We start from the raw sequence: 57,671 nt of genomic DNA on the forward strand, positions 1-57,671 counted from the left end.
TTTCTCTAGACATATTGTATCTAGGATCATTTGATCTTTTGCTATGGTTCACAGATTTATGATTTTTATAATCCCACAAAAATTCATAACCAGTGTCAGTCCAAAGTATGGAAGACTTAGGAAACTTTTCTTCTAAGTCTTTTTGAAGGTAATAACTATTCGCAAGTGGAAGGGAAGTGTAGAATGTCCATTTCCCAACAACTCCAGTAGTATGGCATAGTATCCCTTTCTGTTCCCCGCCAATTGAATTAGAGAGATAAATGGAACTTACTCCAGTGTTATATCTTCTTGAGCGGAAAGAGTTTGCTCGCAAAGAAGAACTGAATAAAATCACAGAATCAGCAACACAAACAGGGTTTTCCTTCGCTATTTCTCTATAGTCTCCTTCACTTGGTAGAGTGATTGGATTCTTCTTATAATGCTCATCCAATTCCAGATACATTTGTTCCCTTAACTTCTCATTAAGTAGAGAACAAAAGATTTGAATTCGTCTTTTGAGCCTATAACTAGCCTTATACGGTAAATTTAACTTTCTGGAAATCTCGCTAGAAGTGTAAGACTTAGGGTAACTTAAAATTTGATTTTCTAGGATATATGAAAAATAGGATAGGGGAAGTTTGAATCTATCTAAAGGGGTGTTCGCTGTTATACTAACTTGTTTGTAACAGTTAGAGCATCTTGCCATTGTAGGTCTGTTTTTGAATTTGTGGAAAACTAAATTAGGGTTAGGGCAATTGCAGGACTTAGGAAATAATTTGGAAAGGATCGTTAGAGTTTTTGTGGCATAGATTTTGTCGAGTTCTGGAGAAGCTTTGAGGGGGTTTGTGTAGTTCTTGAAGGGTTTATTTTTGCGGGGTTTGAGGGAGCTTCTAAGTGGATTAGTGTGTGCTAACGGCCTAATGGGCCTTCGAGCAAAAATCAAACTAATCACAACCCAATCATTCAATACATATAGATCGACTCGAACAGTTTTGTGAGCCGAATCGTTGCGACCCATAGGGAGCAATGATTATGACAAGCCGACCCGGATGGGAGGCGACGAACAAAACCAGCTACAGGCGTGCCTCGGAGCGTCGTTTGGACAAGATGTCCAAACAGCGGAGAGGTCGAGCCCCCTACAAGCAACGCACACGATCTAATATCATCATTATACTCTTCTTAACCTAACGACTGATTGAGTCTTTAGCAATATCACAAAAGATCCATCTTACTTCACCGGAAGGGAGGCTTACGAACAAACACCTACTTCAAATACTTCTGAAAGAAACCAACAGCTCGCGATTCCGCTTCCTTCGGTTCAAAATTCCATAGCCGTTCGTGCCTATTGCATTCGGGTGACCAAAGAGATTTGGGTTCGCCCGCCTTCGCAAATAGATCCAGAGCATGGTGGTAGTCTACATAATCATCCATTTTGCAATGGAAAAGAGCGATGGGTCTTGGACTAATAGAGGCAATTTTGTCAATCGGCCTTACTGAATCGATGTCCATCTCTCCACGTAAGTTGAGTGCGAGTTTAACTACGGGAATGAGAGGGTAATAGTGAATTCCAAAATCTCGTTTCGCAGATTCTACAAGAACATCAATGGCACTTCCATAACCGCTGCTAAAGAGACCGGCTTGGATCTCCGGATGGTCTGCCATCGCAATGATACTTGTGGCAGATCCCATAGAAAAGCCAAAGATGCCAATCTTCTCGTAACCTTTTGTTTTTAAATAGGAAATAGCGGCTGTTACATCTTTTTGTTCATGAAATCCCATGGAAGCAAAACCGCCATGATTTCTACGTAAACTGAGGAGGAGTAAATTATATCCAGCATCGTGAAGGCTTTTTGCAAAGCGAATGCCTTCGTTTCTTTGTCCTCCATGTCCATGCACTAGGATAATTGAAGCTTTAGATTGTTTGGCGGGGATCCAGTAACTAACAAGGTTAAGTTTGTCTTCGGTGGTGATCACCACTTCTTCGAACTGCAAACCTACCTCTGAAGGACCATTGCAGAATACATGGTGGTCCAAGCTGCAATTGACTTTTGGATATAGAACCAAACTAGAAAAATAATAAGCAGCTACGATAAGTAAGATGATACTAATTATCAATACAGAAATGGAAAACTTTTTGATTCGTTTCATGAGCCAATAAAAATAGGAAAATTTACAAATTCTGCAAGTAAAAAATAGAGAGTTTCCAAATTTAGGAGAAATGGAAGCTGCTTTAAGTGTATTCTTTATTTGTTGTATGAGTGTCTTAAGTCCACTCTCTGGGGTCAGCGACGGGGAACTCCGTGGATGCCCGCCATCGCCTAACTGTGTTTCTAGTCAAAGTATGCAATACAACATTGTTCATAAAGTGGATCCGATCACGTACTCCACCTCTCGTCAAGTTGCCTATGAACGGATTGCTAAATACTTTCATGAGTCCGAAAATATTTATATTAGTGAAGAGAAAGAAGGTGAATACATTCGTGTAATTTTTTTCACAAAGGTCTTTCGCTTTCCGGATCGAGTGGAGATTTACTTTCCCCCGGATAAACAGGAAGCTCAAGTTCGTTCCCAGTCGATCCTCGGATTATGGGACATCTTTGCCAATCGAAGGCGCGTGAATCAGTTTCGAGAGTTACTCGCAAAAGAATAAACTTACAATAAATCGTTATGAGAGAGAAAATAAATCCCTCCAATAATCCTTTCGATCTTTGCACCAAAAAGCCAATCACCTAGGATCGTAAACCCAGTATCTTTGCAGAGATGTTTCCAGTTTTCAAAGGCTTCGGAATCCAGATCCAGTGCACCTTCCCTTCCTAGTAGGGGCATCTGTGCTTGCGCATACTTCCACCGATGGTTCCAAATTAAGTTCGGTTCCGGGGCATTGAACTTTTCTTGCAAACCTTTGATGAGATAATCTTTGTATTTTGCGTTCGGATTTCTTTTTTCATCCATCCAATCTTCAAAGTGCGTCTCCGAAAATAGAGCGCCAAATTGTACAAGCAGGGCAGAACCTGTATGAAATTCTTTGGGATACTTGAGACTTTCCCAACTTTGGTATTCCCAATCGCTTCCAGGCTCTAGATTCGTATTGATTGGAATCTTCGCATCTGGATCTAAGGAGAGTGACTTCCATTCGGGTTTCCATTTGTCCCAATAGAAATAACTAACTAATGTTTTACGGTAATCATTATAATTATTTAAAAATTCGATCCATCGATTGAGTTTGGATTTTTCTTTTGAACGATGGAATATCTCTAAAATCTGAGGAATGGGAAGGGTTAAGATGACTGAGTGAGTACAAATTGTATCTGTTTGTTTGGTAGCTGAATTATAAAATTCTAAATTCCAAGTATGATCATCGTTTCGTTCCATTTTCTTTAAAGTATGGCTTTGGATTGGTTTTACATTCCCTAACATAGAAGATACTAAATCGGACATACCTAATGCTGGATAAAAATGGGCATCGCTATAGATAGGTTTTGTCTGTAAAGAAACTGACTCGGACTTCCAAATTTCTAAAATAGAATATTTTGTTTCTTGTCCGAGCCAACGCACTTCCATAGGATCACGAAACATAGTGGCACCAAAGTCAAAGGTAGAGGGATCATTCCCTTGTTTACTAGATACTCTTCCTCCGGAATTTCTTCCTTTATCGTAGACAACCACACTTGGATTTAACATCGCAATGGCGGCTCCAGTAATTCCGGCTCCAATGACTACAGGGACTTGGTAACAATAATTTGGTTCCATAATTTGATCGCTCTTAGTCAAAGCGAATTCAAATTATAATTGTTTAATAAGAGCTTTCAAATCATTAATTAAGGAAAAGGGGACTGGTTTGATTTCTTCGGCAAGTTGGATGGTTTCTTGGATCGTGCGAGTAAGTACCTGCTTTTCCGCAGCATAAGCTGCTTGTGGTAATTTGGACTTGTTTTTTTTGAAAATGGTAACTTTGTTATCAATGATTTCGATCATTTGGTTCAAATACTGAATCTTTTGGTCCATAAACAAAAGATGTAACATAGCAGGAAGAAATGAGAAACCAATTTTTCACTAAAGGACAGAAATTCAGCGTAGGGGATCCAATGACAGATACCTTATGGGATTCTTACCTTCCCGAAAAATTCCAAACTCTTTCTCCTTTCCAATGGACCCCCATTTCTGTCATTGAAAGGACATGGAAATATCTTTCTGCAGATGGTGTGACATCGGTTGTGGATTTAGGATCGGGGGTAGGAAAGTTTTGTATTCATCTTTCTCTTCTTTCCAATCATTCTATTGATATCTTAGGGTTGGAAGATAGAGAGGAATTGGTTTCACTTTCAAACTCTTTGAAAGTAAATTGGGAGACACCTAATGTAGAATTTCGAAAGGAAAATTTTTTAAAAGAATTTCCTGTTGGTCGTTCTCATTATTACTGCTTTAATCCTTTGTATGAAACCATGAAGGGCAGCCATTCCATCGATTCTATTAAACAGAAATCGGCAATTCAGTTTTTGAAAGATTTACAATCCCTAAAACAGAATTTATTATTACTTACACCGAAATCGAAGCTTATCACCTTTCATGGATTTGGTGGAAATTTTTTACCGGGATTTCGAGTTGTAGTAAAAGAGGAGATCTCTGGTGGAGAGTACCTTGTTTGGGAAAGAGAATGAGTTCTTTCCCAAACAAAGTTTTATTGAAGTTCTGAATCTAAACTTCGTTAGGTTCAAGATGTCTTTCTTTGTAAGTGCGGCTTCGCTATCAAAAGATAGAGAAGCCCTGAAGAAATAACAACGAGGGTAGTAAAGATCATTCCATAATTAATAAACCATGGTTCATCGGGAGTCCTCGGCCAAACCATATTGGCGACGGCTGTGATACCATAAAAAAGAGCCAATGCATTGATCCAAACTCCCAGTCTTCCTAAGGTAAAAGAGCCTTTTGGCTTCCAACCATGATAACGTGCATACAAGGCCGCAAGGATAACCATTTGGAAAGCAATATAGATTCCTGCTGAAGCAAAACTAATGATGGTGGTGACTGCATCTTGCAACCAATGCCCCATACTTGCGATAAGAATAGGAATGAGACCTGTAATGAGGAGGGCATTCACAGGAACCTTTCCTGACTTGGAGAGATGGTTTAAGTATTTACTTCCAAAGATCATTCCATCTCGGGCAAATGAAAAGAGAAGCCGGCTTGCTGCAGCTTGTAAGCTGAGTAAACAGGATAAAAAAGATACCATAACCACTACGATGACCATACGATACCCCACAAGACCCATTGCTGAAACAAGAGTTGTGGTTACAGGATCACTGTCTACTCCTGAGATGGCTTTGTCCACATTGGGTAAGGCAAGGAGTAGAGCCAAACAAACAAAGGTGGCAGCTCCTCCTCCAATATAAACAGTCATACGCATGGACTTTGGAATCGCAGAACTAGCATTTGGCGTTTCTTCCGCTACATCCCCACAAGCTTCAAACCCATAATAACAAAACATTGCTGCTACTGAGGATGCTAAAAATGCTGGGAAATAATTAATACCTTCTCCAAAAGAGAAGGTATTCCATAAGATCGATATAGAATTTACTTTTGCAAAAATTAATAAATAACCACCAACAACTACAGCACCGATCAGTTCACATAAAAATCCAAAAAATGCAACTTGGGCGAGAAGTCTTGTTCCACTCAAATTGAGAATGGTAGAGCAAAGAATCATAAGGATGGCAATCCAGATAAAACCCGAGTTGCCAAATTCCACACCAAGGAGTTGGTTAAGAAAAGGAGCACCACCAACCGCAACGGCAGCAACTGTAGTAAAAAGTGCCCAAGCATAAACCCATGCTGACATCCAAGCCCAACGTTCTCCTACCAATCGGAGCGCCCAGGGATAAATTCCACCAGAGATCGGATACTGGGACACGATTTCCCCAAATACCAAACAGACTAGAAATTGTCCAAAACCCACGAGAAGGTAATTCCAAATCATGGGAGGACCACCTGCTTGGATGGCTAGGGCAAATACGGAATAAACTCCCACCACTGGTGAGAGATAAGTGAAACCAAGGGAAAAATTTTCCCAAAAACTCATACTGCGTTCAAATTCGGATTTGAGTCCGAGAGCTTCTAATTGTGCCGAATCCCGATCCATAGATTTTTGATTCATGAAACGTCCTTGTGTATAACTTTTCTTTTTTGATTCCAGGATTGGTTTTAGAAGAGGCCTTGTTTTCTACAAACGATTTTGTTTTTCCATTGACGAATGAAATTTGTGAAACTAACTTCTTTTCTGTTACGGAAATAAGATATGAAACAAACAATAATATTAGCAATGCTATTATCACTTACGCTTAGTTGCGCCAGTTCGGAATCAAAAGACGGTGCTTCCGATGAACCCGGTCTTATGAATAAAATCATTGAAAAGGCCAATTCAGAAGAGGGCCAAAAGGCAATCCAAATGGGAAAGGAGAAACTCCAAGACCCTGCCACACAAGAAAAACTAAAAGGATTACTCTCTAAGGAAAAAAAGAAAAAAGAAGTCCCTGGCGTTCCCGCACAGTAATTTCTGTAAACTTTTTTACATAACCTATCTATCGAATTACCGGATAGGTAGGTTATCGTCTTAAACTAAAAACTTCAAAATCTTCCAAATTCTTCGTTCCCTCCCGATAGTTTCCCAATTTCCTTTTGAATCCAATTTAATACTTGGATAGAATCACTCGGTTCACAAAAGAAATGTAAAGAATAGGTCTCCGTAGAATGATCGTTCACTAGATATAGCGTATTTTGTTTTAGTAAAATTTCCTCCCAATTGGCAAAAGGATAGAGCTTTCCATTCCAATACATTACGTCATTTGAGATTTTGATTTCCTTTTTTCTTTTCTTATTCCACCAAACATACGCTAAAGGTAAAAAGCCGAATCCAAAAGAAAGAATGAAAAATGTCACTTGGTAAGTGTTTGGAGGAAATGTCTCCCATGAGGTAACGGAAAGATCAAAGGCTGAACCAATAAAAAAATGAATCATTAAAGTAAAAGCAAAACTTACACTGGCTGCAACCAAAGTATATAATTTAGGATTATAGTTTGATTTGAGTAGGTTATCCTGACCGATCTTCTCAATAGAAATTTGGGAACTTGGACTGAAAGTAATCTCCGATTCCCAAACTTCTTTTGGAATTTTTCTTTTATGAATTGGCAGATCAAGTTCTGTATAAGGGATTAAGACTCCAGATTCATTTTTTATGGACACTTTTAAGAATTTTGCAATTCTTTCACCTATCAAACGTAATTCGGGGAAAATTGTCGATTCTGCAAGAGGAATTGTTTCCCCATTCCATTGGCCGAGAACAGTATATACGGTAATTGTTTTTGATCCATTTTTTGTTTTCACAGTATAAGTATATTCTGAGTACGTTAGAAATTGGAGTGAGTCCCAGGGAATGGTTTTGACTTGTTTGTTGGTTTCCATCAAACGAATGGATCTGTTGATCGAATCTATTTCGGTCCATTTAGGCTTTTGCAAAACTTTTAGTAGGAAGTGTGGCATTAAAAAAAAGAAAAAACCCATTCCACAGACCACCACGAGAATTAAGGGATCTGTATTGAAAATCTCTGAACTATATAAGGTTGGGATAAGGATTCCTAGAACGACTATATCCATAGCGACGAGAATCCAATGGATCGTGGTATTGTTTTTTGAACGGTGGTCTCTAAAGCGTAAGGTCGATTCCATATTGGTTCCTTCTGGGAAATTTCTGTTGACCTTAGGGACTCTAAATGAACTCTTGTCTCAAAATCAAATTATATATATGAAAATAAAACCAATTCTTAAAATTACTCTCTCTTTCTTATTGGTTCTTTGCCTAATGGGGGGCAATGTTTTTGCACAAGAACTTGGACCTAAGGCAAATCCCGAAGAAACTCTACCGACAAATCCAAATGTCGAAAATCCAAGTCCAGAAGAGAATCCTGAAGATCCGAAATGGAAGAAAGCAGAAATTCGGGTGATCGGAGATAAAAAAGACTTAAAACGAATTCCTGGTTCTGCGACCATCATTACGAAAAAATTTTTAGAAGAGACTCGGCCAACGGACAATATGGAAGTTTTGCGTCGTGTTCCAGGAGCTAACATCCGTTATCAAGATCCTGCAGGTCTCACTATGAATTTGGGATTTCGGGGTGTGAGTGGCGAGGTTTCAAGAAAGGTTCTTATCCTTGAAGATGGTCTATTTACTTCTTTAAACCCTTATGGGGAACCCGAAATGTATTATACACCATCTATCGAACGAATGGAACGCATTGAAGTGGTGAAGGGTTCAGGTTCCATTCTTTTTGGGCCATCGACCATCGGAGGGGTTGTCAATTTTATCACAAGACGTCCTCCTAAAGATCCCACGCTGAGTATCCAAACTATTGGGGGTGAAAATGCTTATTTCAGCCAAATGGTAAACTATGGTGGGACTTTTGGAAACACTGGATTTGACGTTAATGTCCTCAGGAAACAAGGTGATGGTTTTCGGGCGAACCAAGGTTACTTTGTGAATGAAGCAAATGTAAAAACCATACATCAGTTAAATGAGAAACACAATATTACTACTAAGGTTGGTTTTCACCAGCAAGAATCCCAAGCCACTTATGTGGGTCTTACCACAGGGATGTTTCAAAATAATCCTAAAGACAACCCTGCACAGAATGACAAACGAAGCATAGAACGTTATAGTTTTTCGATAGGACACGAGTGGACGATATCGGAAAAAACAAAAATGATTACGCGGGTGTATTCAGCTTATACAGAGCGTAATTGGGCTCGGCAAAACTATTCACGAAATTCAAGAGGTAGCACAATTCCCTCTGATGCCATCGCCACTTATGATGGAGAACCTTATACATCTAGAAATAGTGATACCATTTGGATGCGAGGCACCAACGCTCATAGAGATAGAACATATAAATTTGCAGGTATAGAAACCAAATTACAAACAGAGATTGAAACAGGTCCCATCAAACATGAAATTGATTTGGGTACACGTTACCATATTGATATGGCAAAAGTTCAACTTCTCAATGGTCCTACAACACCAGACTTTGTTGTATACCCCAATGGAGTTGGATCAACACCGGCAGTTCTTTTACAATCCCAAACCAGTTTAGCCAATAGTGGAGAACTTAGGGATGATGAAAGACGTTCTGCAAAAGCGGTCTCTGTATATTTGCAAGATAGAATTCGCCTAACAGAGAAATTTTCTGTCATTCCTGGGGTTCGTTATGAATCCTTCACACAAACACGATCTATCAATCGTGCCAGAAGAGATTTTGATCCAGCTACCTTTGATTATTTTGCAGGAACAAATCCAACGGTTCAATTGGATAAAACAGCGACCACAAGAAACCAAATCGTTCTCCCCGGTTTTGGAACTACTCTGGATTTTGCAAAAAATATGACCTGGTTTACTGGAGTTCACCGTGGTTTTTCTCCTCCAAGATATGAATCTGCCATTTCTCCGACTGCTGAAGATTTAGTATTAAAACCAGAAAGATCCTGGAACTATGAAACGGGTGTTAGGGGAGATCTGACCGAATACTTAAGTGGTCAATTGGTTGGTTATTTATTAAACTTTGAAGATCAAATCATTAATAGTTCTGCCGCAGGTGGAAATTTTGGCTCAAGACCTGTAAATGCGGGAAGGTCCATTCATAGAGGTGTGGAATCCAATATGACTTTTGATTTTGGTCAATTTTGGAAACTGAACTATTCAATCCCTCTCGACATTATTTATACTAGAACGGAAGCAAAATCTAACCAATATACGTATAATCTTAATGCATGGACAAGAGGAGATTCCAATCCTTTAGCGCATATTGATACCAATGGGAACCGCCTTCCTTATGTTTCAAGAGACATTCTCACACTTTCTATTGGAATTTCTAGTCGGAGTACGGGGTTTTATGCGCGAGTGGAGTGGCAGTATTTTTCAAAACAATTTCATGATTTAGAAAACTCTAAAACTGTGAGTTGGTATGATACTGCTGGCTCTACCGCAGCCAATAGAACCATGCTTAATTATGCAGGAATTAAATCAGATGTTTCTGGACTTGATGGAGAAATTCCTGCTTATGAACTTCTGAATGCAAATATTGGTTACAAAAAAGACAACTGGTCCGTGTTTCTTTCGGGGAAAAACTTACAAGACAGAAAATACATTTCTTCCCGTTTGCCAGAAGGAATCCAACCAGGTCCTTTTCGTCAGATTAATTTTGGTGTCACCTTACAGCTGTAAATTGGCTTCTGCAGGTATGGCAGGGGACGGTTTCATAAATAAATACCCTTGGGAATACTCGATACCCAAGGTTTCAATCATGTCTTGAATGGCAGGGCGATCTACAAACTCTGCAACAACTTTGGCTCCAATTCCCCGAGCCAGTTCTACAATCCCTTGTACAAGAAGGTAAGCAGTTTTATTCTCTGGTAGGTTTTTGATAAACTGACCATCGATTTTTAAATAGTCAGGATCAAATTCTAATAACCTTGCAAGGTTAGAATACTGGACTCCAAAATCATCAATCGCAATTTCACAACCAATACTTTTCAAATCACGAATGGTAGATAAACTATTTTTGTTTTCGGAAAAACTAATGTCTTCTAAGATTTCAAACGTAACACGGCTCGGATCTATTTTGTAATTTGCTAATTTTGTTTCCACCCACTTACTAAAACTTTTATATTCCAATTCAGATTCGGTAAGGTTGATGGAAAAGTCAAAGGATTTGTCTGAAAAATAATTCATGGATTCATCAATCATTTGCAAACCGATCATTCGGATGCTTCCTGTGACTTTTGCTAGTTTTAAAAAGACATCGGGTGTAAGGATGGCATCTCTATCTTTGATTCTGGCTAAACATTCGAATTTTCGAATTTGTTTTGTTTGGTTATCTACGATTCCTTGGAAATAGGGGACAATCTGTTTGTTTGTGATGGCAGATTGAATTTTTTGACTGAGTTGAAAGTTTTGAAGATGGTGGTCTGTGGAAAGATCATCTGTATAGGATACAAAATCGGAGGAACCTTGTGCCTCTGCACGAAATAAGGCAAGTTTCGCTTTGTAATAACAATCTTCTTGCCCTGCGGCGGAAGAATACCGACAATCCAGATGGAACCCAACTCCATCTAAGATCAAATCATCTGATTTTAAAATCATACGAAAACTTCTGATTTTTTCGACTAATTCTTGTTCGGAGAGATTTGATAAAACTGCAATTTCATCGGAATAGATATGAAATACTTTTTCTTCGTTTTGTAAGTGAACGGAAAGCAGTTGCAATAGCTTTTTAAAGAGCTTTCTATACACTTCAATCCCATAAGTTTTGATGATGATGGGAAAACTGACAATTTTGATGAGTAAAATGGATTGGTTGTTTTTTAGATTTCCCTCTCCTTTTAATTGTTTTACCAAGGATTCAAAATTAGGGTATTTGGAATCTCTGTGAAAATAGAGAGAGTCAGCCAGTTCCTTATTTTTTTCTTCTAAGGATTTCTCTTGGAAATAAGCATCAATGGCTTGTTTGATGGTCAGTTCTAAATCGTGTGCATCCCAGGGTTTGGAAAGATACCGATACAAACAGCCGTGGTTGAGTGCATTCCCTATGGCTTGTGCCGGTGCTTGTCCGGTAAGCATAATTTTTTTAGTGCGCGGATGGGTTTCTTGCATTTCAATCAGGAATTCATCCCCTTTTTGACCAGGCATCACGTGATCACAGATCACCACAGCCAAGTCTCCGGAAGATCCCGCAATTTCTTTCATGATTTCTTTCGCAGTTTCCGCACTTTCCGCCGTTTCGATAGTAAAACTAGATCCAAAGACTTTTTTTAATTGTTCCTTTAAATTCCAAAGAATGAAGAATTCATCATCGATGCATAGAATATACGGTTTTTCGTTCAAAGGGGTACCTGGAGAGCGATTCAAATAAATGTCATCTTTCAGAATATGCAAGAAATATTTGATGTTGACATTTTCTTTGCATTGTGTCTAATCGACCCCGTTCCCAGGACATTGGGACATGCATTGTGTTTTACGAGGATAGGAATGGTTTCTAACAAAATATATGTGGGAAATTTAAAATTTTCCCTTAAGGAAGAAAATATACGCCAGATTTTCTCCGTTTACGGAGTAATTCAAGATCTGAAAATGATTCATGACCGGGAAACTGGAAATTTTCGAGGGTTTGCTTTCATTACCTATGCCAGTCCTGATGAAGCAGAAGAGGCTGTGACCCAGATGAATGGACAACCTGTCGATGGTAGGAATCTCAAGGTTACCTTTGCCGAGGATAAAAGAAAAGAGAAACAGAATTAAAATTCACTTTTCTGGGATGGCCTATCCCATAAAGAAGGAGGATGACATCCTCCTCCTCCACTTCTCCTGTCCACAAACTGGAAGACTACAGACCAAGCCCCTGGCTTACACCTTCATTAGAATTACGATTTGACCTAGATTTGCACCTGACAGTTGTCAGAGCCGATTACGAAGTGGTTCTCCAAGCAGAAAAAATAGAACCACTTTTTTTAAATGGAGAATCTTTAGAGTTTTTATCCCTTCGCATAGATGGAGCCATTGTGGATCCAGAGGATTACCAGGTTTCTCCTACGGGAATTCTCATTTTGTATCCTCCGAAAGAATCTTTCCGCCTTACCGTAGAAAATCGAATTTGTCCTGCTGAGAATACCTCTTTGGAAGGTTTGTATAAATCCGGTTCCATGTTGTGTACCCAAAACGAACCAGAAGGATTTCGTAAGATTGTTTATTCCATTGACAGACCAGATAATATGATGCGGTTTCGTGTCACCATTTCAGGAGAGGAATCACTTTTTCCTGTTATGTTGTCCAACGGGAATTTGCTTAGCGAAAAACAATTAGAAGGTGGAAAACGGGAAGTGGTTTGGGAAGACCCTTTTCCAAAACCATCCTATCTTTTTGCTCTTGTGGCCGGAGAACTTTTGGAAACCAAGGATTCTTTCCAAACTGGGTCAGGTCGACAGATCACTCTTAAAATTTTTGTGGAAAAAGGAAATGAGGAAAAGGTTAGTTTTGCTTTTGATTCTTTAAAAAAAGCAATGAAGTGGGATGAAGATACCTTTGGCCTAGAATATGATTTAGATCTTTTTATGATTGTAGCCGTGGAAGACTTCAACATGGGTGCCATGGAAAATAAAGGTTTGAATTTATTTAACGCAAAACTCGTCTTAGCTGATAAAAAATCGGCAACTGATGAAAGTTTCGAATCCATTCTTGCTGTGATTGCTCACGAATACTTTCATAACTGGACAGGGAATCGGGTTACCCTTCGTAATTGGTTTAACCTGACACTGAAGGAAGGACTGACTGTATTTCGGGACCAATGGTTTACCGAAGATATGACAGATCCTGCTGTCAAACGGATCAAAGATGTTTTGTTCCTAAAAGAATTTCAATTTCCAGAAGACCAAGGACCCATGTCTCATCCCATCCTTCCCAAATCTTATCGGGAGATGAATAATTTTTATACGGTAACAGTTTATGAAAAAGGTGCAGAAGTCATTCGATTGGTATCAGAGCTTATCGGCAGAGAAACCTTTAAAAAAGGCCTTAAACTCTATCTTTCTAAATATGACGGACAAGGTGTGACCTTTGAAGAATTTGTTTCTTCGATGGAAGAGGCTGCCGGCCATTCCATCCCCAATCTTCGAAATTGGTACCACAGAGGCGGAACTCCCTTATTATCCGTTCAGGAAAAATATTCGAAGGATTCCAATGAATGGATTTTGGATTTATTGGATACTGGTGCCAGTGAATATCCCTTAGTATATTCGAATTCGATTGCAGTTTTTGACAGAGAAGGAAAACTTCTTACGGAAGAAAAACGAATCATGTCCGGGGCCCGCGACCAAATTCGTATCGCTGCACTAGACTCAAAGGGAACAAAGCCCATAGTCTCCTTATTTCGTTCTCTTTCGAGTCCCGTGCGATTGGATTACAACCAATCAGATGAAGAAATACAAGTTTTAGCCAAGGTAGAAACCGATGGAGTCTCCCGTTTTTTTGCCTTTCAAAATTTGATTTTTGATTGGTTTCGTAAATCGATCGCATCCGGTAGGGAAGAGAACTTTTCTATCATTTTGGAAACGATTGCTGATTCTTTTGGGGTAGGATGGGAAAAAACATACTATAGTTTTTACCTTTCCTTTCCTGGGTTAACCCAAATCAGTGAAAACATTGGTTGTTATGAGTTTACCAAAATTCAGAAATTACGCGTGTGGGCCATTCAAAACATTTCCACTACCTTTACCAAAAACTTTCAAATTCTTTTGGAAGAAAACAGAAAAACCATTCCCATCCAAACCAAAGAAGAAATTGGAAAACGAAAACTAAAGAATATTGCCCTTTATTATCTGTTATACGATCCTTCCAGAAAGTTTGAAAGATTAGCAGTTATGGAACAAAGAGAAGCCAAACATATGAGTGAAGAGGTTTCTGCGATGAAATTTCTTTTGGAAGTGGATTCGAAAGAAAAAGAAAATGCCGTGAATCTTTTTTTTGAAAAGTGGAAGAAGGATAGTTTGGTTTTAGACGTATGGTTTGCCGCTCAAGTAACTGCTGGGGAAGATCGTTGCAAAATTGCCGAAAACTTAGAAAAACATCCTCAGTTTAATATTCGGAATCCAAATAAGGTTCGGTCATTGTACTTTAGTTTGGCGAGAAATCCTTTAAGCTTCCATAAAGAAGATGGAAGTGGATATACTTTTCTTTCCGAACGGATCAAACGTTTGAACGAAATCAATCCACAAATGGCCGCAGCCTTAACAAAATTATATTCTCCTGTTTCGAAACAAAAGGGAAATCTTCCTAAAATTGCCAAAAGAGAACTGGAAGGTTTAGCCGCTCTCCCGAATCTTTCTAAGGAATTGGGAGAGGTTTTAGGAACGATCTTAAATTCGCTTTAGTTGTACATGGATTTGATTAAGTCTTTGTATTTATCATGAATGACGTTTCTTTTCATTTTGAAAAGATTCGTCAGTTCATCTCCCACTTCCATGGCTTTTGGTAAAAACCGAAAGTCAGAAAGTTTTTCAAAGGATTTGAATCCGTTTTCTGAGGAGATTTGTTTTTTGATGATATTTTGGAAATAAAGTCGGATCTCTTTGTTTTGGTTTAGGTCTTCACCTTCTTTTACAATGAGTCCCGCTTCTTTCATCCGATCTTTTTCTGGCCAAACAAGTGCTGTGAGAGATTTTTGATCCTGACCTACCACAATCACCTGATTGATAAGAGCATTTTCTAGAAGTAAATTCTCAATAGGGACTGGTTCTACGTTTTCTCCGCCCAATAAAACGATGGTATCTTTCACTCGCCCGCGGACCGAAAGGGTGTCATTAAAAGAAATAAATCCTAAGTCTCCCGTATTCATCCAACCGTCATGAATGGCTTTTGAGGTAGCTTCTTCATTTTTATAATAACCCTTCATCACTTGTGGGCCTTTGATGTGAATGATCCCCATTTTTCCTTTGGGAACGGATTCTCCTTGTTCATTGACAATTTTAACAGCAGTGCCATCTGGCCATTTTCCCACGGATCCTTGCACCACATTCCCCACAGATCGGACGGAAATAATAGGTGCACATTCTGTCATACCATATCCTTCATACACAGGAATTCCAATGACATTAAAAAATTCATCTACATGGGAAGGAAGTGCTCCACCTCCCGATATCGTTCCTGTTAGGTGGCCTCCTAAAACATCTCGAATTTTAGAAAAAACCAATCCGTCTAAAACCTTCGCAAGTAAATATAGATTTAAAACATAACCAAGGGATACTGCTGTATTTTTTGCCCTTTCAAAAGGGGACTCTTCTTTAGTGAGAAGTCTGTTACCCGCTAAATAGTCTTGGCCATCTTTGAATTTTTTGCAGATATCATAAGCAAAATCAAAAAGTTTCCGTTTGTTTTCTGGAGCTTTCTCTAACTTTTGTTTGATGCCAAGGTAGAGGTTTTCCCAGAGTCTTGGGGCTGAGGCCATAAAACTTGGTTTGATTTTTTGGAAATCATCCCGCAAGTCCCGGATGTTGGTATAAGCAATGGAGGCTCCTTCTGCAATGATCGCATAGTCAATGGCCCTTTCAAAGATATGCCAAACAGGAAGGATGGAAAGTGTCTTATCGGAATTTTTTAGTCCGACTCGCGGAGGAACTTTGATCACATTATATACCATATTTTGATGGGTAAGCATTACACCCTTTGGCATTCCGGTAGTGCCTGAAGTATAAATTATGGTAAATAGATCATCTGGTTTTACTTGTTTGGATCTGAGCTCCAGTGAAGGTAGATTTTTGCGATGTGTTTCTCCATCCTGAATCAAAGTTTCCATGGGAACTGCGAGTGTATCCTTAGAACGAAATCCAGGATCTAAGATAATGACTTTTTCCACTTTCGTATTGGAAAGGATAGGTTTTAACAAATCATATAACTTCTCGTGTTCTACAAAACAATATTTGCTTTCAGAGTGGCTAAGTATATACTCAATTTCCTGAGGAGTAGAATCAGACCCACGCGGAACATTGATGGCCCCATTTAACAGGGTGGCGATATCGGCGATGGCCCATTCCGTTCGGTTGTCCGCCATAAGGCCAATTCGATCTCCCGGTTGGATTCCCATTTGTAAAAGGGATAAGGCAAGATTTTCTGCTTTATGAAATATATCTGAAAACGTACGACCTATAAAGTTTTTTCCTGCATCCTTTCCAAAGAACATTTCTTTAGAGCCATAGGCTCGATTGGCATAATAAAAAACATCATTCAGCGTCGTAAAATTTTTCATTGATCTTGTTAGTCTCCGTAGGAGCTGACTATCATTGTTTTTTTTGTTTATTCAAGTAATATTTTCTTTTGTGTGATTTCCCATTTGGGGACTCAAAGAATGTTTCAAAGAGAGGGTCTGCATTCATTTTGTCCATCAAATCAAAATCATAAAGTAGTGCTTGGTGAGTCCAAAGGTTTCCTTCTTGGTCTCGCTTTGTTGCAAATGCGGCTCTGGCTAACTTGTAATACACTACGGGGAGAAATTCGCGTTCCCCTCCTAAAATTTGTGCACGTTTTAAGTTGGTGTAGGCTTCATCCCAGCGACCAAGGTTTAGTTCACAGGAACCACGATAGTAAAATAGGAAAAAACGTGGATAGGCTGTGAGCCTGCGGCTATTCAGTTTATCCAAACTCGCTAAGCAAGAAACGGGATCTTTGTCCATAAAATGTGAATAAGCGAGGTTGAGTAGGATTTCGGGACTGATTTCTCCATGAGTTTTCCGATAGATTTCGGCAGTTTTTTGATAACTATCCTTGGCCGTTTTATAATCACCAAGAACGTATAAATAATAATAAGATTTATAAATGAGTACATCCAAAGAATCTGATTCACAAGCGCGATAGGAAAAAAATTCATCCAATGTTTTTGTAAAAGATACAAAGTCTCTTTCATTGTATTCAATGTTTGCTATTTTTTTTAAAAGGGAACAGGTTCTGGAAGTTCCATTGGAAACTTCTTTTTTGTATTCTTTCAAAGACTTCCGATAGGCTTTGAGAGCCTCTTGGAATTTTTGATTGTTTTCTAACTGAACAGCTTCTCTCTCTTCTTTTTCACCAACTCCTTCACAATAAGATTCTTTTCCATTTTCATAATGACAAATTCGTTCTCGAAACCCGTTTTCATTTGCATCGTGTTCGATCCGAACTAGCTGGCAATTTTTAAAATACCACCATTCATCCATAGCTCCAAAATCATTTTTGTCTTTTGTGATTTCTTTGGGACAACCCGAGTGTGAATAATAAGTAAAACTATCCTTTTTCCCATTTTTTGTTTCATCTTCTTCGGTTAAAAATAGTTGGCCCTTGTTGTCGTAGTAATCCCAGCGGTAAGGAAAAAATTCTTCTTCATTCAAAAAGAAGGAGAGTTTTAAAAGGGATGAGTTTCCTTCCTTCCAAGCGGAAAAACAGGAAAATGACAGTTTCCCACTCAGGAAATTTTGTGCAGGGTCACCATAAAGATCTGTTAGGTGGGATCTGATGTCTTCTTTAAATCTAGGGTAAGGATAGTTTGTATGGTATTTGTCTATGTACTTTTGGCAGAACCAAAAAACTTCATGATTAAGCGATTCTTTAAAAAGAACCGTCGGAATTTCCCCACCCAATCGAAAGCTAAAACGTTTCGGGCTATGATCGGTTATTTCAAACTTTTCTTTTGTATTTTGGACAGCTTTCCAGTAGTCCTCCAAGAGATTTGCCCTTAGAGGTAAGGATAATAAGAATAGGGAAGATAGAAATAAAAATAGAAATCTCAAGATTTACTTTTTAAATACAAATCATATAGGATGGGATTTTCATACGGGTTTCCTACTTTTCGCATGGAAAACAATTGGAGTAGAGGAGGGCCATTTTCTAAGTAAAAGGCACCATGTTCATTGTTGTAACGTATGACACCTGTATGTTGGGTGAGGTTTCCACCTTTAGCAACTGTGTGTTCAATGATATCTTCTTCAAATAAATCTTTGTCGTATTTGTCTTTGAGTCCGGTAAAACTATTAACAATAAAATTGTCTTCGTTTGTAATGGGTTGTCCAAACTTTAAAAGTTTCCCATCGAGGGTTAAACTAAAGCCTTTCTGAGTGAATTCTTTTTCTTGTTTGTCCCAAACTCGGAACCGGATTGTGAATGCCATAACTGGAACCAAATTAAGCGATGCGAAGTCCTTTCCAAGAAAAATTCAAAAAAAAATCAGTGGTCAAGAGCTGAATTCAGACAATTCTTTGCCCCATGAAGGTGATCTCAGTTTCCAATATTAAGGGAGGAAGTGGGAAATCCACTACTGCTGCCCACTTAGCTTGTGCCCTTGCCAGGCGGGGGAAAACACTGGTTGTGGATATGGACATGCAGGGCGACTTAACAGACTATTGTTTGCCCGATTTGGATCTGAACCAACTGAATGAATCCAATGTGATGAGTGTACTTCTCGGGATGAAACGAATGACAGACTGCATTCGGGAAACCAAACAATTTGATGTTTTGCCATCTACCTTAAGTTTGGCCAAACTGACCAAATACAATCCCGATTCGACTAGCCTTTGTTTACAATTCAAACGAGCTTTGGATGAAGTACGAAACAAATACAAATTTGTAATTATAGATACGCCGGGTTCTGCCAAACATGAACTCACCACAGCCATCTACAATTCCGAGTTGATCCTGATTCCGGTAACTCCCAGTAAATGGACGATTCGAGCTGTGAATTTACTTCTAGATGAAATCTCACAAACAGAAACCATTTTTAGCCAGAAGAAAAAAATTGCCTTTGTTCCTTCTTGGTTTGGACCTTCCAAAAAACATAGAGAACTATTGGAAAAATTAAAACAAATCGAAGAGATCCCTTGTCTGGCCGAAATTCCGAAATCAGAATCTATTAAGTCGAAAACGGAAAAACAAGAGTCGTTAAAGAAGGACAGTAATGCTTGGCATGCCTTTGATTTGTTAGCTGATGAATCCATTGCTCTAGTGGATCCAGAGAATTCAATTCTTTCCTTGAAGCCGTAATCGTTGAAAAAATAAATTTCAAAATTTCCGACTGAAATCTTACATCATTCTGTTTTGGCCGCTTTCGATGTTTGGTTTTTTTTACGTTCTTCAGCGATGACTTGTATATGTTGTGCAAATTTAGGATGGTGTTTTAAAATTTCTGCAAACCTGTCCTTTCCTAAAGTATACACATCGCAATAAGAACCTGCTTTGATGGTTGCGGTTCGTAAAGAATCGTCAATCAAACTCATTTCGCCAAAAAATGATCCAGAGTTCAGTGTGGCAAGTAACTCACCTGTTTTTTCTTTGATCACCTCTACATGACCTTTGGATAAAAAATACATATTGTGGGGAACATCACCTTCTTTAAAAATAATATCACCTTTCATATAAAAGGCAGGTTTTAATTCCAATACCACTTCTCTTTTTAATTCTTCAGGAGCATTTTTAAAAAAGGGAACCACGGAAATTAAGTGGTTATGTAAAAACATAGACACATCAATTTTTATTCCCGATGGGAGTTGGTCCCAAATTTCAGTTTCATCTATTCCATGTTTGTTTTCCCAAAGATTGACGTAATAGGAACGAATTCGGTTGGCAAGTTGTGGAGGTAATTTTTTATATTTGATAAAACTATCTATCGTGTTTAACTTTTCTTGGAAATGAACACGAGAGACATCTAAGTTAGAGAGTAATGTAGCAATGTTACCAATGACATATCCATAAATACCCACACCTAAAATCATTACACCCATTGTATAAATAGTTTGTCCGTTGGTCACAGGAGTGATGTCACCATATCCAATGGTTGTGAGTGTTGTGACGGACCAATAGAGGGCCCGGATGTATCGGGTCGTAATATCTTTATCAGCTAAAAACTCAGGCCCAAGATGAATCCAACCGCAAGCCACCCAATGAGCAAAGAGACTCGTCCAATACACAAAAAAGATCAATCGAAAGGTCATCGGATTGATCACTTCTACCAGTTTGAACCGATCATCGGAATCGGCACCAAGGGCTAGAAGTCGGAGCGATTTAAAAAGTTCAAAGACTCGTACGGACCGTAGAAGTCTTAAAATCTTTAGGCTGTCAGTGACACCAAAGTATTGGAAGAAAAATCCACCAAAAAGATCAAAAGGGAAGGCGGATAAAAAATCGATGAGAAACCAAGAACGCAAATAGGTTTTGGTCACAATCTTGCGATTATGGATAAGAAGGCGGTCTTTCAAAATGGCTGTATTGAAATTGAGGATCACATCCAATCCGAAGACAATTTGGATGGCCCGTTCTAACCAGGTGACTCCTGCAGAGAGTTTATAATGAAAGACTAAGCGAATAGGCACTTCGATCGCAAAGTAAGTAATACAAATAAAAACAAAAAGATCCCAGATTCGTTTGTAAGGGGAATTGGGATGGATCATAATTATAGTATCGACAAAGGTGCGTTTTATATTTGCCTTCTTTTAAAGAAAAATAATCCTGAAATGAAAAGAGGTGCTTATGTTCGGTGGAGCAGGCGGAAACAAGTTTGATATGCTCAAACAGATGAAGAAAATGCGGTCGCAGGTAAAAACCATGGAAAAGGAACTTGCCGGTCTCAATTTTGTAGGAATTTCAAAAAACAAACTTCTATCTGTGACTTTGGATGGAAAATTCCAAATGAAATCCATTCAAATCGAAGATGAATTGATTGATAAAAAAGATAAAAACCTTCTAGAAAAGTCCATCCAAGAAGCTTATACAAAGGCTTTGCAAGATGCACAGGCGGGAGCTGCCAAGCAGATGCAAGCCATGGGTGGTTTTCCAGGTTTAGGAATGTAATTTACGTTTCCTTTGTAATCTAGAAATAAAAAAGCCTACAAATCAATGTAGGCTTTTACTTGAATCGAAAAGGGACAGTCTGTCCCTTTTTTTATGTCGTTTGGATCTTAGCTCGCAGGAACAATTTCTACTTCGACTCGTCGGTTGGATCCATCTTTGGGATCCACATTTTTGATTGGTGTTGAGGAACCGACTCCTTGGACTGTTCCAATTCTTTTTCCTTCCACACCGTTTTCAATGATGGCATTCTTTGCAGTCACAGCTCGGTCTTGGGACAATCTTAAGTTGAGGTCTTCGGCACCTGTTTTATTGGCGTGTCCAGAAATATTGATTTTAGTTTCTGGGTAAGCTGCTAGAGCTTCTGCCAATTTGTCAATGTTCTCTTTCCCTTTTCCCTTTAGGTCCGCTTTTCCATCTTCGAAAGCAATTCCGCCGTCCATAGTGGCAGTAAGACTGACAGTTTCTCCACCTTTTTCGTTTTTCTCAAGAGTGATTCCTTGTTTTTTCATTTCTTCGGCCATGTTGTCATACATAGTGTTGAGATAAAAACCAGTTCCAAGTCCTGCCAGACAACCAGCACCAAGGCCCACAATCTTACCTTTGTTTTGCGGCTTCTTTTTTTCGAGTGCCAAAGAGGATTTGATTTGTCTTTGGAAATCGTTCTTTTTGTTTTTAGTATCTTTTTTTCTTTGTGCTTCGTCGTAAACGGCACCGAGTGCAAGACCAACTCCACATCCAATGGATGTACTAAGAATGAGTCTTTTTGTATTGTCGGATAGTCCACAAGAAATTGTGGAAAGTAATGATAGGGAAAGAATTCCGGAGATGATTTGTTTCAACGTTAATGTCCTCGCTTACACTCGCTATAAGTATAAGGACAAAGTTTGAAGAAATCCTCCTTGTTTGCAAGGAGGATTTCCGTTTCTTTTTCGATCGGATTAGTATCTGTCCGTGAGGAGTTTTACTACGGATTCCGGTCGTAGGTTCGCTTGTGCAAGCATTGCCACACCTGATTTGGTTAGGATTTGGTTTTTGGAATATTCTACCATTTCCGTTGCCATATCTGCATCCCTTACTTGCGATTCAGCTGAAACAATGTTCACATAGTTGTTACTTAGTGATTTCAAAGTTAAATCCAATCGGTTGTAATAGGCACCTAGGTCAGACCGCAGGCGGTTGACTTTAGTGATGGCATCATCCAAAACTTGGAGTGAATCGGAAGCCTTGTTCGGAGTTGATAGAGTCAACTTGTTTCCAGCTTGTTTCAGTTTGAGGGAAGAACTAGTCATCGTATTGATGTAAAGTTCTATTTTCTCTGAACCGTTTGCACCCACTTGCAAAGTCATTGGATTTTTGGAAGAACGAGAAAACCTTCCATCCAATGGTTTGATTTTGTTAAACTCAGCAGAAGTTCCGATCCTTTCCACTTCTTCCACTAACTGAGAAACTTCTAACTGAACAAGTTTTCTGTCTTCGTTAGAATAAATTCCGTTTGAGGATTGAACTGAAAGTTCGCGTAACCTCTGTAAGATAGAGTTTACTTGATCTAAAGATCCTTCGGTGACTTGAAGGAACGACATACCATCCTGGGTATTTCGTTCTGCTTGGCCAAGGCCCCGAATTTGTGATCTTAATTTTTCGGACACAGCGAATCCCAAGGAATCATCCCCTGGTCTATTGATTCGCATACCCGTTGCTAGGTGCTCCATGGATTTATCCATGTCACGCCCGGTGTTTGTGAGCGCTCGTTTCGCAACTAGCGCGCTGATGTTGTGATTGATAATCATTGTCACACCCTCCTGTGTGTCCATGACCCGCCTGTTTCCCTACATGCGGAGAAAAGTAAAATTCACTTTCCGAGAAATCCGTTCCCGTCGGGAAGAGAAGGGGTTGCCTGCCCTTGGTTCTTCCGTGAATTTTGCCTTTCCAGAAGATTCTATACCAAAAAACTGATGTATGTAAAGAAAATTTAAGCATAAAGGAGTAGGAAATTGAAAATCTACACCAAATTTGGCGATGGTGGTCAGACCTACCTGGCTTCGGGAATCAAAGTTTCTAAAACTGATCGTAGGGTTGATCTCTACGGAAGTTGCGATGAACTCAATAGTACGATTGGTCTTGCTCTTTCTTTCACAGGAGATTTGAGTTTTGAGCCAGCTTTTCTGGGTTACTTAAAAAGCGTTCAAAGTTTTCTTTTTGAAATTGGATCGGAGTTGGCAGGATATGTGCCAAAGGAATCCAAAGAAGGAACGGTTGTTTTGCGCTCAGATGTAGAAAGTTTAGAAAAGGAAATTGATAGGCTTATGGAAGTCCTTCCAGAGATTAAGTTTTTTATTTTGCCTGGGGGGAGTTCTGTCGCAAGCACTCTGCACATTGCTCGTACAATTTGTCGGCGTTTAGAGCGGGACCTACTTGTATACATTGAGTCTGGTGGAGAGATCCATGCCGACTTACGAATTTATATCAATCGTCTTTCTGATTATCTTTTTGTTGCAGCGCGGTTTGCCAATTTTTCTACTGGAAACGAGGAAACCATTTGGAAAAGCCGAACGAAATAGAATTGGGGCAACACCCCGAAGGAATTGCACCGCTTTTTCTCACAGAGATGTGGGAACGTTTGAGTTATTATGGGATGCGCGCTCTCCTTGTTTTGTATTTGGTCAAAGCCCTAGGATTTTCAGATGCCGATGCCGGTGCTGTTTATGCTTTTTATACAAGTTTTGTCTATCTAACACCTGTTCTTGGGGGATATTTAACCGATCGTTTCTTTAGTTATCAATTTTCCATTTATTTGGGAAGTTTTCTTATGCTCTGCGGACATCTCTCCCTCGCTTTTTCTGGACTTTCTTTTTTCTATTTAGGCCTTGTTTTATTAGCTCTCGGAAATGGATTTTTTAAACCCAATATGTCTACCATCTTTGGTAGGTTATACGAAACGAAACCGGGTCTTCGGGATAGTGGATTTACCATATTTTATATGGGGATCAATTTGGGGGGACTTATCGGTCCGATTCTTTGCGGAAGTTTGGGCGAACGAGTGGATTGGCATTTGGGTTTTTTATCTGCGGGATTTGGAATGGCCATCGGTATGGTTGTATTTTATTTCGGAAGCAAACGTTTACCAAACTCCCTTTGGGAAAAACATAGAGATCGTGAAATCTCTTCTACAACGGCCACAAAAGACCACCAAACCAAACCAAAAATTTTGCTTATTGTTTTACTCTCTTTTTTCAGTATTTTCTTTTGGATGGCGTTTGAACAGATGGGTTCTTCGCTGAACCTCTTTGCCTTGCGAAATACCGATAGGTTTTTGTTTGGTTTTGAAATCCCGGCCTCAGTTTTACAATCCATCAATCCTTTATTTATCCTTCTCTTTGGCCCGATTGTTTCCACACTTTGGACAGGTCTTGCCAAACGGAGAAAAAATCCCAATCCTGTCGTAAAATTTGTTCTCAGTTTGTTTATCCTTGGAATTGGATTTCTCGTAATGGTGATTGCGGCAAAATATGCAGAAACAGGAGTAGCAGTTTCCATTTTGTTTTTGGTGTTTGTATACTTTTGGAATACACTAAGTGAACTTTGTCTTTCGCCGGTGGGACTTTCTTTTGTGAGCCACCTAGCTCCTGTTAAATATGCATCTGTTCTTATGGGGATTTGGTTTTTATCGAATGCCTTTGGGCACTATGCTGCAGGGATTCTATCAGGTTATCAAAACCAATGGGGGAGTATGACAAACTTCTATGGTTTATTTGTTCTCTGTTCTTGGTTTGGTGCTCTTCTTTTGTATGGAATTTATTATTGGAAAAAGAAACCCATTTTAGCTTTGCTCAAAGGAAAAGAAGAAGAAAAAACAATCCCAGCGATTTAAGAGAAAATCGAACCAATGAATACTTTGGTTTTTTATGAGTTCGGTAATTCAATGATTACCGAATTTTGATTAACCTTTGGTTTCTAATACCAGGGCTTCAATTTCTTCAAATTTTTCTTCCCCGGCAAGACCTATCACTTGTTCGGCGAGAAGTTTTGCTTTCCAGGAAGAAATTTCCTGAACCTTTTCTCCCACTTCTCGCATCAAGGGTAACGCAGAACTCAAATCGCGAAACCCAAGCCCGATAAGGACAGCGGTAAACATAGGATCACTTCCAATCTCTCCGCAAATACTAATGGGTTTTTTTTGGGAATTGGCAACATCGGCTATGTTTTTGAGTAACAATAGAAAAACCACTTGCCATGGATTGTATAAATCTCCCACCAAATGGTTGTTTCGTTCTACTGCCAGAAGATACTGTAAAAGATCGTTTGTTCCCACACTATAAAAATCTACATGATTTCCGAGAAACGGTAGGTTTAAAGCGCAAGCAGGAGTTTCTGCCATGATTCCTAGAGGAATTTTTTTAGTAATGTCAAGTCCTGTGGTTTTTAATTCTTCCAGGCATTCCGCAAACAAGGCTTTGGTTTGTAAAATTTCCGAACGCGTGGTGATCATAGGTAACATGATCCTCATTGTTCCAAATTCGCTGGCGCGAAGGAGTGCTCTTAGTTGTTCCTTAAAAAAATGCGGATGGCGAAGCAGGTAACGAATTCCCCGATTTCCAAGAAAGGGATTGGCCTCTTCATAGCCATTTTCCATCTTATCAGCCCCAATGTCCCAGACACGGAAAGTTACAGGGCGGCCTACCATCTTTAGTAAGATTCGTTTATAAACAGCAAACTGTTCTTCTTCTGTGGGTTTGAATTCTACATACCGAATGAATAGAATTTCGGTTCTGACAAGACCAATTCCATCGGCTCCTTGTTCAAAAGCCAAATCCACTTCGTCTTCGGAATCGATATTGGCACGGAGGGAAAACTTTTTGCCATCTTTGGTTTTGATTTCTCTTGGACCATCACTGATTTCGCGAAGTGGTTGAACTTTGTGAATTTCACTTCTGATTCCAGCGAGTTTAATTTCATCAATCCCGGGAGACCGGTTTAGAATTCCTTTTGTGGCATCTAACAAAATGTAGTCGTCATCCTCTACATGTGAGGTAATGTTTTTTAAACCCACAATCGTAGGGATTCCATAATTTCTAGCGATGATTGCTGTATGTCCAGTTTTACCACCAAAGTCTGTGGCAATACCTCGTAGGCGACCCTTTCCTAATTGGATCATTTCTGAGGGAGTGATTTCCTTGGCGATAAGAATGACATCGTCAGGGATTTTTGTTTGGTCGGAGATTTTATCGGGATAAAGATTGGATTCAATTCGTTTGCCAATATCTAAAATATGATCGGCACGTTCCCGAAAAAATTCATCGGGAATGGATTGGAATTCGTCGTATAAGGAACTAACAGCTGTTTCTAGGGCAAGACCCGCCGACTCGTTGTTTTGCGAAATTCTTTCAAAAACTCGAGCGCGGAATAAAGGATCATTTAAAAAAACAATTTGGGATTCTAGAATTTCGGAAAGTTCTCTGTTGGCCTTCGATTTTTGGACAAGATCGGCCAAGTCTTCTTCGGTTTTCAGAAGACCCTTTTTTAGAAGGTCTACCTCTTCTTTGATTTCGTCAGGGGAGAGGTCCGTGCGGTCTTCGCGTTTTCGTTTGGATTGTTTCCAACGAAACACTTTGCCATAAACTGTGCCTGGATAAGCAGAAATGCCTTTGAATGTGGTTTTTTCTTCCATCCGTCCCTTTGCCAAAAATACTTTCGGCTGGGCTTCGTTTGGAAAGTAAAAAACGCCGGATTCTAACGGACCGCTTGTTTTTTAGCGAAAAGTGGGACTCTTTTGCTTTTGAACTGAGTGAGTTCGTTTCCTGTGACTTGGCTCATAATGCATTTGGCAAGAGAGATGTCTAAGGCATGACCCGCTTTGGAAGCAATCAAATGACCACGGAAAGGTCGACCCATGACGGCCAAGTCCCCAATGAGGTCGAGGATCTTGTGACGGACACATTCGTTGTCATAACGTAAAGTTTCGTTCAAATACCCGTCATCCGTCAATACTACCGCATTGTCGAGAGATCCACCCATAGCAAGGCCTCTTGCTTGGAGGGCTTCCACATCTTTCAAAAACCCAAAAGTTCGGGCAGGAAGGATGTCTGTTCCTAAAATGGATTCGTCAAGAGTGGTGGTGTAGGACTGGCCTCTAAGGAGGGGGTGGTTGAAATCGATGCTATAAGTGACTTTGAGTTCATCGGAAGGAAGCATTACGAGGTATTTGTCCCCGTCTACTACCCAAATGGGGTTGGCGATGGTAATGGGTTCAATGGTTTCAGGAAGAACCCGGATTCCTGCCGAACGAATCCCTTCCCAAAACGGCAGGGAGGATCCATCCATAATCGGAACTTCTACGGAATCAATTTCAAAAATACAATCAGTAATGCCTAGGGTGTGAACGGCGGCGAGAAGGTGTTCTATGGTTTGCACCCGGTTGGAACTTCCGTCCCCAATAGTTGTGGCGTTACTTGTGTCGACCACATGGTCGAGAGAGACGGGAATTCGAATTTTTTGAGTCCCTTTGTAGAGGTAAAAGATGAGTCCTGTATTTGCTTCTGCCGGATGGAGCCGCAAAGTCACCATTTTCCCGGAATGTACGCCAATTCCCCGAAGAGTGATGGAGTTTTGGATGGTTTTTCTATGTATCGCCGTTACCATAATTGTTCCTACTTACAATTTTGTAGAAAAGGGGGGAGGGACAATTCCAAAACCGTAGGCCCAAGTCAAAAAAATGTCTCCTTTTTACAACAGTGTGGTGGGAATGTGACGGCCCGAATTTGTGCATCAAACCAAAGGATTTTGCTACAAAAAGGACCGCATTTTACGTGTTAGTGCTTAAAAAGCACTGAGGGCGGAACGAATGAAACTGGTCACAGGAGCTTGTTCCCTTGTGTCTTCCAGTCCCTCTCTTAGTTCCTTTAAAACCACTTGAGCATCCCCAAGAGTGGTATTCACAGACTTATGCACATCACTTTCATTGATAAGTTTTCCCAGAGTTCCTTGGCCTTCATTGATTTTTCCGGTGATTCCCGCGATGTTTTGGACTGTTTTACGGATATCGGAGCGATTTTCAGCAATCAGTTCGGATAAAGAAACAAGGGGGTCTTGGGTGACCTTTCCTTGGATCGGCATCAGTTTTCCTGATTTGGGAGAAATCTCCACTTTGGTCAGAGCAGGCTCTGTCATCATATATTCTTTGGTTTTGGGATCGACCGGGAACTTGGATCCGGGGTCGAGAGAGACCACACGTCCAGAAAGTAGACTTTCGTTTTTGATGGTAATTTCGTAGTTGGAGAAAAGTTGCACCTTCCCTTTTAAAAGAAGGGTGAGTTCCACTTTAGTTCCAATCCCCGTTTCTCCTTCAGGGAGTAAGTTTCCATATTCATCGATCTGCACCAAACGAATTTTTGAAACATAGCCAAACGGAACCCCATGGATGGTCACCTTGTTTCCAATTTTGATTCCTTCTGCATCGGGAAAGTAAACGGGAAGTTGGTAACCCGACTTTTGGAAGGGACCACCTTCGGTGACGATGGTGAAGTAACCCACAGCCACAAGTGAAAAGATAAATAAAAGACCGACGATGAGAGCGCGACCTATAGTGGGCATTCCCTAAAGTTCTCCTAAAGTATGAGGCAAAGTCAATTGGATTTTCCTTTTTTTAATTCTGAATGATCTAGAATCATTGGGCCCACTGTATTTCCATGAATGAATTGTTGGATGACGGGATTGGTTGATTTTTGGATCTCTTCCGAGGTTCCGCAAAACTGCACCTTACCTTCATAGAGAAAACTAATTCTATCTGCGATCCTATACGCTGAATTCATATCATGAGTGACCACTATGGATGTTAGACCTAGTTCCTTTTGCAAACGGATGACAAGATCATTGATGACATTGGACATCACTGGATCAAGCCCTGAAGTTGGCTCGTCGTATAACACGATTTTAGGTTGGGAAGTGAGAGCACGTGCTAGACCGACTCGTTTTTTCATCCCTCCAGAAATATTACTTGGTAACGTATCTTTGGCGGGAACAAGGTCCAGCCATTTTAGTTTTTCCATTACAATGCGGTCAAGTTCTGCCCCTGATGCAATTTTATGTTCTCGCAGAGGAAGAGCCACATTTTCATAGACTGTAAGCCAGTTGATGAGTGCTCCTGATTGGAACAAAACTCCAAGTTTTGAACGAAGCTCTTCTCTTTTTTTTTCATTCCCATGAACTATGGATTCGCCGAAAATTTGGCAATCTCCTTCATCTGGATCGAGTAACCCCGTGATGTGTTTGAGGCTGACTGATTTTCCTGTCCCAGATGGGCCAAGGATGACCATGGTCTCTCCTTGTTTTACCTGTATGTTCATTCCAGTTAAAATCTTTCTTTTTCCGAAAGCTTTGTGGACGTTTTTCATTTCAATGGCAAAGGTTTCCATACTATCCTTCATTTATAAAATAAGGCAGTGAGCACATAACCAGAAAAAATGACCATAAGGAATGACGTGACCACAGCCTTTCTTGTGGTTTGGCCCACACCGATGGCACCACCTTCGGTTCTAAGTCCCTGGCTACAGGATATGGTAGAGATGGAAAGTCCAAATACATAGCCTTTCAAAAGACCCACATACAAATCTTTCAATCCAGGAACCGAAGAGATACGATAATACACATCTTGGAAGTAACTGATCATATCGATTCCCAGTTGGAAATGTCCAACAATCCCACCACCTAAGATTCCTAAGGCGGCAGAATAGACACAAAGCACGGGAACCATAAGCGAAAACCCCACTATCCTTGGCATCACTAGATACCGAACGGGATTGATGGACATCACTTCTAGAGCATCAATCTCTTCGGAGACTTTCATGGTTCCAATTTCTGCGGCCATTGCCGAACCCACGGAGGCAGCAAGGATGAGAGAAGTCATAAAAGGAGACATCTCACGAGTGAGTGTAATGGTAAGCAGAAGTCCAATTTGTCCCTCGGCCCCAAAGTCCCGAAGACCAAGGCCTGTGTTTAACCCAAGGATCATTCCTGTAAAAATAGAAACGATGGAGACAACAAAGAGTGAACCCACACCGGCGATGAACATTTGTTCTAGGATTTCTTTTCGTTTGAAATAGAGCTGGTGGGACTGTCCCACTGCGCGAAAGAGAAGGAGGACCGTATACCCAATGGCATAGAGTAAGGGTTCCAAGGTTTTGGAATATAGCCGTTTCATAGTTCCCACCAAAGGAGTTTGTATTTATTTGCTTTTTCTCTTGTATCGATGCCGAAAAGTCCATAACCCAATTCATACCGAAAACCAGTCTGTGATTTGGAATACTCTACTAGGATCGGTATATGGATATGGGTTTCCTCTTCTGTCCACCGATGAGTATAGAGTCTTGTGATTAGGTGCAATCGTTTCTCTCCATTGGAGGACCGTTTGTATTCGATAAGAGAAAAGATAGGTTCCCAAACATCTTCCATCACTTCAAAACGAACTGGGATGATGGCGAGTGTATTCCATCCAAAATTTCCATCGGCATCTTTGTGGTAACGAAATAGAGGCCAAAGTTTTAAGTAATAATCTTCCCTTCCTGTTTGGACATATTCACTTTTCATTTGGGAATAAAAAGGTAATAAAAAATGAGAAGTTGCTTTTAGGTGCGATGTATTTTGCGTCAAACGGATGTAAAATGGAGTGATGAACTCAGCTTCTTTATTAGCAAAAAAAGAATATCCGTAAAAGGGAAAAAAAACAAGTTTTTCTGTATCCTTTTTTTCAGAGGTTGTGTATTGAAAAAAAATAAACAGAGCCGTATAATTGGTTTGTCCTGTTTTTTTATCATAGCCATAAGAAAATAAAGAATTCAAAATCGGAAACCAAAGATAGGCTCTACTTTTCATATTCCCATCTCTTGAATCTTTGCTGTTATAGAAGGGAAAAAATATCGAGTAAGATGTCGGTTCTTTTTTATCTAACCTTTCTTCTCCCCACTGAAAAAAAGGCCAAAGAAAAGATTGCCGTTTATACTTTCCTTCATGTTCCTTTATTGAATAGAGAGGAAAGATTCGAAAGTCTTTCCTTGTTTCGGAACCTCCCCACATAACCAGAGGCCAGAGGACCGATTTTGCTTCATAGGTTTTGTATTTCCATTCTGAATAAACAGGAAAAAAAACATAACTCAGTTCTTGGTAAGAGAGTTTGTTTCTAATTTTTCCATAGATGGGAAAAACACTAAAATAGTTTTCTCTTTGGGATTCCCCTTTGCCCCAGATAAAAAGAGGAGTGAAGAGGATGTCTTCATCGGCGTCTCCCTCTTCGTGTTTGAATCCAGTTCCGCTAAAGAAAAACAAGGAAGACCAAGTATACCAGTAGTTGGTTTCTTCTTTATAGTAGAGAGGGGATAGATAACTCTTAAAACGAAATGCATAGGTTTTGTCTTGAAAACCTATATAGAAAGGGCGAAAGGCCAAATAACTTTGGCGTCCTCTGTTTTCTGATTCATATAGAAACCAAAATTGGTGGTAGTTGGATTTGATGTCTTCGGTAAAGGAGTTGGGGAGTTTTGCATATAGCGAGGAACTGAGCAAGAGGAGAGAAAAAACAATTCCGAATTGAATTTTAAAGCGGGAATCCACGTAATTTCAATATCTTCAAGTTTCAAGTAAAGGAATCAAGTGATTTCATGATCCAAACCAAAATCGCACTGCTTTTCGGAGGTATCTCCGGAGAACATATCATCTCTATTCGTTCTTCTTATTTCATTTTCAATACAATCGATCGGGACAAATTCCAAATTTGTCCTGTTTACATTGACCAAACGGGAAAATTTTGGATCCCGAGAGGAAAAGATCCAATTTATCCAGATCCATCTGGCAAAACAGAATCGGAATTCTTAAAAGAATTTTCTAAGTTGAACCAAATATCCGAATCAAAATCTGGTGCGGGACTTCTCGAAAATGGATTTTCGGCCGCCTTTCTGGGATTACACGGAGGAGCGGGAGAGGATGGACGAATCCAAGGATTTTTAGATGTATTAGAAATCCCGCATACGGGTTCGGGAGTTTTGGCATCGGCTCTGGCAATGGACAAATATAGGGCCAACCTACTATTCCAAACGATTGGAATTCCTGTGGCACCTTTTGTGGATTTGGAAAAAGGAAAAGTGGACGCAAGAAAAACCGTCTTAAACTTACCATTTTCTTTTCCTGTATTCATTAAACCAACATTAGGTGGATCGAGTGTCAATACGGGAATGGCAAAAACCCCCGAAGAGGCTATGGTTCTTGTGGATAAGATCTTTGTCTCCGAAGATCGAGTTTTGATTCAAAAATTGATTTCGGGAACAGAAGTGTCCATTGGTGTTTTGGAAAAAAAAGAAGGAGAAAAACGAATTCCTTTTGCTCTCGTGCCAACGGAGATCAGGCCCAAGTCCGAATTTTTTGATTTTGAAGCCAAATATACAAAAGGGGGAAGTGAAGAAATCACACCGGCACCGGTAGGGGATGAGATCACAAAAAAACTCCAAGAGTATACTTTAATGTGTCATGAGGTGCTTGGTTGTAAAGGGTATTCTCGTACCGATTTTATCATTAGCGACGGTGTGCCTTATGTTTTAGAAACAAACACCCTACCTGGAATGACGGGGACAAGTCTTATTCCCCAACAAGCAAAAGCTCTCGGGATAGAGATGAAAGAAGTTTTTACTTGGCTTCTATCGATTGCTCTTTCTTAGGAAAGAAATACATTCCCACGAGTATGGCGATAAGGCTGGCTATCGTTCCATAGAAATGGCTTGTCATATCGTCGCCGTACACTTCCAAAACAAGCCAAGTCCCAATGCCCACAAACAAAGAAAAGAGAGCGGCTCTTTCATCAGCCTTTTGGCTCATGAGTCCAAAGACCATAGGAATGAATAATGTGACAAGAGAGATTCCACCGGAGTCTTCCACAAGGGCGTAAATAGACGGTTTTCCCACAGCGAGCAAAAAAGAAATTCCAGCAATGATTAGAACCGAAGTTCTAGAAAGTAGGAGTAATTTTTTATCATTCATGTTAGTAAATGCGTATTTTAGAATATTCTCCGATAGAATGGACGAGGGGGCAAGGATGGCTCCTGAAGCCGTGGAAAGGATAGCCGAGATAAGAGCAGAAAAAAATAAAACCTGAACCCAAGGACTGGAAAACTTAGAAATCATTGTAGGGATGAGGAGTTGTCCGGTTTCTCCGTGTAAATCAAAGTCGGGAAGAAGGCTTTTTGCATGAAGTCCTAAAAACAAAGGAATGAGAGCAAAAAGTAGGTAGAAAATGGAAGAAAGATAGGAGGCAGTGATAGCCACCTTTTCCAATTTTGCCGACATCACCCTTTGGAAGATATCCTGTTGGGGCAAAGACCCAAAACCCACTACCATCCAAGCAGAAAGATACAAAGTCCAAGCGTGAAAATTGGACTCAGGAAAAAATCGAAAGAAACCATCAGGTTTTTCTTGGATCGATGTCCAGATTGGTTTTACTTCGTTTAACTCGAATACGACGATGACAAGACCGATGATGATGGAGATAGATTGGAAAAAGTCAGTTAAGGAAACCGACCACATCCCGCCAAGATAAGTATAAAAAACAACAAGACATGCGCCGATCACGATGGCAGTGAATTGATTGATTCCAAAAAGAATCTGCACCATAATTCCGAGGGCCACAAATTGTGCTGCCACCCATCCAAAATAGGAAAAGATCAAACAGATCCCGGCAATAAATTCCATCTTCTTTTCATACCGGTTTCTGTAAAAATCTCCGAAGGTAAGGATTTGCATTCGATAGAGATACTTCGCAAATACGAGTCCTAGTAAAAAAAGACAAAGTGCCCCGCCAAAGGGATCTTGGATGACAGATAAAAACCCACCTTTTGCAAATTCGACGGAAGAACCGAGGATGGTTTCACTTCCAAACCAAGTTGCAAAGAGAGCAGCAGTGGAGATGGGAAGGGGAAGGCTTCTACCGGCTAAGATAAAGTCACGTGAGTTTTTGACTTTTTTTGCCGCATACACTCCAATGGCAATCGTTATGAGTAGGTAACCAACAATGAAGACAGCTTGGAAACTCATTCTTTAAAATAAATCTTCTTCCACAGGTTTTGACGGCCCATCTTCTTTCTTTTTTTTGACAGCAGATTTTACAATTTCGCCACTGGGTGCTTTGGACAAAAATTCAATTTTTGCTTCTGCATCCACAAGTCGTTCTGAACAAACTTTTTTTAATTCCATTCCTCTTTCGTAGGCTTTGATGGAATCTTCTAAGGATAGGGTTCCCCTCTCTAATTTTTCAGCTATGTCTTCTAATTCACGAAGTGCTTCTTCAAAACTAATCGATTTTTTCTCTACCATTTTCGATTCCTATATTTTTTCTTTTACTTCTACGAGAAGTTTTCCATCCGAAAGGAATACTTCTAAACTTTCATTTTCTTTGATATTATGAATGGATGAAATCACTTGTTTGTTTTGGTTCCGAACCACAGAATACCCACGTTTCAAAGTTCCCAGTGGGGAAAAGTGCTCTAATCTTTGTTCTGCGAGAGTGAATTTGTTATGGATTCTCTCTAAATAGGATTTCCAGTTTTGGGAAAGATTATCAAACCTTTGGAATTCACTTTGTTTGCGAACTAAATAATTTTTTCCGAGGAGCGATATCTTTGTCATGAGTTCGTCCAGTGCTGCGGATCTGATTTCCAAAAGAGTTTTTGGATTTTGAAAAACAGGTCTTGAGACAACACCTGCACACTTTTCTTTTCCAATGCGAATAACGTTCGTTAGAGCAGATTTGATTCTGTCTTCCATTTCATCCAGTCGAATGAGGGTATCCGATACATTGGGAATAGCTAGTTTTGCCGCAGCTGTGGGAGTGGGAGTAGTCGCATCCGCCGCAAGGTCAGTAAGGACACGGTCAATTTCATGTCCGACTGCAGAGATAATAGGTATTCTGGAATGGTAATAAGCCATAACCACTGCTTCTTGGTTAAATGCCATTAGATCTTCGAAGGAACCACCACCACGTCCAGCAATGATCACATCCACTTCCCATTTGGGATCATTCAGTTCTTTTATGGCTTCTATGATAGAGACTTCAGCACCATCTCCCTGTACGAGACAAGGTGATACTAAAATTTGAATGGAAGGGTTTAAGTCGGTAGCAATCCGAATGATGTCTTCGACTGCCGCCCCTTTGGGAGAGGTAACAATACCTAGGCGCTTGGGAAATTTTGGTAAAGGGCGTTTGTGTGTGGCATCAAAAATACCTTTATCGGCCAGGGTTTTCTTTAGTTTTTCAATTTTGAGAAGGATGTCACCCTCTCCAATTTCTTCAATCTTTTGAACTGTTAAACTATAATATCCGCCAGGCTCATAAACAGAAATGGAACCATATACCAAAATCTCCATTCCATTCCGAAGTGGCGTTCCACGGTAGTTTTTGGCTTGGAAGGAAAAAAAAGCGCATTTGATCACGCTTGCCTGATCTTTCAGCGAAAAGTAAATATGGCCCGAGCTATTGGTTTGGGAATGATTTGATATCTCACCACGAACCCAAATGTTTTTAAATTCAGATGAGTCTTGGAGTTTGGATTTGATGAGGCGGTTGACCTCACTAACACTAAGCGATGCGTCAACGAGTTCCATTTATATATTTTGAAAACGTGTCTCTCTAAAAATTTTCCAAAAGTCCCAAAGGATGATGACAAGTGTCAAAGCCATAGGACCAATAATGATTCCAGCAACACCAAACTCTTGTAGGCCGCCAATGAGAGATAAAAAAATTAAAAACGGATGAGTTTTAAGTTTTTTATCTAAAATCTTAGGTTTTACTAAGTTCTCCAAAATCAAATAACTCGCACCACCGGCGATCATAAAGAGAACACTCCCCGTCCAGTTTTCTTGGACAAGTCCAATATACAAACCAATGGGTAACCAAACAACCGATGTTCCTACAACGGGGATCAGTGAAAAAATGGTGGCGATGCTAGAAAGTAAAAACTTATTTGAAACAGAGGTAAATAGTAACAATATGTATACGAAGGTACCTTGTAATAGAGAAATGAATAAGTTTCCCATCATTACAGTGCGAATGGCTTCCTCGATACGGCGACCTAGTCTCTCCTCAATTTCTGTTGGGAAGGGGAGTAAAACAAAAAGCGCATGTTCCATCCGACTTCCTTCTTTGTATAAAAAGAAAAGTAAAATGAATGTAAAAAATGCATTAAAAATGATGGCACCGGGAACTTCAAAAGAGCCGACTAAAAAACCGGATGAGTTTTTTAGTAAACTATAGATGGAATCTAAGTTTAAGATGTCCATGTGTTGGCCCACATATTCTCTATACAACAAAGGGAGTTTGATCCAGAAAAATTCATTCTCTGTAAAGAAATCTGTGAGCATAGGACTATTGAGTAACAAAGATACAATGGATTCTTCTGTGAGTTGGTTTCTGATATAACTGACTAAGTTTAAAGACTCTCGAATTAGAGTAGAGACAATCAAATAAGACGGGATAAATACTCCAGCAAGCATTAGAATTACCATGATATAAGGCGAAAGTCCGTGGAATTTGACCCCGAGTATGTTCTTTAGTTTTTTGTGAATCTTTCTTGTTGTAAGATAAAATAGTAGAGCGAGGAAACTTGCCCAAAGGAAAGGTTTGAATACAAAAAATAAAGTAAGACAAGTCCCTAAAAATATGGCACCAAGCAAAAGATAGACGATGATTTCGTTTTTGTTTTTAATCCAATTCATAATTAGTAACTGGAATGTTTTCTAAAATAAAAACGTAAATAATGAGAAGTTCCACCACTTTCAGATACAACGATGGAAAGGGATTTTTTGATAAAACCTTCCAATAAATAAGTAATTTCTCCGTTCTTTTCTGTTTTATCGATGAGTTTCCAGTCCCCTTGGATGGCACGAGTTTCAATTCGTTTGCGAATACTTTCTATACTTTCTTCCGACTCCACTAACAGATAAGCTTCTTTGGTGTGGATGTGGCTTGTTTTGAACTCACTCGATTGTAGAAACTTTGTTTGTTCTGGAAAGAAAGACTGCGGGAAAGCGGGAGGTGCGTTTGTTGGGTTTCTTGTAACTATGATTTGATCGAAACGATAGATTTCAGTTTGGGTAGTTGGTGTACAAGCCCAGAGAAATAGCAATAAAATAGGCAGAAATCGAAGCATTAGGGAAAGCAAATGTGAGACTAGGGATTCCTTCCATTCATTTTTTTAAATCTTTGTTGCCATTAGACAGGAAGGCATATCTTTTCTTTTGTGTTGGATTTTCTACAGTTTGATGCCTTTTTGACTCGGATTTTGGAGTTACCGCCCGTTGTGCTTTGGGGTTTCTTCTGCTTTTCAAACTTTCTGGAGAATGTTTTCCCCCCTTGGCCTGGCGACACAGTCACCGTGTTTTCCGGATTTCTTGCTTCCAGTCCCGGTTCGCCTCTATCTTTTGTTTCAGTAGTGGTTGCTACCTATTTGGGGAATCTTCTTGGGGCTCTTGTCATGTATTTTTTTGGGGAAAGGATCCTCCATTTTCTAAAACGATCACGGTTCCCTTTTTTGTCAGCACTCTACCAAGAAGAAAACTTACATAAGACTCTAGTTTGGTTTCGTCGATATGAATTCGTTGTGGTATTATTATCCCGATTTTCGGCAGGAATTCGATTCTTTGTATCCATCGTTGCCGGAATGAGCAAAATGAACGTTATTAAATTTGTATTGTTGTATTCGATTGCCATATCCCTTTGGTGCGGACTCCTGCTTTTGGGAGGCTCCGTTCTGGGTGCAAACTGGAACCAAATCGTTGTTATGCTATCCTACTACAATCAGGTCATAGGTTTTATAATTTTATGTTTATTCTTATACTTTCTATACCAAATTAAGAAGAAAAGAAATACGAAGTTGACATGAAATTTTTTTCTGTTAGGGTTTTCACCCATGAACTCTTGGGGAAATATAGCGTTTGATTTTTACACATTTGGCTCTCTGGTCGGTGTGATTTTTACTTTTTACAATGCACAATTTTTTTTAACGGTTAAAGAAAAGTCGGAGGCCACCTACCAATTGGGAATGGGAACTCTTTGGCTTGGCCTGTTTCATTTTGGATATATGATCAATTTTTCCTTTATGGGACCTGCTTCCGCATACTTGCGTTGGCTTGTGATCATTGGAGCTATGGCCGGTGCCACTTACTTAACTAGTTTTTTCTTAAGTTACCCCGAGGTTTATTTCCCACGATTTAAAAAATATCTCTTTAGAGTAATGATTTCGGTTGTTGTGATCGTTACCGGTTATTTTGTTTTCATTAGTCTAACAGCGGGTAGGTTGTTTTTCTTTAGCGGTCATTATTGGGATTTTCCTCTTCCTGCCTTTTATAAAACCTATGCGGTCATCGTATTAGTCTTTTTTCTAGTTTTTTCTTTGGTTGCTCTGGTACAGATTTTTAAAATGCCAAAAGAGTCAAGATTTGCTACAACAAGCATCTTAATTGCTTTTATCCTTGTAACCATCATTCCGGGAATCATGAATGCTCAGTCAAGAGACGGCGCCATTGGGCGGGGTATTTATCAAACCATCACGGATCTTGTTTTGGTTGTCGGACTTTTTGTAGCAAACGTTGTCTATATCAACAACACAAAAGATAAAACCACCATTATCTCTCGGATTATAGGAATCTCTCTCGCTTCATTTTTATTAGTATTACAATTAGTTGCGTATGTTGTCATCCAACAGTCAGAAGATAACTATGATATGGTGCATACTGCGCGGGCAAAGAACTTTATTGCCGGATTGGAAACTGACCAAGTCCCTAGTTTCCATTATACCTATGATACAAACCAAAAGGAGTTTGTTCGCAAAAAAGGTTTGGAGGATTCTGCGGTCGACCCAAAAAGTTATGAATCGGAGTATTGGAACTATTGGGCCTTAGAAACCATACTATCTTTCAAAGAAAGTAAGGATTGGAAAGATAGAACAGAAAGTTTACTTTCTGAATTACCTGAAACAAGCAAAGGTTATGTGGCAGAAATTAAACGGCTTTTGGCTCTAGAAAAAGTTACCGATCCAAAATCCCTGATCCATGAGTTAGAGTCTGAGAAACGAAAGATTCTCTACACAAGAAACAAATTAAGGGAAATACAGACAAAGAATTTTTCGGCCAATGCGGATTCTCTTGTTTCCCAAAAAGAGGGACCGCTCTCCGGTTTTTATGGAGTGGCCCGTTCCGTTCTAGACTCGCAACTCCCAGAAGAAAAAAAATCCGAAGTACTCGATCAAATGTTTTCCCCCATGCCAAACCATGGAGACAGAAACTATCGGGGTCGTGTGAAGTTTGCCGAAAACAATCCCGAATATTCATTTTACGTAAGTTATCTGATAGTCGACAAACCAAGAGGACTTGTCCATGAAGTAGGTTACCCTTATTTGGATTACCGAGAATTCCAGGAGGAGGTGACTCTTCCTTGGATCATCGGAGTATTATCATTGGCTGTTCTTGTGATTTTCGGTTATAGGCTCTTTTTTTTAATAGCACTCCTTCGTCCCATTGAACAAATCATTGAAGGTTTGACCGAGGTAAATTCTGGAAACTTAGAACATCGCCTCATCGTACATGTAGAAGATGATATTGGATTTATGGCACGATCCTTCAACCGAATGGTTCGTTCCATCCAAGCTGCCCGAAAGAAATTAGAGCAGTATGCGGATCAGCTGGAAGTTAAGGTCCAGGAACGGACTAAAGAATTGGAAAATACTTTGAAGGAAGTACAATCCTTAAAACACCAACAAGATGGAGACTATTTTTTAACTTCCCTACTTTTGCAGCCATTTAACGCCAATCATGCGAAGCATGATAATGTCCATATTGACTTTTTACTAGAACAAAAGAAAAAATTCACCTTCCGCCAGTATGAAAAGGAAATCGGCGGTGATTTAAATATTGCTAATCAGATTTTTTTAAACAATAGATCTTACACAGTTTTTCTTAATGCAGATGCTATGGGAAAATCCATGCAAGGGGCTGGTGGGGCACTCGTACTTGGTTCTGTTTTTGAGTCCATCATCACAAGGACCCAACTTTTAGGTGAGGCAAGAAATACGTATCCGGAACGTTGGATCAAAAATACTTTTTTAGAACTTCATAAGATCTTCGAAGGTTTTGACGGGTCTATGCTTGTCTCCTTGGTTCTTGGCCTAATCGACAATGAAACGGGTCTTTTATACTTTATCAATGCGGAACATCCTTGGATGGTTCTCTACCGTGACGGAATTGCTAGTTTTATCGAAAACGAATTGATGTTTCGGAAACTAGGAACCTCCGGTGTCCAAGGAAATCTTTATATCAAAACCTTCCAACTAGAGCCAGGAGATATTCTCATCGCAGGATCGGATGGTCGGGACGATTTACTGATTTCACATACAGCAGATGGAAAAAGAGTGATCAACGAAGATGAGAGGTTATTCTTAAAAGTCGTCGAATCCGGGAAGGGGGAACTCGACAAAATTTATGATGAGTTGGCTAAGTATGGAAGTCTCACAGACGACTTGTCCTTGTTACGTGTTTCTTATATCGAAGAAAAAGCGCGTTACAAGATCGAAAAAGATCGTTTGAAAGAAATCCAAGCACTTCTTCTCAAGGCAAAAGAAGCCAGTGAATCCTCTGATTTACAAGAAGCAGTTTCTTATCTAGAGGAGGCAAACTCCCTAGAGGAAAATATTCCAGAGATCAAAAAGAAATTCATCCAACTCTATCTGAAATTAAAAGACTATGGGAATGCCAAAAAGATGGCGAAAGACTATAGTTTGTTAAAACCAATGGATACGGAGATCATGTACATCACAGCATTTTGTGCTCGTAAAGTGGCTGATGTCAAAACTGCGATTGATTTTGGGGAACGGGTTCGCCTTCGCGATCCAAACCATGTCAAAAATTTGATCAATTTGGGGCAGACGTATTTGGCGGATAAAAATTTAGCTCGGGCAGAGAATATACTCAGTTCCGCTTTAGAGTTAGATCCTGAAAATCCGAGTTTGCAAAGGCTTCTTGACCACATTCGGAAGAAACAAAACAAACAAGATGTTGTAGGTTAGAGTCTAAGGTTTACATTGAGTGAATCATTTGAGATTACAGTTTCCCACAAGTTTGGGGAGTTTACAAGGGAAGACTGGAATCTTCTGGTTCCGGCAGATTCGGTCTTCCAGGAATATGAATTTCTAGCAGGGTTAGAGAAGACAGGTTGTATCGGAGATTCGGATTGGACTCCAGTCCTAATCTCTGCTAGGCGAAACGGGATTCTCTGGGGAGTCCTTCCGGCTTATATTCGGAGTGATTCCTATGGGGAATATATTTTCGATTTCCAGTGGGCCAATGCCTTTCACCGAGCAGGGATTCCCTATTACCCGAAACTCACCGTGGCGGTTCCCTTCACCCCAGTGACTGGAAGCCGGATTTTACTCCATCCAAATCTTTCGCCATCCGAAAGAGATTTTTTAAGTTCCGAACTTTTGCAAAGACTGGTTCATTTCGGAAAGGAAAAGGAAACCTCTTCGGTTCACCTTTTATTCTGCAAAGAAGAAGAACGAAAAATTGGGATCCAAAATTCTTTTGCTCCTCGGCTTTCTCATCAATACCACTGGTTTAATAGAGGTTTTGCGAGTTTTGATGAGTTTTTAGCAACACTCGTAAAGGACAGAAGAAAAACCATTCGCCAAGAACGTCGGAAAATTTCGGAATCAGGTCTTACCATTCAAACTCTAACTGGCGATGCCATTACAGAAGACCATGCCCATATTTTTTATGAATTCTATAAAGACACCCATTCTAAAAAATGGGGACAACCTTACTTAAACCGTCAATTTTTTATAGAGATGTATCATAACTTTCGCCACCGGCTTCTATTAGTATTAGCATCGGATCCAGAGGGAAAACCAATCGGCGGGAGTTGGAATGTATTTCGGGAAGGGTTTTTATTTGGAAGATATTGGGGTGCTCTGGAGCATATTCCCAATTTGCATTTTGAATGTTGTTATTACCGATTGATTGATTATGCCATAGAGCATAAAATGGAACGAGTGGAAGCGGGAGCCCAAGGAGAACATAAATTCCTCAGGGGTTATGAAGCGGTTCCCATGTATAGTTTGCATCATATTTATAATGAACAAGGCCGAGCCGCCATCGAATCCTATTTGGAACGAGAGATTGCTATGGAAAGGGAAAATATTTCCGCCTACAATGCGCAGTCCCCAATTAAGGCTCTGCGGGAGGGATAATGTCAGATCCAAAACGAAAGTCCTACACGGACATGAATGTAGAACTTCTCGAAAGAGAAAAACAAAAACAAAAATTAAAAAAACCGGATCGGTATAAGGTAATCCTCATCAATGATGATTACACTCCCCAGGAATTTGTAGTTTATGTTCTCGCTAATGTTTTTCGGAAATCTATGGAAGAATCCCGTCAAATTATGTGGAAGGCGCATACTTCGGGTTCAGCCGTTTGCGGGGTGTATTCTTTAGACATTGCAAGAACCAAAGTCGCAGAAGTGCACAAACTGGCAGACGATGCGGGACATCCATTACAATGCCAATTGGCAAAAGAGGAGGACGAATGAACCTTTCCACAGATTTAGAAAAGAGTTTGGAGCTTGCAGGAAAAGAAGCATCCAAATACCACCATGAATTTATAACCTTAGAACATTTGTTATATGGATTGACTTATAATGAAAAAACGAAGGAAGTCCTTGTCAATGTCGGTTGCGATTTAGACCTTCTCAGAAAAGAACTTACCGAATACTTTCAAGAGGACCTTTCCACAATCGCCGTTCCTAATTTAAAAATCCAACCTCGCTATACAGTGGGAGTTCAGTTTGTCATTCAATTTGCAGCCTTTCACGTTCAAAATTCCGGCAAAGAGGAAGTGGATGGAAATAATGTCCTCGTGGCCCTCTTTCGAGAAGAAGATAGCCAAGCCTATTACCTACTCGCCAAACAAGAAGTCAACCGCCTCGATGTGATCAAATACATTTCCCATGGAATCAAAAAAGAAAAAGATAGCGAAGAGCCTGAGTTTGCCGAAGAAGCAGAGACAGGCGAAGCGGAAGGTGGGTCTCGCAAATCGGCTTTGGAAAAATTTTGTGTGAATCTCACTGAAAGAGCCAAACAAGGAAAACTAGATCCTTGCATTGGACGAGAAGTAGAAATAGAAAGAACCATTCATATTCTGTCACGTCGACGTAAAAACAATCCCATCTTTGTGGGAGAAGCCGGTGTAGGAAAAACTTCCATTGTAGAAGGAATTGCCGAACGTGTGGTGAAGGGGCTTGTTCCGAAAAGTCTTTTGAATATGGAAATTTATTCTTTGGATATGGGGCTTGTCATGGCCGGAACCAAGTTCCGCGGAGAATTTGAAGAACGACTCAAGGCCATCTTACAAGAAGTAGTCGGAAAACCAGAACGAATTATCTTTGTCGATGAAATTCATACCATCGTAGGTGCCGGCGCTGTTTCTGGAGGAAGCCTGGATGCATCCAATTTAATGAAACCAGCACTTGCCAATGGAGAACTCAAATGCGTTGGAACTACCACTTACAAAGAATACAAATCAATCTTTGAAAAAGACCATGCCCTTTCGAGAAGGTTTCAAAAAATCGAAGTGACTGAGCCGTCTAGAGAAGATGCGATCGAGATCTTAAAAGGTCTGAAACCAAAGTACGAATCCTTTCACGGCGTGACGTATAGTGTAAAAGCCATTGAAGCTTGTGTGGATTTATCCAGTTTGCATTTAAGAGACCGTTTTTTACCAGACAAAGCCATCGACCTAATGGATGAATCGGGCGCCTTTGTTAAGTTACGCGATGAGAAAAAAGAGAAACCAAAAAAACAAGTGGGGATTTTAGAAATTGAATCCCTTGTCGCAAAGATTGCCAAAATCCCAGAAAAAACTGTTAAGGCTGATGACAAAAAGAAATTGGAACACTTGGATTCGGAAATTAAATCCGTTGTCTTTGGGCAAGACCATGCCGTAGAACAAGTGGTGGATGCCATTCACTATTCTCGTTCTGGACTCAGTGATGAAGGAAAACCCATTGGTAGTTTTCTCTTTGTGGGTCCTACTGGTGTTGGAAAAACAGAAGTAGCCAAAACTTTGGCAGAGAAAATGGGTGTGGAATTTCTCCGTTTTGATATGAGTGAGTATATGGAAAAACATTCTGTATCTCGCCTGATTGGAAGTCCTCCCGGTTATGTGGGGTATGACCAAGGGGGCCAACTCACAGATGCCATTGCCAAAAATCCCCACTGTGTTTTGTTATTCGATGAAATCGAAAAAGCACATGAAGATATTTATAATATTTTACTTCAGGTAATGGACCATGCGACGCTTACCGATAGCACAGGAAAAAAAGCAGACTTTCGCAATGTCATTCTTATCTTAACGACCAATACAGGTGCCCAGGAAAGTTCGAAACCTCTCCTTGGTTTTGATACCGAAAGGTATGATGATCGTTCCATGAAAGCCATTGAAAGGACATTCACACCAGAATTTCGCAATCGTTTGACTGCTGTGATTGAGTTCCATGCTCTATCGATCCCAGTGGTGGAACTTGTAGTCAAAAGAATGTTTCGCACCTTACAAGCTAAAGCTGAAGAAAAAGGGATTCGTTTGGAATTGTCCGAAAAAGCTGTTCGTTATCTTGCCGAAACTGGTTATGACAAGGCCATGGGGGCAAGGCCCATCCAAAGGATTCTTAATTCGGAAATTGGAAAACCTCTTTCCAAAAAAATCCTTTTCCACAAAGATAAAGTGAATCGTTACCTTGTGGATGTGAAAGAGAAAGATGGAAAAGAAGTTTTAGAAATCTTGGAAGTGAATTCGTAAAGGTTTCTTTCGATTCTAAATTGTTTGATTCGCTTATTTATGGACCAGGCAAACGAGTAGGTCCATAAGACTCAGATTTTATGTGTGAAGTCTTCCTAATACCTCATCTTCCTTTTTGAAGGTGAGGTATCCAAAGACAAAAGCCCCCAATACAGATCCTAAAAACAAATAGAATGGTATATGAAGTCCCACTTCTTCAGGTTTCACAAAGTCATAAAAATAACGTTTGGGATCCAAATACCCCCAGATCACAAAAACAACCGAAACCATCTGGCTTGAAAAAAACCAAATCCTTGTCCATTGAGACTTCCAGAAACCAAGGAAGAAAAAATTGAGAAGACCTAGGAGAATGAAAACCGAGTTGAGTTTGGGTCCAAGCGAAATAGATTCCTTGATTTCAAAAAAACGAATTTCATAAGAGAACCAAGGAAGGATAGAGAAGAGTAGCTGTAGGAATAAAAAGATAAAAAATATTTTATCAAAAAAAAGTTTTGTGTCCCAATAGCGATAAAGAGAAAGGAAAATTCTTTTTGTCAAAAACCACCAAGCAAGGATTAACTCAGGAACAAAGAGAAATGAGTCTTTTGTAAACTGAAAAACAGCGATACATTTTATAAAAAAAGAATTTGTCATTCGACTTCAGCTACCACTTCCAATTCCACACTAGCATCTAAAGGAAGTGAACTCACGCCAATCGCAAATCTAGCATGTTTTCCTTTGTCTCCAAAGATAGCAGCTACAAGTTCGGAGGCACCGTTGGCAACCAAGTGGTGCTCGGTAAATTCTGGACTAGAGGAGACAAAGACACCTAACTTCACAATCGATTTGATTTTGTCTAAGGATTCAATTTGAACTAAGATAGCGGCAAGGGCATTCAGTAAACATTGTTTGGCTTCCTCTTGTGCTTCGGCAAGGGTGACTTCCTTTCCTACCTTCCCTGTTTTTCGTAATTTTCCGGCGACTAGCGGCAATTGACCGGAGGTAAAAACGAGGTTTCCGACACGTTTGGAAGGGATATAAGCAGCAAGGGCCGCAGGAACAGGAGGGATTTCTAGACCTAATTGTTTCAAAGTATCTTGGATAGGCATTGGATTCCAAGCTAGGTGGGTTGGCCTTCAGGGACAAAATTTTTTTTTAAAATCTTATAAAATATAAAACATTCTTGACGACTAGCAGTCAAACATTTAGAGTGCTAACGAAAGTAGCAGCTGTGTGAAGCGAGTGCTAACAAGGAGAATGAGCATGTTGTTCCGAATTCTAGACCCACAAACGAAAGCAAATCAGTTCTGGAGAGACTTTGACCGATTGAACGATGAGTTGACCCGATCCATTTTGGATAGCCAATTCGGTTCTTCTTCCAATTTCCCTCCAGTGAATGTTTATACAAAGGAAGATGAAGCCCTGGTCACTTGTTTACTCCCTGGGATGGAAGCTGACGCGATCGATATTAATGTAAAAGATAATCTTCTTTCTATCCATGGGAAGAAAAAAGCCGAGGAGCTGGCGGAAGGAACAGAAGTGCACCGTCGCGAAATTTTTAATGGGGAATTTCATAGAACTTTGGAGTTACCATTTCGCGTCGATCAGGAGCATGTCCTTGCGAAATTTACCAATGGAGTTTTAAACATCCATCTTCCTCGCAGAGAAGAAGATAAACCTAAAAAAGTATCCATCATTGCAGGTTAAGGAGAGAATTATGAATACACTTACTCAAGAAAACAATAGGGAAGTCACAGAAAAAGTTGCCGAGAAAGGTGAAAAGACACCGGCAAAAGTTTACTCACCAAACGTGGATGTGTTGGAAACAGAAGAGGCTATTCTTTTCCGTGTGGAAATGCCTGGTGTCGACCAATCTTCTGTGGAGATATCGATTGAAAAAGACCAATTGATTTTAGAAGGAAAGTTTGTTCCGCCAACAGAATCTCGTGGCCAAGTGCGACTTGCAGAATACAGAGAAGGAAACTACTTCCGTAAATTTACTATCGGAAAAGCAATTCATTCTGATAAAGCCGTTGCAAAAATGAAGAACGGGATTTTGGAATTAACACTTCCCAAAATGGAACCGAAAAAAACAAAAATCGAAATTCAAAAGTAAACAAGTTCTTGTTAGGTGTTTGGTAATCCCTAATGAAATTTCGTTACAAGCCCGGTTTGTCAGCTCTGACATACCGGGTTTTCTTTTTAAAAGAGTCAGATTACTATTTTATAAAAGGGTACGAATCGTTTCCAAAAGTTTTTGGTTTTCTTCCGGGGTTCCGATCGTGATTCGAATGTAGTCTTTCGAAATTCCTGTGGAAAAATAACGAATGAGGATATTCTTTTCTTTCAACTGTAAATACAGACTTTCCGGAGAGATGCCTTGTTTTGGTTTACAAAATAAAAAATTGGTCGAAGAGTTTGGAAGGGTAAATCCAAGGGTTTCTAATTCTATTTTTAACTTTGTTCTTTCCTGGATTACAAGAGAACGTTTTTCTAAAAAGTATTCTTTGTCTGCAAAAGATGCTTCTGCAATCACTTGTTCTAAAATTCCCACATTATAAGAATCCTTTAGTTTGCGGATCCAAGTGATGACATCAATTGATCCCACAAGATATCCAACCCGAAGTCCTGCCAGTGCATAAGATTTAGAAAAGGTACGGGAGACCACAAGATTGGGATGATTTTTGATTTCTGAAATTAAACTTGTATTAGGTTCCGTGAAATCAATATAAGCTTCGTCAGAAAGAACTACGCCAGAAAAATTTTTAACCAAGCTTAAGAGTTTCTCTTTTTCTTCTTCCACACCTGTCGGGGCATTGGGATGGGCAAAACAAAGTAACTTGCCCTTTTCTTTTAATAAAGATTCAAAATCAAAATGTAAATTGGGAAGGAGGGGAACTGCTTTGTAAATGGCTCCCACCATCATTTGTTCCGTAAGCACTGGGTAATAGGAATAAGTAGGATCTGGCGCGACCACCACATCCCCTGGACCAACGAGAGTATGGAATAACATACGTAAGGCTTCATCGGAACCATTGGTGACTAAAATTTGGTTGGGATCCAAATCATAGTCTTTGGCAATGAGTTCTTGTAATTTCCTTGCATGGTAGTTGGGATACTTTCGTAAAACACCTGTTTGTAAAACTTTCTCTACGGCTTCTTTGATTTTAGGAGAAGGGGGGTAGGGGTTTTCGTTGGTGTTGAGTTTGATGGTAGAGGTGCTAAGGCCTGGTTGTTCCCCAGGCGTGTATGGTTTGAAGGCTGGTAGTTCCTTTCGCACCAGGGATTCCATAGAAAATGTATTGTTCTGACTTGTCACAGGATTACAACCGGTTAAGGGCATTGATATAGGCTTTTGCACAGGCTTCAATGATGTCTGTGGAATCTCCTTTTCCTACCACTCGTCTTTCCCCGTCCTCTAAGGTTACGGAAGCTTCCGCCATGGCATCGGTTCCTTCTGTCACAGGAGAAATCACAAGCCGAGAAAGGAGGGGGGAAAGTCCAGTCACTTGGTTTATGGCTTTGAAGATACTATCCACCGGTCCATCTCCGTGCGCTTCTCCCTGTTTGGTTTCCCCTTTGACGGACAAAGTAATTTTGGAATCAGGAGTTTTGTTCGTTCCTGTGTTTTGTTCAAAGGAAACGAGTCGGTAGATTTCATCGACTTGGGAACGACTGATTTCTCCTTGGAAGAGTGCCGCAATGTCTTCATCAAAGACTTCCTTCTTTTTATCCGCAATCTCAAGGAAACGGTTGTAGGCATTGTCGATCTCTTCTGGTTTGGGATCAAATCCCATACGGATGATGCGATCTTTGAATCCTGCTCTTCCGGAGTGACGACCAAGAACCATACGATTGGATTTTAGTCCTACCGATTCGGGAGTCATAATTTCATAAGTTTGTCTATTTTTAATCACACCATCTTGGTGGATTCCAGATTCATGTGCAAAGGCATTGGCGCCCACAATGGCTTTGTTAGGTTGGACAACCATGCCCGTTGTGGTTTTTACTAAATGAGATCCGCGGGTGATGAGAGTGGAATCTATTCTTGTCTCCACCCCAAAGGCATCTTTTCTTGTTTTTAAAGCCATCACCACTTCTTCCATAGCAGTGTTTCCCGCTCGTTCCCCGATCCCGTTGATTGTACATTCAATCTGACGACCGCCGGCAAGAACGGTTGCTAGAGAGTTTGCTACGGCAAGGCCTAAATCATTATGGCAATGCGCAGAAAAAATCACTTTGTCAGCACCTTTCACTTCTTTTTTTAAGAAACGAAATAAATCCATATATTCTTGTGGGGTTGTATATCCCACAGTGTCTGGAATGTTGATGGTCGTTGCCCCTTCTTCGATCACAGCTTCGACTAACTCGCGCAAAAAAGACCATTCGGAACGTGTAGCATCCTCTGGGGAAAATTCTACGTCTGTAACAAAGTCTCTTGCCATCTTGACTGCAATCCTTGCCATCTCCAAAACTTCTGCGGGAGACTTACCCAATTTGTGTTTCATATGGATGGGAGAAGAAGCTATAAAGGTATGAATTCGTTTAAGTTTGGCTGGTTTTAGGGCATCGCGTGCGGCTTCCAAGTCAGGGCGAAGGGCTCTAGCTAATCCGCAAATAATAGGGCCTTCAATTTCTCGCGCAATTCTTTCTACGGCTTTGAATTGGACAGGAGAGGAAACTGGAAACCCAGCTTCGATGATATCGACTTTCATTCGGGCAAGGTGTTGGGCAATTTCCACCTTTTCATCTTCGCTCATCGCAGCCCCGGGGCATTGTTCCCCGTCCCTTAGAGTGGTATCAAATATGCGTACGTAATCTTCCATCTCCTTCCAGATCATAGGTTCGCTTCACTCTGTCAAGTGCGTATGGAATGCCCCTGTGATCCAATGGTAGGGTCTCCCGTCTTTGCCGATGGGGATGGGGGTTTGGGATCCCTGGCTCCAGAACCGGATGGGTTTTTCCAAATCATAGGTCACTTCCTTGTCTGTGATGGAGGAGAACCTTGCTCTGACTTCTGCTCTGGGAAAAGGGAGGGTGAAAAGGAAGGCCATCATTCCTCCAAGTGTCACAAAAAGAACCCAGCGGGAAATCCATTGGGTATAAGAAACAAGAACCCAAGTGATTCCGAACAGGGCAAAGAACCAGAGGGGAAATAAATACCGGATGGGATAAGGATGGAGGTAAGTAAACCTGCCCACAAGTAGGAGGAGTCCGAGTAGGACGGGAAAAAACACAACAAGGAGGTGGCGGATGAGTTTAGGAAATTTTGGATAACTAAAGAAGACCAAACCCATAAGGAGAAGAATCGATTTTCCTTGGTAGTAGATATGTTTCGAAAAGTCCCAAAGATAAGTTCCAGAGAGTAAGAATATACTTTCTAAAGTTTGGTCTGCGAGATACTTTCCTAGAATCTGAAAACTTCCAGGAATCTGAAAAATCTGTTTCAAACCAAGGAATACGAGTTCATTGAAGAGAAGAAACAATAGTCCTAAAATCCAAAAACGTTTCTTTTGAAAATAAGAAATTCGCTCTGTCAATGGCTTCTTTGTATTCCAAATCCGAACCACAAAAAATGAGAGGGCACCCACGGAAAATGAAAATCGGTCCGAGAGATAAAGCAGAGAGAAGCTGAAGAAAAAGAATGCGGTTAAATGATTGGGGAGAAATTGGTGAGGGTTATTCTTTTGGTGATCCTTATCAGTGTCATTTAACACCGAATAAAGATATATGGCAAGAAGAAGGGAAAAAAAGAATCCAGTGCTGTGGTGTGCTTGAGTTAGAAAATAAACCAAAGGAAGGGGATGGTCACTAGTCCAATATCCTACGAGAGAAAGTGAGATAAAAAGAAATTCGAAACGAAAGAGAAACTCTAGTGATTCGGTTTTCGTTACATATTTGGAAATGAAAATGGAAATTCCGAGTAATACAAAAAGCATCTGGAGGGTTCCATAAGCTGCTGGAATATATAAAAAGGGAACAAAGGGATAGAGGATAAGATTTATAAATAGATCGGGAAAGAAATATGGAGATGGAGGTAAAAACCAATGAAAGATCCCTGCTCCAGAAACTAAGTCCTTTAAAAGTAAAGGTAAATAGAGATTATCTGCCGAATGGATTGGTTCGAAGTAGATGGTTTCGCATAACAGAAAATTGATGATGCCGGACATTAAAAAGAATAAAAAAAAGGAAAATTTCGATGGGGATTGGATCGACATAGGACTCTAAAGAGGGAACCTCAACAATACGTAGTGAGTTCCTAGGATGATGAATACAACAAAAAACATGGATTTAGTCCTTCCTCAGTTTTTCTCTGTCAATTTAGACGGCGGTGAGAATACCGCAGTTTCTCTGAGATTCTACCAATCGTTTTTAGGGGGGACTGTCCTAAAAGAAAGTTTTGGTCATTCGGAATTGAAATTAGAATCAGGGGAATGTTTGGTCTTTTCCAAAATGACAGAACATTGTCCGGTACGACCAGGAACCATCACTCTGAGTTGTGACACATCCATTCGCCAACATCCGGAGTTTCTTTCCCTGAAACTTGTGCAATCGGTGCCAGAAAAAACCTATTCTTTGTATGAAGATCCTTGGGGAAATTGGGTATGGATTTACTTTTTAGATTCTAAAAATTCAGCTAAGCGGTCCGGATAGTCTGTAATTAAGCCCGCCACTCCTACCTCTAGCAACTGTTTCCATTCTTCTTCTGTATTGGTGGTATAAGGTATCACAAGCAGAGATTCTTCTTTTAAGCCTTGAACAAATTCCTTAGTGCAAGCAGATAAGTGCGGAAGTATTAGGTCCGGTTCATAGTTCTTATAACTCTCGTTTAGCGAATCTCCTTTTTCCATGAGAAGGCCACGTAATACTTCAGGTTCTTCTTGTCGGATAAGATTCACTAAATCCCAATCAAAACTACTGACCCAAATCCGATTGGTGAGTTTGTATTTCCGAATCAGTTTGACAAGTGCGGATGCCAATGTTTGCCGTTCCTCTTTTTTGCCTTCACTTTTCATTTCGATATCAAAAACGGTATTTTCTGGCATGGTTTGGATCACTTGTGAAAGTGTGGGAATTTGTTCTCCTTCAAAGGCTTCTTCAAAAAAACTTCCGGCATCTAATTCGGCAAGAGCACGGTATTTATAATCTGCCACTTTTCCTTTCCCGTCGGTTGTACGGTCGACCGTGAAGTCATGAATGACAACCAGTTCGCCAGAACCACAAAGCATGGTATCTAATTCAAAGAATCGTGTGGAATCGGAACCAACAAGAAAAGACACGAGAGTATTTTCTGGAGCAAGACCCCTGGCACCTCGATGCCCAATGTTGGCAGGAGGAATGCCAAGGATTGTTGATAATCGTTCGATTCGCGGTTTAAACATGATATTCACTTACCCTGGTTGGATGGTTGATTCCAAACCTTCTTCTTCCATAGCTGACCGAAACATCTGCTGTTTCAGAGTTTCTCCCAAATAACGATCGATGTAGATATGGATGGCATAGAGAAGAGGTGTGATGAGGATTGCCACACCCATCTTATATAAAAAATTCGTATTGGCAATAGCAATGAGTTTGGAGACGGGATGGTATTTTCCCAGTGCAATGAAGATCACTACATAAGAATCTATGAGTTGCGAGATGATGGTTGAGCCCGTGGCCCGAAGCCAAATATGTTTTCCGGCTGTTTTTTTTCGGAGGAAATGGAAGGTATGAAGGTCAATCATCTGACCAATCATATAAGCAATGATGGAACCTAAAATTACAAGACCAGAATTGGCGAACACCCGTTCGAAGGAGGCATCGTCGATCGGAGATTCAGGACTTGCGGGAATTTGGATATCGATCACGATGAGAAGATAAGCAAGTCCAATCATCACCATCCCGAGAAAGGTTGTGGCTCGTACTACTTTTCTACCATAGTATTCATTTAAAAGGTCTGTGATGATAAAGGTTACTGGAAAGGGGATAACCCCCATAGTCATAGTGAATCCGAAGGCAAAAAATAATTTACTACCAGTAAGTTCCGCAAGCAAAAGAAAGGTTAGAAAAAAACTGAGAAGAACCGTATACAAAATGACCGGTTTTTGTTTGAGAACATGCATAGATTTCTTTTTCCTTTCCTTTGAATTTAGACTAGGAGAGAAACCCTCCTAAAAAATCATGGGATGAGAAATAGGGTCTTGCGTGTTTCTAATATTCTCTACTCTTTTTTTCATCCGTGTTCGATAATCATAAAAGAAGTAATATATGTCTGAATCTGAAAACTCATCCTCTCGCCAACATCCTCTGTCTAATGCAGCTAAATATTCCTTATTATTTGCCTCTTGGGTCTTTTTATCCGCCATCTCCTTTTATTTAGGAATGAATTTAATCCAGAACAATGGAGTAGCCCTGTCTTTGAAAGACGCTCCCAAAATGGGAAATGCCAATCCGAGTGTGGTGGAAGCCTCAACTCCTTCTCTCGGCACTCCCTCCGAAATGGAAACCAAAGAGGGCTCTCCGTCTGAAACAAACCAGACCGTGGAAGAATCTGTGGAATTGCCAAACTTTCTTCCCGATGAGAATGTAACTTTTCGTTCCTCTGCTTGGTCCACCGATTGGACTGCGATGAAAAAGACAGTACATCTCTATAATGAAATCCATCCCTTCATTTATACAATGAAAGGGGGACTTTCCAATAACGGAGAGTTGATTTCTAGTTGGTCGAGCACTTCTAAGAAAGAACGAGTCCAAGAACTTCGTGCTTTAAATCCGAAAGTCAAAATCATCCCCACTATCTTTCGATGGGAAAATCCAAAAGAAAAAATTCAAGAGAATATTGGAATGGGCGGAAGAAACGACATCCGTGACCACCATATCCAAGTTATTGTAAATGAAATCATGACTTATGGTTATGATGGAATTGATATTGATTATGAAGGAATGTCCTGCGATAAAAAAGAAAAGTTTGAAGAGTTTTTTGTTCTTCTTGCACGGGAAGTTCATAAAAAAGGAAAACTCATTTCTGTGGCGGTTCACCCAAAAACTCCTGCCGAAAAAAGTAAAAAGAAAGAACTGAATTGTCGAGGTCTGTCTAAGCCAATCGCTCTTGATTTCCGTGAAAATTGGAGAGGGCCGACAACTCATGACTATGCATTCCTCGCCAAACACGCTGACCGAGTTAAGATTATGGCTTATGAACTCCATCCGCGCAAATACCATAATCCAGGTCCTGGTCCCCAAGCACCAAATGTTTGGTTAAAAGACATCATTACGTATGCCAAAAAAAGAGTGCCTATGCACAAACTTTATATGGCCATTCCTACCTATGGATATGATTGGGCATTGAATTGTAAATCCTCTGCCAAAGCCATTTACCATTCCGATGCACAAAGGATCAAAGCGGGGGTGCATAAAAATCGCCAACCCACGGACATCAATCGTATCTTAAACGAAGAAAACAAAGTAGCTAGTTGGAGAAACTTATCTAAGTTTTCTGACATTCATAAAAATCGTGCTTATGAAGATCCTTCCCTTTGGTACACCAGTGGTGGATGTGACCGAGTGGCTTTTTATATGAACCGAAAAGCTTTTGAAGAAAAAATGACACTCCTTCGTAAATATGATTTGGGTGGATTTTCTTTCTGGCAACTCGTAACAGACAATGATCCAGAAATCAATGTTTACCTAAGTAAATTGGTGCAAGGACAACTCCCGCCAGTAGAAAAAGCGAAAGAGGAAGAAGAACCAAAAGAAGAGACTACAGTTCCAGTTGGGGATTCCCAAGAGGCCTTGAAAGTTTCCGATTCTAAATCTAAAATCAAAACAAAAAAGTATTAATATGAAAACCTTAATCTCTTCGGATGTTCGTTTGCTTGCGAACCTCATCCAAGAGGGAAAGGTTGTTATTTTTCCTACGGAAACGGTCTATGGGATTGGGGCTTCCACAAAATCGGAGTTAGCTTGTCTTAGGGTTTATGAAATCAAAGGCAGACCCAAAGACAATCCTCTTATTGCCCATTTTCATTCCATTGAATCCATTGCCGCTGTATGTGAGTTAGGGGAAGTTGGTAGGGCTCTGTTAGAACGGTTTTCGCCAGGCCCCCTCACTCTCATCCTTCCTAAAAAAGACAAATCCCTTTTTCCTAAAGATTTAGACACACTCGCCGTGCGGATACCGAAAAGCCCCGTGGTTCGGGAATGGATTGAACTCTCGGGAGGACCAATCTCTGCTCCGTCAGCCAATTTATCGGGTAGGCCTTCTTTAACAAAACTAAGTGATGTATTGCGATACTTTGATAGAGTGGTGGACGGAATCCTTGTAGCAGAGGAACCAAGTTTTGGAATTGAGTCGACGGTGGTAAGTTTAGTCGGAATGCATCCCACTCTTCTTCGCCCTGGATCCATTGAATCGAGGGAACTATTGAAACTACTCCCTGATCTTCGGATTCCAGAATTAACTTCTAAAAACGAAAACCAAGCCGTGCCACTCAGTCCCGGAACCAAATACAAACACTATGCACCTACAGCCCGTGTGATCTTAGCTTCTACAGAAGAATTTATCGAGAGTTTCAAAACGATGTTCCAATCGAAGTCCATGGCTTGGATTGGATATTCTTTAAAGGGGAACGAACCTGATGCGTTCAAGGAAGGATTCGGCAAACAGTCATTTGGTGATGACGACAGATTTTGTTTAGTTTCCTCTAATGAGGATTATGCGTCTAAACTTTATGCTTTTTTTGAATCCTGCGATATGTCTGGCGTTCAATCTATCTTTTGCGAAGTTCCCAAACCAGGATTTGGGGAAGAGGGACTTCGCAACCGCTTGGAAAAAGCTGCGAGTGCTTAGGTAAATAAATAGGAAATTATTTTCTATTTTTCCAAGCCAAACGAACGGGAGATAGGAGAGAAATTTCGTTCAGTGATTCCAATGTTTTTAGTTCGGCAATGAGTCCACCAAGGATGGGAATTTTGTTTCTCAAATTATAAGCCGGTAATTCTTCTGTTAGAGTGATTGGTTTTCCACCTAATCTTTCTTTCACTTCATGAATTGCATCTAAAAGCCCACCAAGAGAATCCACAATGCGGTTTTCCACAGTTGGCAAATACACTCTCCCCATTCCAATTTTCGGAAGGTTTTCTAAAGGAATTTTTCTTCCTTCGGCGACACGCCTATAAAACAAACCTTCTATCTTTTTGATTTGCGATTCTAGATACTGGACGCTCTGTTTGGAGAGGGGTTGGAATTCGGAATGAATGTCTCGAAAAGGATAAAAACCAACGGCCTCTTTATTCAATTGAACCTTTTTATATAATTTTTGTAAATTGGCCCGAATACTCACAGCACCAATGGAACCTGTGATACAAACTGGGGAAGCTGTGATATGATCTACCGCCGAACCAAGATAATACCCGCCACTGGCGACTGTGTCTTTAAAATAGGCGGTAACAATTTTGGTTTTCTTTAATTCCAGAATTTCTTGGTGGATTTGTTCGGAATAAAATGCGGATCCACCTGGGGAAGAAATTTCTAAAATCACTGCTTTAATTTTTTTGTCTTCGGCAAGAGCCTTTAGATTGGGGATGAGAGAGAATGCTTCAATTTTTCCATTTTCTCTATGTTTATGTAAAAAATCGCCACCAGAGATTCCTCCCTCTAAAGGGATCACTACGACTTCTGCTTTTCGTTTGGGAAGGATATGAAATTCTTTGATTTTGTAGTGTAGGGAAGGATAATTTCCAGAAAAGACCTTTCTATCTTCGGAAAAAAACTCTGTTTCTGTTTTGATTCCATGGATGACGCCAGCTGACAGAAGTTCATCGGCAGAGAGCATCGGTCTATAGAAAATAGGTTCTAATGATTTTTTCCCATTGGTAAGGGCAGAGAGTATTACTTTTCGTAAATCCAAAACTAAAGTTTCTAAATTCTTTTTAGCTTCTTTGGAAAACTCACCCCGTGTGAAACTTTCAGCAAAGGATTTGTATGGGCCTGAGGCAAAGGCTTGCACTTCAATCCCCCATGTTTTCAAAAATTTACCAAAAAACATAGGTTCGGCGCTTGGTAGCAAAACCATAAATTCGGATTCTGGAGCCAAAAACACTTCCGTAGCTGCTGTGAGTAAAAGTAGTGTACCCACACCACCTTCTTTGGCAAAGATCCTCAGTTTTTTACCAGATTCTTTAATGGCTATTAGTTGGTTTCTTACTTCATAGAACTCAGAAAGAGTCCATTCAAGAGGAGGAAGAGAGATATCGAGAGTTTTTATTTTTCCATTTTTTTGAATGAGTTTGAGAAGGATGAGAAGTTCTAATCTTGTGACTGTTTCTTCCTTACCTTGCAATTTTTTGACCCAATATGATTTGTAAGAATCTTCAAAAACAGCGGGAAATTCCAGTTCATAGACCTCTCGGCCCGATTGGAAAACTAGGCTTAGACGTAGGTAAAACTGGTACAGAAGGCGAAAGGGTAAGA

General features: G+C 40.2%; 52 protein-coding genes (1 of these 52 only partly in view). 21 read left to right on the forward strand and 31 right to left on the reverse strand.

Annotated elements, in window-relative coordinates; all coding sequences use genetic code 11:
• Nucleotides 1–1,242 precede the first annotated feature (1,242 nt).
• On the reverse strand, nt 1,243–2,127 hold the full coding sequence (locus LEP1GSC195_RS03215) for an alpha/beta hydrolase (protein ID WP_015680073.1): 885 nt from the start codon (nt 2,125–2,127) through the stop codon (nt 1,243–1,245).
• A 70-nt stretch (nt 2,128–2,197) separates the two neighbouring features.
• Here LEP1GSC195_RS03215 and LEP1GSC195_RS03220 point away from each other — a divergent pair, with 70 nt between their 5' ends.
• The gene (locus LEP1GSC195_RS03220; RefSeq protein WP_015680140.1) at nt 2,198–2,629 is read left to right on the forward strand and encodes a DUF1499 domain-containing protein; all 432 of its coding nucleotides are present in this window, start codon (nt 2,198–2,200) and stop codon (nt 2,627–2,629) included.
• 2 nt (nt 2,630–2,631) lie between these two features.
• Here the strand turns inward: LEP1GSC195_RS03220 and LEP1GSC195_RS03225 are convergent, their stop codons facing one another.
• Together LEP1GSC195_RS03225 and LEP1GSC195_RS03230 are read right to left on the reverse strand one after the other, a co-directional pair.
• Nucleotides 2,632–3,729, reverse strand: a complete 1,098-nt coding sequence (locus tag LEP1GSC195_RS03225; RefSeq protein ID WP_015680097.1) for an NAD(P)-binding protein — start codon at nt 3,727–3,729, stop codon at nt 2,632–2,634.
• Between the two features lie 33 nt (nt 3,730–3,762).
• Nucleotides 3,763–4,002 carry a hypothetical protein gene (locus LEP1GSC195_RS03230; RefSeq protein WP_015680130.1) on the reverse strand — a complete coding sequence of 80 codons (240 nt, stop codon included), beginning with the start codon at nt 4,000–4,002 and terminating at the stop codon, nt 3,763–3,765.
• A gap of 11 nt (nt 4,003–4,013) precedes the next feature.
• On the opposite strand from LEP1GSC195_RS03230, the gene LEP1GSC195_RS03235 reads away from it, so the two are divergent.
• Nucleotides 4,014–4,637: a class I SAM-dependent methyltransferase gene (locus tag LEP1GSC195_RS03235; protein WP_015679906.1), complete on the forward strand. Its 624-nt coding sequence runs from the start codon at nt 4,014–4,016 to the stop codon at nt 4,635–4,637.
• 53 nt (nt 4,638–4,690) lie between these two features.
• Here LEP1GSC195_RS03235 and LEP1GSC195_RS03240 read toward each other — a convergent pair whose 3' ends face one another.
• On the reverse strand, nt 4,691–6,130 hold the full coding sequence (locus tag LEP1GSC195_RS03240; RefSeq protein ID WP_015680187.1) for an APC family permease: 1,440 nt from the start codon (nt 6,128–6,130) through the stop codon (nt 4,691–4,693).
• Nucleotides 6,131–6,271: 141 nt separating this feature from the next.
• Here LEP1GSC195_RS03240 and LEP1GSC195_RS03245 point away from each other — a divergent pair, with 141 nt between their 5' ends.
• On the forward strand, nt 6,272–6,526 hold the full coding sequence (locus LEP1GSC195_RS03245) for a hypothetical protein (protein WP_015679859.1): 255 nt from the start codon (nt 6,272–6,274) through the stop codon (nt 6,524–6,526).
• Between the two features lie 74 nt (nt 6,527–6,600).
• On the opposite strand, the gene LEP1GSC195_RS03250 is transcribed toward LEP1GSC195_RS03245, so the two are convergent.
• Entirely contained in the window at nt 6,601–7,698 is a 1,098-nt protein-coding gene (locus LEP1GSC195_RS03250; protein WP_232227644.1) for a hypothetical protein, read from the reverse strand.
• Nucleotides 7,699–7,774: 76 nt separating this feature from the next.
• Between LEP1GSC195_RS03250 and LEP1GSC195_RS03255 the strand changes: the two genes are divergently transcribed.
• Complete coding sequence (locus tag LEP1GSC195_RS03255; RefSeq protein WP_040506293.1) at nt 7,775–10,243, forward strand: TonB-dependent receptor family protein; 2,469 nt, start codon at nt 7,775–7,777, stop codon at nt 10,241–10,243.
• On the opposite strand, the gene LEP1GSC195_RS03260 is transcribed toward LEP1GSC195_RS03255, so the two are convergent.
• Nucleotides 10,232–11,902 carry an EAL domain-containing response regulator gene (locus LEP1GSC195_RS03260; RefSeq protein WP_015679873.1) on the reverse strand — a complete coding sequence of 557 codons (1,671 nt, stop codon included), beginning with the start codon at nt 11,900–11,902 and terminating at the stop codon, nt 10,232–10,234. The genes LEP1GSC195_RS03255 and LEP1GSC195_RS03260 overlap by 12 nt on opposite strands.
• A gap of 165 nt (nt 11,903–12,067) precedes the next feature.
• Between LEP1GSC195_RS03260 and LEP1GSC195_RS03265 the strand changes: the two genes are divergently transcribed.
• Together LEP1GSC195_RS03265 and pepN are read left to right on the forward strand one after the other, a co-directional pair.
• Entirely contained in the window at nt 12,068–12,316 is a 249-nt protein-coding gene (locus LEP1GSC195_RS03265) for an RNA recognition motif domain-containing protein (protein ID WP_232227646.1), read from the forward strand.
• Nucleotides 12,317–12,357: 41 nt separating this feature from the next.
• A complete protein-coding gene (gene pepN / locus LEP1GSC195_RS03270; RefSeq protein WP_015680157.1) occupies nt 12,358–14,940 on the forward strand; it encodes an aminopeptidase N in 2,583 nt (860 codons plus the stop codon).
• Here pepN and LEP1GSC195_RS03275 read toward each other — a convergent pair.
• The 3 genes from LEP1GSC195_RS03275 to LEP1GSC195_RS03285 all read right to left on the reverse strand — a co-directional run bounded on the left by LEP1GSC195_RS03275 (nt 14,937) and on the right by LEP1GSC195_RS03285 (nt 18,701).
• A complete protein-coding gene (locus LEP1GSC195_RS03275; RefSeq protein ID WP_015679847.1) occupies nt 14,937–16,811 on the reverse strand; it encodes an AMP-dependent synthetase/ligase in 1,875 nt (624 codons plus the stop codon). The two genes, pepN and LEP1GSC195_RS03275, sit on opposite strands and share 4 nt — an antisense overlap.
• A gap of 31 nt (nt 16,812–16,842) precedes the next feature.
• Complete coding sequence (locus LEP1GSC195_RS03280; protein ID WP_015679842.1) at nt 16,843–18,258, reverse strand: tetratricopeptide repeat protein; 1,416 nt, start codon at nt 18,256–18,258, stop codon at nt 16,843–16,845.
• Between the two features lie 62 nt (nt 18,259–18,320).
• The gene (locus LEP1GSC195_RS03285) at nt 18,321–18,701 is read right to left on the reverse strand and encodes a YopX family protein (RefSeq protein WP_015679939.1); all 381 of its coding nucleotides are present in this window, start codon (nt 18,699–18,701) and stop codon (nt 18,321–18,323) included.
• A gap of 95 nt (nt 18,702–18,796) precedes the next feature.
• Here LEP1GSC195_RS03285 and LEP1GSC195_RS03290 point away from each other — a divergent pair, with 95 nt between their 5' ends.
• Nucleotides 18,797–19,570 (forward strand): ParA family protein, encoded by a 774-nt coding sequence (locus LEP1GSC195_RS03290; RefSeq protein ID WP_015680080.1) that lies wholly within the window; start codon nt 18,797–18,799, stop codon nt 19,568–19,570.
• Nucleotides 19,571–19,614: 44 nt separating this feature from the next.
• Here the strand turns inward: LEP1GSC195_RS03290 and LEP1GSC195_RS03295 are convergent, their stop codons facing one another.
• Nucleotides 19,615–20,973, reverse strand: a complete 1,359-nt coding sequence (locus LEP1GSC195_RS03295; RefSeq protein WP_015679813.1) for a cyclic nucleotide-binding domain-containing protein — start codon at nt 20,971–20,973, stop codon at nt 19,615–19,617.
• 79 nt (nt 20,974–21,052) lie between these two features.
• Between LEP1GSC195_RS03295 and LEP1GSC195_RS03300 the strand changes: the two genes are divergently transcribed.
• The gene (locus LEP1GSC195_RS03300) at nt 21,053–21,373 is read left to right on the forward strand and encodes a YbaB/EbfC family nucleoid-associated protein (protein WP_002982683.1); all 321 of its coding nucleotides are present in this window, start codon (nt 21,053–21,055) and stop codon (nt 21,371–21,373) included.
• A 107-nt stretch (nt 21,374–21,480) separates the two neighbouring features.
• Here the strand turns inward: LEP1GSC195_RS03300 and LEP1GSC195_RS03305 are convergent, their stop codons facing one another.
• Both LEP1GSC195_RS03305 and LEP1GSC195_RS03310 read right to left on the reverse strand, forming a co-directional pair.
• Entirely contained in the window at nt 21,481–22,212 is a 732-nt protein-coding gene (locus tag LEP1GSC195_RS03305) for an OmpA family protein (RefSeq protein ID WP_015680046.1), read from the reverse strand.
• A gap of 99 nt (nt 22,213–22,311) precedes the next feature.
• Complete coding sequence (locus LEP1GSC195_RS03310; RefSeq protein ID WP_040506294.1) at nt 22,312–23,160, reverse strand: flagellin N-terminal helical domain-containing protein; 849 nt, start codon at nt 23,158–23,160, stop codon at nt 22,312–22,314.
• Nucleotides 23,161–23,364: 204 nt separating this feature from the next.
• On the opposite strand from LEP1GSC195_RS03310, the gene LEP1GSC195_RS03315 reads away from it, so the two are divergent.
• Nucleotides 23,365–23,931 (forward strand): cob(I)yrinic acid a,c-diamide adenosyltransferase, encoded by a 567-nt coding sequence (locus tag LEP1GSC195_RS03315; RefSeq protein ID WP_015680090.1) that lies wholly within the window; start codon nt 23,365–23,367, stop codon nt 23,929–23,931.
• Nucleotides 23,910–25,241, forward strand: a complete 1,332-nt coding sequence (locus tag LEP1GSC195_RS03320; RefSeq protein ID WP_015680132.1) for a peptide MFS transporter — start codon at nt 23,910–23,912, stop codon at nt 25,239–25,241. The genes LEP1GSC195_RS03315 and LEP1GSC195_RS03320 overlap by 22 nt, the downstream gene beginning before the upstream one ends.
• Nucleotides 25,242–25,310: 69 nt before the next feature.
• Here the strand turns inward: LEP1GSC195_RS03320 and ptsP are convergent, their stop codons facing one another.
• The 6 genes from ptsP to LEP1GSC195_RS03350 form a co-directional block, all read right to left on the reverse strand.
• On the reverse strand, nt 25,311–27,038 hold the full coding sequence (gene ptsP, locus LEP1GSC195_RS03325) for a phosphoenolpyruvate--protein phosphotransferase (protein WP_015679808.1): 1,728 nt from the start codon (nt 27,036–27,038) through the stop codon (nt 25,311–25,313).
• Between the two features lie 62 nt (nt 27,039–27,100).
• Nucleotides 27,101–28,009 carry a UDP-3-O-acyl-N-acetylglucosamine deacetylase gene (gene lpxC, locus LEP1GSC195_RS03330; RefSeq protein ID WP_015679943.1) on the reverse strand — a complete coding sequence of 303 codons (909 nt, stop codon included), beginning with the start codon at nt 28,007–28,009 and terminating at the stop codon, nt 27,101–27,103.
• A 177-nt stretch (nt 28,010–28,186) separates the two neighbouring features.
• The gene (gene mce, locus LEP1GSC195_RS03335; protein ID WP_015680029.1) at nt 28,187–28,960 is read right to left on the reverse strand and encodes a mammalian cell entry protein Mce; all 774 of its coding nucleotides are present in this window, start codon (nt 28,958–28,960) and stop codon (nt 28,187–28,189) included.
• 32 nt (nt 28,961–28,992) lie between these two features.
• The gene (locus LEP1GSC195_RS03340; protein ID WP_015680124.1) at nt 28,993–29,781 is read right to left on the reverse strand and encodes an ABC transporter ATP-binding protein; all 789 of its coding nucleotides are present in this window, start codon (nt 29,779–29,781) and stop codon (nt 28,993–28,995) included.
• A gap of 8 nt (nt 29,782–29,789) precedes the next feature.
• The gene (locus LEP1GSC195_RS03345) at nt 29,790–30,566 is read right to left on the reverse strand and encodes an MlaE family ABC transporter permease (RefSeq protein WP_015679963.1); all 777 of its coding nucleotides are present in this window, start codon (nt 30,564–30,566) and stop codon (nt 29,790–29,792) included.
• Nucleotides 30,563–31,972 carry a hypothetical protein gene (locus tag LEP1GSC195_RS03350; RefSeq protein WP_015679934.1) on the reverse strand — a complete coding sequence of 470 codons (1,410 nt, stop codon included), beginning with the start codon at nt 31,970–31,972 and terminating at the stop codon, nt 30,563–30,565. Before LEP1GSC195_RS03350 ends, LEP1GSC195_RS03345 begins: the two co-directional genes overlap by 4 nt.
• 47 nt (nt 31,973–32,019) lie before the next feature.
• On the opposite strand from LEP1GSC195_RS03350, the gene LEP1GSC195_RS03355 reads away from it, so the two are divergent.
• Complete coding sequence (locus LEP1GSC195_RS03355) at nt 32,020–33,069, forward strand: D-alanine--D-alanine ligase (RefSeq protein ID WP_015680030.1); 1,050 nt, start codon at nt 32,020–32,022, stop codon at nt 33,067–33,069.
• Here the strand turns inward: LEP1GSC195_RS03355 and LEP1GSC195_RS03360 are convergent.
• Genes LEP1GSC195_RS03360 through LEP1GSC195_RS03380 form a run of 5 tightly spaced genes read right to left on the reverse strand, consistent with a single transcriptional unit; the run spans nt 33,038 to nt 37,548 of the window.
• The gene (locus tag LEP1GSC195_RS03360) at nt 33,038–34,438 is read right to left on the reverse strand and encodes a sodium:solute symporter family protein (RefSeq protein WP_015679853.1); all 1,401 of its coding nucleotides are present in this window, start codon (nt 34,436–34,438) and stop codon (nt 33,038–33,040) included. The genes LEP1GSC195_RS03355 and LEP1GSC195_RS03360 overlap by 32 nt on opposite strands.
• A 3-nt stretch (nt 34,439–34,441) precedes the next feature.
• Nucleotides 34,442–34,717, reverse strand: coding sequence for an exodeoxyribonuclease VII small subunit (locus tag LEP1GSC195_RS03365; protein ID WP_002982688.1), 276 nt, complete (start codon nt 34,715–34,717; stop codon nt 34,442–34,444).
• 9 nt (nt 34,718–34,726) lie between these two features.
• Nucleotides 34,727–36,004 carry an exodeoxyribonuclease VII large subunit gene (xseA, locus tag LEP1GSC195_RS03370; protein WP_015679821.1) on the reverse strand — a complete coding sequence of 426 codons (1,278 nt, stop codon included), beginning with the start codon at nt 36,002–36,004 and terminating at the stop codon, nt 34,727–34,729.
• Nucleotides 36,005–37,114, reverse strand: a complete 1,110-nt coding sequence (locus LEP1GSC195_RS03375) for an AI-2E family transporter (protein WP_015680128.1) — start codon at nt 37,112–37,114, stop codon at nt 36,005–36,007.
• A 2-nt stretch (nt 37,115–37,116) separates the two neighbouring features.
• Nucleotides 37,117–37,548 (reverse strand): hypothetical protein, encoded by a 432-nt coding sequence (locus LEP1GSC195_RS03380; protein ID WP_040506250.1) that lies wholly within the window; start codon nt 37,546–37,548, stop codon nt 37,117–37,119.
• 93 nt (nt 37,549–37,641) lie between these two features.
• Here LEP1GSC195_RS03380 and LEP1GSC195_RS03385 point away from each other — a divergent pair, with 93 nt between their 5' ends.
• The 5 genes from LEP1GSC195_RS03385 to clpA are packed head-to-tail and all read left to right on the forward strand — an operon-like array spanning nt 37,642 to nt 45,241.
• Nucleotides 37,642–38,280 (forward strand): DedA family protein, encoded by a 639-nt coding sequence (locus tag LEP1GSC195_RS03385; RefSeq protein WP_408605920.1) that lies wholly within the window; start codon nt 37,642–37,644, stop codon nt 38,278–38,280.
• Between the two features lie 27 nt (nt 38,281–38,307).
• Nucleotides 38,308–41,457, forward strand: coding sequence for a SpoIIE family protein phosphatase (locus LEP1GSC195_RS03390; RefSeq protein ID WP_015679962.1), 3,150 nt, complete (start codon nt 38,308–38,310; stop codon nt 41,455–41,457).
• A 15-nt stretch (nt 41,458–41,472) separates the two neighbouring features.
• Nucleotides 41,473–42,636 (forward strand): GNAT family N-acetyltransferase, encoded by a 1,164-nt coding sequence (locus tag LEP1GSC195_RS03395; RefSeq protein WP_015680047.1) that lies wholly within the window; start codon nt 41,473–41,475, stop codon nt 42,634–42,636.
• Nucleotides 42,636–42,977 carry an ATP-dependent Clp protease adapter ClpS gene (gene clpS / locus LEP1GSC195_RS03400; RefSeq protein ID WP_015679845.1) on the forward strand — a complete coding sequence of 114 codons (342 nt, stop codon included), beginning with the start codon at nt 42,636–42,638 and terminating at the stop codon, nt 42,975–42,977. The genes LEP1GSC195_RS03395 and clpS overlap by 1 nt, the downstream gene beginning before the upstream one ends.
• Nucleotides 42,974–45,241: an ATP-dependent Clp protease ATP-binding subunit ClpA gene (gene clpA, locus LEP1GSC195_RS03405; RefSeq protein ID WP_015679925.1), complete on the forward strand. Its 2,268-nt coding sequence runs from the start codon at nt 42,974–42,976 to the stop codon at nt 45,239–45,241. The genes clpS and clpA overlap by 4 nt, the downstream gene beginning before the upstream one ends.
• 78 nt (nt 45,242–45,319) lie before the next feature.
• Here clpA and LEP1GSC195_RS03410 read toward each other — a convergent pair whose 3' ends face one another.
• Together LEP1GSC195_RS03410 and LEP1GSC195_RS03415 are read right to left on the reverse strand one after the other, a co-directional pair.
• On the reverse strand, nt 45,320–45,874 hold the full coding sequence (locus LEP1GSC195_RS03410) for a hypothetical protein (protein ID WP_015680057.1): 555 nt from the start codon (nt 45,872–45,874) through the stop codon (nt 45,320–45,322).
• Nucleotides 45,871–46,329 carry a RidA family protein gene (locus tag LEP1GSC195_RS03415; protein ID WP_015680143.1) on the reverse strand — a complete coding sequence of 153 codons (459 nt, stop codon included), beginning with the start codon at nt 46,327–46,329 and terminating at the stop codon, nt 45,871–45,873. Before LEP1GSC195_RS03415 ends, LEP1GSC195_RS03410 begins: the two co-directional genes overlap by 4 nt.
• Before the next feature lie 154 nt (nt 46,330–46,483).
• Between LEP1GSC195_RS03415 and LEP1GSC195_RS03420 the strand changes: the two genes are divergently transcribed.
• Nucleotides 46,484–46,927 (forward strand): Hsp20/alpha crystallin family protein, encoded by a 444-nt coding sequence (locus LEP1GSC195_RS03420; RefSeq protein ID WP_015679928.1) that lies wholly within the window; start codon nt 46,484–46,486, stop codon nt 46,925–46,927.
• A 10-nt stretch (nt 46,928–46,937) separates the two neighbouring features.
• Nucleotides 46,938–47,336: an Hsp20/alpha crystallin family protein gene (locus LEP1GSC195_RS03425; protein WP_015680019.1), complete on the forward strand. Its 399-nt coding sequence runs from the start codon at nt 46,938–46,940 to the stop codon at nt 47,334–47,336.
• A gap of 108 nt (nt 47,337–47,444) precedes the next feature.
• On the opposite strand, the gene hisC is transcribed toward LEP1GSC195_RS03425, so the two are convergent.
• From hisC to LEP1GSC195_RS03440, 3 genes are read right to left on the reverse strand one after another with little or no spacing between them, the layout of a single operon-like run.
• On the reverse strand, nt 47,445–48,512 hold the full coding sequence (gene hisC / locus LEP1GSC195_RS03430; protein WP_198012766.1) for a histidinol-phosphate transaminase: 1,068 nt from the start codon (nt 48,510–48,512) through the stop codon (nt 47,445–47,447).
• 31 nt (nt 48,513–48,543) lie between these two features.
• Complete coding sequence (locus LEP1GSC195_RS03435) at nt 48,544–50,061, reverse strand: 2-isopropylmalate synthase (protein ID WP_015679835.1); 1,518 nt, start codon at nt 50,059–50,061, stop codon at nt 48,544–48,546.
• Nucleotides 50,062–50,070: 9 nt separating this feature from the next.
• On the reverse strand, nt 50,071–51,438 hold the full coding sequence (locus LEP1GSC195_RS03440; protein WP_015679920.1) for a hypothetical protein: 1,368 nt from the start codon (nt 51,436–51,438) through the stop codon (nt 50,071–50,073).
• Between the two features lie 46 nt (nt 51,439–51,484).
• Between LEP1GSC195_RS03440 and LEP1GSC195_RS03445 the strand changes: the two genes are divergently transcribed.
• Nucleotides 51,485–51,874, forward strand: coding sequence for a VOC family protein (locus LEP1GSC195_RS03445; RefSeq protein WP_015679905.1), 390 nt, complete (start codon nt 51,485–51,487; stop codon nt 51,872–51,874).
• Here the strand turns inward: LEP1GSC195_RS03445 and LEP1GSC195_RS03450 are convergent.
• Nucleotides 51,832–52,602: a glycerophosphodiester phosphodiesterase gene (locus LEP1GSC195_RS03450; protein WP_015680163.1), complete on the reverse strand. Its 771-nt coding sequence runs from the start codon at nt 52,600–52,602 to the stop codon at nt 51,832–51,834. The genes LEP1GSC195_RS03445 and LEP1GSC195_RS03450 overlap by 43 nt on opposite strands.
• A gap of 9 nt (nt 52,603–52,611) precedes the next feature.
• The gene (locus LEP1GSC195_RS03455; protein ID WP_015680154.1) at nt 52,612–53,322 is read right to left on the reverse strand and encodes a queuosine precursor transporter; all 711 of its coding nucleotides are present in this window, start codon (nt 53,320–53,322) and stop codon (nt 52,612–52,614) included.
• A gap of 145 nt (nt 53,323–53,467) precedes the next feature.
• Here LEP1GSC195_RS03455 and LEP1GSC195_RS03460 point away from each other — a divergent pair, with 145 nt between their 5' ends.
• Complete coding sequence (locus tag LEP1GSC195_RS03460) at nt 53,468–55,039, forward strand: glycosyl hydrolase family 18 protein (protein WP_015680109.1); 1,572 nt, start codon at nt 53,468–53,470, stop codon at nt 55,037–55,039.
• 1 nt (nt 55,040) lies between these two features.
• Nucleotides 55,041–56,048 carry an L-threonylcarbamoyladenylate synthase gene (locus tag LEP1GSC195_RS03465; RefSeq protein ID WP_015679883.1) on the forward strand — a complete coding sequence of 336 codons (1,008 nt, stop codon included), beginning with the start codon at nt 55,041–55,043 and terminating at the stop codon, nt 56,046–56,048.
• A 16-nt stretch (nt 56,049–56,064) separates the two neighbouring features.
• Here LEP1GSC195_RS03465 and LEP1GSC195_RS03470 read toward each other — a convergent pair whose 3' ends face one another.
• A protein-coding gene (locus LEP1GSC195_RS03470) for a S49 family peptidase (RefSeq protein ID WP_040506301.1) crosses the window boundary here: on the reverse strand, nt 56,065–57,671 show its 3' portion. Its footprint extends 28 nt past the window's final position; 1,607 of the gene's 1,635 nt are visible here — the last part of the coding sequence; its start codon lies off the right edge, out of view; it ends in the stop codon at nt 56,065–56,067.

This window comes from Leptospira wolbachii serovar Codice str. CDC, assembly GCF_000332515.2.
In the GTDB taxonomy this organism is placed as follows: Bacteria; Spirochaetota; Leptospiria; order Leptospirales; family Leptospiraceae; genus Leptospira_A; species Leptospira_A wolbachii.

Bases quoted from the DNA above. Each gene is read 5' to 3' on its own strand.
- LEP1GSC195_RS03220 (WP_015680140.1), top strand. From the start codon at position 2,198: ATGGAAGCTGCTTTAAGTGTATTCTTTATTTGTTGTATGAGTGTCTTA.
- LEP1GSC195_RS03380 (WP_040506250.1), bottom strand. From the start codon at position 37,548: ATGCTTCGATTTCTGCCTATTTTATTGCTATTTCTCTGGGCTTGTACA.
- ptsP (WP_015679808.1), bottom strand. From the start codon at position 27,038: ATGGAAGAAAAAACCACATTCAAAGGCATTTCTGCTTATCCAGGCACA.
- mce (WP_015680029.1), bottom strand. From the start codon at position 28,960: ATGCCCACTATAGGTCGCGCTCTCATCGTCGGTCTTTTATTTATCTTT.
- LEP1GSC195_RS03295 (WP_015679813.1), bottom strand. From the start codon at position 20,973: ATGATCCATCCCAATTCCCCTTACAAACGAATCTGGGATCTTTTTGTT.
- LEP1GSC195_RS03390 (WP_015679962.1), top strand. From the start codon at position 38,308: ATGAACTCTTGGGGAAATATAGCGTTTGATTTTTACACATTTGGCTCT.
- lpxC (WP_015679943.1), bottom strand. From the start codon at position 28,009: ATGGTAACGGCGATACATAGAAAAACCATCCAAAACTCCATCACTCTT.
- LEP1GSC195_RS03275 (WP_015679847.1), bottom strand. From the start codon at position 16,811: ATGAAAAATTTTACGACGCTGAATGATGTTTTTTATTATGCCAATCGA.
- LEP1GSC195_RS03235 (WP_015679906.1), top strand. From the start codon at position 4,014: ATGAGAAACCAATTTTTCACTAAAGGACAGAAATTCAGCGTAGGGGAT.
- clpA (WP_015679925.1), top strand. From the start codon at position 42,974: ATGAACCTTTCCACAGATTTAGAAAAGAGTTTGGAGCTTGCAGGAAAA.
- hisC (WP_198012766.1), bottom strand. From the start codon at position 48,512: ATGGAATCCCTGGTGCGAAAGGAACTACCAGCCTTCAAACCATACACG.
- LEP1GSC195_RS03420 (WP_015679928.1), top strand. From the start codon at position 46,484: ATGTTGTTCCGAATTCTAGACCCACAAACGAAAGCAAATCAGTTCTGG.
- xseA (WP_015679821.1), bottom strand. From the start codon at position 36,004: ATGGAACTCGTTGACGCATCGCTTAGTGTTAGTGAGGTCAACCGCCTC.
- LEP1GSC195_RS03410 (WP_015680057.1), bottom strand. From the start codon at position 45,874: ATGACAAATTCTTTTTTTATAAAATGTATCGCTGTTTTTCAGTTTACA.
- LEP1GSC195_RS03345 (WP_015679963.1), bottom strand. From the start codon at position 30,566: ATGAAACGGCTATATTCCAAAACCTTGGAACCCTTACTCTATGCCATT.
- LEP1GSC195_RS03425 (WP_015680019.1), top strand. From the start codon at position 46,938: ATGAATACACTTACTCAAGAAAACAATAGGGAAGTCACAGAAAAAGTT.
- LEP1GSC195_RS03415 (WP_015680143.1), bottom strand. From the start codon at position 46,329: ATGCCTATCCAAGATACTTTGAAACAATTAGGTCTAGAAATCCCTCCT.
- LEP1GSC195_RS03300 (WP_002982683.1), top strand. From the start codon at position 21,053: ATGTTCGGTGGAGCAGGCGGAAACAAGTTTGATATGCTCAAACAGATG.
- LEP1GSC195_RS03215 (WP_015680073.1), bottom strand. From the start codon at position 2,127: ATGAAACGAATCAAAAAGTTTTCCATTTCTGTATTGATAATTAGTATC.
- pepN (WP_015680157.1), top strand. From the start codon at position 12,358: ATGACATCCTCCTCCTCCACTTCTCCTGTCCACAAACTGGAAGACTAC.
- LEP1GSC195_RS03225 (WP_015680097.1), bottom strand. From the start codon at position 3,729: ATGGAACCAAATTATTGTTACCAAGTCCCTGTAGTCATTGGAGCCGGA.
- clpS (WP_015679845.1), top strand. From the start codon at position 42,636: ATGTCAGATCCAAAACGAAAGTCCTACACGGACATGAATGTAGAACTT.
- LEP1GSC195_RS03435 (WP_015679835.1), bottom strand. From the start codon at position 50,061: ATGATCTGGAAGGAGATGGAAGATTACGTACGCATATTTGATACCACT.
- LEP1GSC195_RS03310 (WP_040506294.1), bottom strand. From the start codon at position 23,160: ATGATTATCAATCACAACATCAGCGCGCTAGTTGCGAAACGAGCGCTC.
- LEP1GSC195_RS03465 (WP_015679883.1), top strand. From the start codon at position 55,041: ATGAAAACCTTAATCTCTTCGGATGTTCGTTTGCTTGCGAACCTCATC.
- LEP1GSC195_RS03245 (WP_015679859.1), top strand. From the start codon at position 6,272: ATGAAACAAACAATAATATTAGCAATGCTATTATCACTTACGCTTAGT.
- LEP1GSC195_RS03440 (WP_015679920.1), bottom strand. From the start codon at position 51,438: ATGTCGATCCAATCCCCATCGAAATTTTCCTTTTTTTTATTCTTTTTA.
- LEP1GSC195_RS03250 (WP_232227644.1), bottom strand. From the start codon at position 7,698: ATGGAATCGACCTTACGCTTTAGAGACCACCGTTCAAAAAACAATACC.
- LEP1GSC195_RS03450 (WP_015680163.1), bottom strand. From the start codon at position 52,602: ATGTTTAAACCGCGAATCGAACGATTATCAACAATCCTTGGCATTCCT.
- LEP1GSC195_RS03360 (WP_015679853.1), bottom strand. From the start codon at position 34,438: ATGAGTTTCCAAGCTGTCTTCATTGTTGGTTACCTACTCATAACGATT.
- LEP1GSC195_RS03460 (WP_015680109.1), top strand. From the start codon at position 53,468: ATGTCTGAATCTGAAAACTCATCCTCTCGCCAACATCCTCTGTCTAAT.
- LEP1GSC195_RS03355 (WP_015680030.1), top strand. From the start codon at position 32,020: ATGATCCAAACCAAAATCGCACTGCTTTTCGGAGGTATCTCCGGAGAA.
- LEP1GSC195_RS03375 (WP_015680128.1), bottom strand. From the start codon at position 37,114: ATGAATTGGATTAAAAACAAAAACGAAATCATCGTCTATCTTTTGCTT.
- LEP1GSC195_RS03240 (WP_015680187.1), bottom strand. From the start codon at position 6,130: ATGAATCAAAAATCTATGGATCGGGATTCGGCACAATTAGAAGCTCTC.
- LEP1GSC195_RS03365 (WP_002982688.1), bottom strand. From the start codon at position 34,717: ATGGTAGAGAAAAAATCGATTAGTTTTGAAGAAGCACTTCGTGAATTA.
- LEP1GSC195_RS03445 (WP_015679905.1), top strand. From the start codon at position 51,485: ATGATGAATACAACAAAAAACATGGATTTAGTCCTTCCTCAGTTTTTC.
- LEP1GSC195_RS03455 (WP_015680154.1), bottom strand. From the start codon at position 53,322: ATGCATGTTCTCAAACAAAAACCGGTCATTTTGTATACGGTTCTTCTC.
- LEP1GSC195_RS03285 (WP_015679939.1), bottom strand. From the start codon at position 18,701: ATGGCATTCACAATCCGGTTCCGAGTTTGGGACAAACAAGAAAAAGAA.
- LEP1GSC195_RS03230 (WP_015680130.1), bottom strand. From the start codon at position 4,002: ATGTTACATCTTTTGTTTATGGACCAAAAGATTCAGTATTTGAACCAA.
- LEP1GSC195_RS03290 (WP_015680080.1), top strand. From the start codon at position 18,797: ATGAAGGTGATCTCAGTTTCCAATATTAAGGGAGGAAGTGGGAAATCC.
- LEP1GSC195_RS03340 (WP_015680124.1), bottom strand. From the start codon at position 29,781: ATGGAAACCTTTGCCATTGAAATGAAAAACGTCCACAAAGCTTTCGGA.
- LEP1GSC195_RS03255 (WP_040506293.1), top strand. From the start codon at position 7,775: ATGAAAATAAAACCAATTCTTAAAATTACTCTCTCTTTCTTATTGGTT.